This is a genomic window from Pseudomonas sp. XS1P51, from assembly GCF_054897845.1.
On sequence record NZ_CM142707.1, the window covers coordinates 6,559,609 to 6,615,701 of the forward strand.

General features: G+C 59.0%; 54 protein-coding genes, 1 tRNA gene and 1 pseudogene (2 of these 56 only partly in view). 31 read left to right on the forward strand and 25 right to left on the reverse strand.

Annotated features, from left to right (window positions below; all coding sequences use genetic code 11):
- The 5 genes and pseudogenes from ACYZUD_RS30275 to ACYZUD_RS30295 form a co-directional block, all read right to left on the reverse strand.
- On the reverse strand, window positions 1-62 hold the 5' end (the start) of the coding sequence (locus tag ACYZUD_RS30275) for a lysylphosphatidylglycerol synthase transmembrane domain-containing protein (RefSeq protein ID WP_462021487.1). The gene continues 934 nt to the left of window position 1, outside the view; 62 of the gene's 996 nt are visible here — the first part of the coding sequence; it begins with the start codon at window positions 60-62; the stop codon falls past the left edge of the window.
- Window positions 59-835 (reverse strand): DUF2334 domain-containing protein, encoded by a 777-nt coding sequence (locus tag ACYZUD_RS30280; RefSeq protein WP_462021488.1) that lies wholly within the window; start codon window positions 833-835, stop codon window positions 59-61. The genes ACYZUD_RS30275 and ACYZUD_RS30280 overlap by 4 nt, the downstream gene beginning before the upstream one ends.
- A complete protein-coding gene (locus ACYZUD_RS30285; protein ID WP_462021489.1) occupies window positions 828-1,949 on the reverse strand; it encodes a glycosyltransferase family 4 protein in 1,122 nt (373 codons plus the stop codon). Before ACYZUD_RS30285 ends, ACYZUD_RS30280 begins: the two co-directional genes overlap by 8 nt.
- Before the next feature lie 191 nt (window positions 1,950-2,140).
- Window positions 2,141-2,905 carry a methyl-accepting chemotaxis protein gene (locus ACYZUD_RS30290; protein ID WP_462025135.1) on the reverse strand — a complete coding sequence of 255 codons (765 nt, stop codon included), beginning with the start codon at window positions 2,903-2,905 and terminating at the stop codon, window positions 2,141-2,143.
- Between the two features lie 141 nt (window positions 2,906-3,046).
- Window positions 3,047-4,030 (reverse strand): annotated as a pseudogene (locus tag ACYZUD_RS30295) (HAMP domain-containing protein); the annotation flags it as partial.
- 173 nt (window positions 4,031-4,203) lie between these two features.
- Here ACYZUD_RS30295 and ACYZUD_RS30300 point away from each other — a divergent pair.
- On the forward strand, window positions 4,204-5,691 hold the full coding sequence (locus ACYZUD_RS30300; protein ID WP_462021490.1) for a helicase HerA-like domain-containing protein: 1,488 nt from the start codon (window positions 4,204-4,206) through the stop codon (window positions 5,689-5,691).
- Between the two features lie 92 nt (window positions 5,692-5,783).
- On the opposite strand, the gene ACYZUD_RS30305 is transcribed toward ACYZUD_RS30300, so the two are convergent.
- On the reverse strand, window positions 5,784-6,239 hold the full coding sequence (locus tag ACYZUD_RS30305; protein ID WP_462021491.1) for a DUF721 domain-containing protein: 456 nt from the start codon (window positions 6,237-6,239) through the stop codon (window positions 5,784-5,786).
- 307 nt (window positions 6,240-6,546) lie between these two features.
- Here ACYZUD_RS30305 and secA point away from each other — a divergent pair, with 307 nt between their 5' ends.
- The 4 genes from secA to ACYZUD_RS30325 all read left to right on the forward strand — a co-directional run bounded on the left by secA (window position 6,547) and on the right by ACYZUD_RS30325 (window position 12,362).
- Window positions 6,547-9,282 (forward strand): preprotein translocase subunit SecA, encoded by a 2,736-nt coding sequence (secA, locus tag ACYZUD_RS30310; RefSeq protein ID WP_462021492.1) that lies wholly within the window; start codon window positions 6,547-6,549, stop codon window positions 9,280-9,282.
- A gap of 122 nt (window positions 9,283-9,404) precedes the next feature.
- Window positions 9,405-10,622 (forward strand): bifunctional glutamate N-acetyltransferase/amino-acid acetyltransferase ArgJ, encoded by a 1,218-nt coding sequence (gene argJ / locus ACYZUD_RS30315; protein ID WP_462021493.1) that lies wholly within the window; start codon window positions 9,405-9,407, stop codon window positions 10,620-10,622.
- A gap of 166 nt (window positions 10,623-10,788) precedes the next feature.
- Window positions 10,789-11,421 (forward strand): glutathione S-transferase family protein, encoded by a 633-nt coding sequence (locus ACYZUD_RS30320; protein WP_462021494.1) that lies wholly within the window; start codon window positions 10,789-10,791, stop codon window positions 11,419-11,421.
- Window positions 11,418-12,362 (forward strand): Nudix family hydrolase, encoded by a 945-nt coding sequence (locus ACYZUD_RS30325; RefSeq protein WP_462021495.1) that lies wholly within the window; start codon window positions 11,418-11,420, stop codon window positions 12,360-12,362. Before ACYZUD_RS30320 ends, ACYZUD_RS30325 begins: the two co-directional genes overlap by 4 nt.
- 120 nt (window positions 12,363-12,482) lie before the next feature.
- On the opposite strand, the gene ACYZUD_RS30330 is transcribed toward ACYZUD_RS30325, so the two are convergent.
- The 3 genes from ACYZUD_RS30330 to ACYZUD_RS30340 are packed head-to-tail and all read right to left on the reverse strand — an operon-like array spanning window position 12,483 to window position 16,066.
- Window positions 12,483-13,064 (reverse strand): cob(I)yrinic acid a,c-diamide adenosyltransferase, encoded by a 582-nt coding sequence (locus tag ACYZUD_RS30330; RefSeq protein ID WP_462021496.1) that lies wholly within the window; start codon window positions 13,062-13,064, stop codon window positions 12,483-12,485.
- A gap of 2 nt (window positions 13,065-13,066) precedes the next feature.
- Window positions 13,067-15,103, reverse strand: a complete 2,037-nt coding sequence (locus ACYZUD_RS30335) for a sensor histidine kinase (RefSeq protein ID WP_462021497.1) — start codon at window positions 15,101-15,103, stop codon at window positions 13,067-13,069.
- Between the two features lie 45 nt (window positions 15,104-15,148).
- Window positions 15,149-16,066 (reverse strand): putative 2-dehydropantoate 2-reductase, encoded by a 918-nt coding sequence (locus tag ACYZUD_RS30340; RefSeq protein ID WP_462021498.1) that lies wholly within the window; start codon window positions 16,064-16,066, stop codon window positions 15,149-15,151.
- A 133-nt stretch (window positions 16,067-16,199) separates the two neighbouring features.
- On the opposite strand from ACYZUD_RS30340, the gene ACYZUD_RS30345 reads away from it, so the two are divergent.
- Complete coding sequence (locus ACYZUD_RS30345) at window positions 16,200-16,685, forward strand: YajQ family cyclic di-GMP-binding protein (RefSeq protein ID WP_019823277.1); 486 nt, start codon at window positions 16,200-16,202, stop codon at window positions 16,683-16,685.
- 138 nt (window positions 16,686-16,823) lie between these two features.
- Entirely contained in the window at window positions 16,824-17,666 is an 843-nt protein-coding gene (locus ACYZUD_RS30350) for a mechanosensitive ion channel family protein (RefSeq protein ID WP_462021499.1), read from the forward strand.
- Between the two features lie 126 nt (window positions 17,667-17,792).
- Here the strand turns inward: ACYZUD_RS30350 and ACYZUD_RS30355 are convergent, their stop codons facing one another.
- Complete coding sequence (locus ACYZUD_RS30355) at window positions 17,793-19,121, reverse strand: OprD family porin (RefSeq protein WP_462021500.1); 1,329 nt, start codon at window positions 19,119-19,121, stop codon at window positions 17,793-17,795.
- Between the two features lie 565 nt (window positions 19,122-19,686).
- On the opposite strand from ACYZUD_RS30355, the gene ACYZUD_RS30360 reads away from it, so the two are divergent.
- Genes ACYZUD_RS30360 through ACYZUD_RS30370 form a run of 3 tightly spaced genes read left to right on the forward strand, consistent with a single transcriptional unit; the run spans window position 19,687 to window position 20,671 of the window.
- Complete coding sequence (locus ACYZUD_RS30360; protein WP_462021501.1) at window positions 19,687-20,007, forward strand: hypothetical protein; 321 nt, start codon at window positions 19,687-19,689, stop codon at window positions 20,005-20,007.
- Between the two features lie 28 nt (window positions 20,008-20,035).
- A complete protein-coding gene (locus ACYZUD_RS30365; protein WP_462021502.1) occupies window positions 20,036-20,461 on the forward strand; it encodes an HIT domain-containing protein in 426 nt (141 codons plus the stop codon).
- Between the two features lie 3 nt (window positions 20,462-20,464).
- Window positions 20,465-20,671, forward strand: coding sequence for a SlyX family protein (locus ACYZUD_RS30370; protein ID WP_008147392.1), 207 nt, complete (start codon window positions 20,465-20,467; stop codon window positions 20,669-20,671).
- Between the two features lie 72 nt (window positions 20,672-20,743).
- Here ACYZUD_RS30370 and ACYZUD_RS30375 read toward each other — a convergent pair whose 3' ends face one another.
- A complete protein-coding gene (locus ACYZUD_RS30375; RefSeq protein ID WP_074879478.1) occupies window positions 20,744-21,346 on the reverse strand; it encodes a cold-shock protein in 603 nt (200 codons plus the stop codon).
- Between the two features lie 308 nt (window positions 21,347-21,654).
- Here ACYZUD_RS30375 and ACYZUD_RS30380 point away from each other — a divergent pair, with 308 nt between their 5' ends.
- The 19 genes from ACYZUD_RS30380 (at window position 21,655) to nadA (ending at window position 36,800) form a co-directional block, all read left to right on the forward strand.
- On the forward strand, window positions 21,655-22,125 hold the full coding sequence (locus ACYZUD_RS30380) for a Dps family protein (RefSeq protein WP_214378237.1): 471 nt from the start codon (window positions 21,655-21,657) through the stop codon (window positions 22,123-22,125).
- Between the two features lie 269 nt (window positions 22,126-22,394).
- A complete protein-coding gene (locus ACYZUD_RS30385; protein ID WP_462021503.1) occupies window positions 22,395-22,733 on the forward strand; it encodes a ribbon-helix-helix domain-containing protein in 339 nt (112 codons plus the stop codon).
- Window positions 22,734-22,870: 137 nt separating this feature from the next.
- Window positions 22,871-23,092, forward strand: coding sequence for an FmdB family zinc ribbon protein (locus ACYZUD_RS30390; RefSeq protein ID WP_010457489.1), 222 nt, complete (start codon window positions 22,871-22,873; stop codon window positions 23,090-23,092).
- Window positions 23,093-23,192: 100 nt separating this feature from the next.
- Window positions 23,193-24,968, forward strand: a complete 1,776-nt coding sequence (gene aspS / locus ACYZUD_RS30395) for an aspartate--tRNA ligase (RefSeq protein ID WP_462021504.1) — start codon at window positions 23,193-23,195, stop codon at window positions 24,966-24,968.
- A gap of 124 nt (window positions 24,969-25,092) precedes the next feature.
- Complete coding sequence (locus ACYZUD_RS30400; protein ID WP_008072427.1) at window positions 25,093-25,839, forward strand: YebC/PmpR family DNA-binding transcriptional regulator; 747 nt, start codon at window positions 25,093-25,095, stop codon at window positions 25,837-25,839.
- Between the two features lie 157 nt (window positions 25,840-25,996).
- The gene (gene ruvC, locus ACYZUD_RS30405) at window positions 25,997-26,521 is read left to right on the forward strand and encodes a crossover junction endodeoxyribonuclease RuvC (RefSeq protein WP_462021505.1); all 525 of its coding nucleotides are present in this window, start codon (window positions 25,997-25,999) and stop codon (window positions 26,519-26,521) included.
- A 115-nt stretch (window positions 26,522-26,636) separates the two neighbouring features.
- On the forward strand, window positions 26,637-27,251 hold the full coding sequence (gene ruvA / locus ACYZUD_RS30410; RefSeq protein ID WP_462021506.1) for a Holliday junction branch migration protein RuvA: 615 nt from the start codon (window positions 26,637-26,639) through the stop codon (window positions 27,249-27,251).
- Window positions 27,252-28,313: a Holliday junction branch migration DNA helicase RuvB gene (gene ruvB / locus ACYZUD_RS30415; protein ID WP_008147374.1), complete on the forward strand. Its 1,062-nt coding sequence runs from the start codon at window positions 27,252-27,254 to the stop codon at window positions 28,311-28,313.
- Window positions 28,314-28,440: 127 nt separating this feature from the next.
- Window positions 28,441-28,908: a tol-pal system-associated acyl-CoA thioesterase gene (ybgC, locus tag ACYZUD_RS30420; RefSeq protein ID WP_054044992.1), complete on the forward strand. Its 468-nt coding sequence runs from the start codon at window positions 28,441-28,443 to the stop codon at window positions 28,906-28,908.
- On the forward strand, window positions 28,898-29,593 hold the full coding sequence (tolQ, locus tag ACYZUD_RS30425; RefSeq protein WP_046049659.1) for a protein TolQ: 696 nt from the start codon (window positions 28,898-28,900) through the stop codon (window positions 29,591-29,593). Before ybgC ends, tolQ begins: the two co-directional genes overlap by 11 nt.
- A gap of 23 nt (window positions 29,594-29,616) precedes the next feature.
- Window positions 29,617-30,069 (forward strand): protein TolR, encoded by a 453-nt coding sequence (tolR, locus tag ACYZUD_RS30430; protein ID WP_162556275.1) that lies wholly within the window; start codon window positions 29,617-29,619, stop codon window positions 30,067-30,069.
- Window positions 30,069-31,130 (forward strand): cell envelope integrity protein TolA, encoded by a 1,062-nt coding sequence (gene tolA / locus ACYZUD_RS30435; protein ID WP_462021507.1) that lies wholly within the window; start codon window positions 30,069-30,071, stop codon window positions 31,128-31,130. The genes tolR and tolA overlap by 1 nt, the downstream gene beginning before the upstream one ends.
- Complete coding sequence (gene tolB, locus ACYZUD_RS30440) at window positions 31,127-32,428, forward strand: Tol-Pal system beta propeller repeat protein TolB (RefSeq protein WP_462021508.1); 1,302 nt, start codon at window positions 31,127-31,129, stop codon at window positions 32,426-32,428. The genes tolA and tolB overlap by 4 nt, the downstream gene beginning before the upstream one ends.
- Before the next feature lie 52 nt (window positions 32,429-32,480).
- Window positions 32,481-32,978, forward strand: a complete 498-nt coding sequence (gene pal / locus ACYZUD_RS30445) for a peptidoglycan-associated lipoprotein Pal (protein WP_003178634.1) — start codon at window positions 32,481-32,483, stop codon at window positions 32,976-32,978.
- A 6-nt stretch (window positions 32,979-32,984) separates the two neighbouring features.
- Complete coding sequence (ybgF, locus tag ACYZUD_RS30450; protein ID WP_462021509.1) at window positions 32,985-33,821, forward strand: tol-pal system protein YbgF; 837 nt, start codon at window positions 32,985-32,987, stop codon at window positions 33,819-33,821.
- 166 nt (window positions 33,822-33,987) lie between these two features.
- The gene (gene queE, locus ACYZUD_RS30455) at window positions 33,988-34,635 is read left to right on the forward strand and encodes a 7-carboxy-7-deazaguanine synthase QueE (RefSeq protein ID WP_462021510.1); all 648 of its coding nucleotides are present in this window, start codon (window positions 33,988-33,990) and stop codon (window positions 34,633-34,635) included.
- A 1-nt stretch (window position 34,636) separates the two neighbouring features.
- Complete coding sequence (queC, locus tag ACYZUD_RS30460; protein WP_462021511.1) at window positions 34,637-35,329, forward strand: 7-cyano-7-deazaguanine synthase QueC; 693 nt, start codon at window positions 34,637-34,639, stop codon at window positions 35,327-35,329.
- Window positions 35,330-35,392: 63 nt separating this feature from the next.
- Window positions 35,393-35,468, forward strand: a tRNA-Lys gene (locus ACYZUD_RS30465).
- Between the two features lie 273 nt (window positions 35,469-35,741).
- Window positions 35,742-36,800, forward strand: coding sequence for a quinolinate synthase NadA (gene nadA / locus ACYZUD_RS30470; RefSeq protein ID WP_462021512.1), 1,059 nt, complete (start codon window positions 35,742-35,744; stop codon window positions 36,798-36,800).
- Window positions 36,801-36,897: 97 nt separating this feature from the next.
- On the opposite strand, the gene ACYZUD_RS30475 is transcribed toward nadA, so the two are convergent.
- The 12 genes from ACYZUD_RS30475 to arcD (ACYZUD_RS30530) form a co-directional block, all read right to left on the reverse strand.
- Window positions 36,898-37,386, reverse strand: a complete 489-nt coding sequence (locus ACYZUD_RS30475; protein ID WP_462021513.1) for an RDD family protein — start codon at window positions 37,384-37,386, stop codon at window positions 36,898-36,900.
- Between the two features lie 96 nt (window positions 37,387-37,482).
- Window positions 37,483-37,695, reverse strand: coding sequence for a cold-shock protein (locus ACYZUD_RS30480; RefSeq protein WP_003175786.1), 213 nt, complete (start codon window positions 37,693-37,695; stop codon window positions 37,483-37,485).
- Window positions 37,696-38,099: 404 nt separating this feature from the next.
- Window positions 38,100-39,224, reverse strand: coding sequence for a glycine cleavage system aminomethyltransferase GcvT (gcvT, locus tag ACYZUD_RS30485; RefSeq protein WP_462021514.1), 1,125 nt, complete (start codon window positions 39,222-39,224; stop codon window positions 38,100-38,102).
- 36 nt (window positions 39,225-39,260) lie between these two features.
- Window positions 39,261-40,637 carry an L-serine ammonia-lyase gene (locus ACYZUD_RS30490; RefSeq protein WP_462021515.1) on the reverse strand — a complete coding sequence of 459 codons (1,377 nt, stop codon included), beginning with the start codon at window positions 40,635-40,637 and terminating at the stop codon, window positions 39,261-39,263.
- 192 nt (window positions 40,638-40,829) lie between these two features.
- Window positions 40,830-43,682 carry an aminomethyl-transferring glycine dehydrogenase gene (gene gcvP, locus ACYZUD_RS30495; RefSeq protein WP_462021516.1) on the reverse strand — a complete coding sequence of 951 codons (2,853 nt, stop codon included), beginning with the start codon at window positions 43,680-43,682 and terminating at the stop codon, window positions 40,830-40,832.
- A gap of 11 nt (window positions 43,683-43,693) precedes the next feature.
- On the reverse strand, window positions 43,694-44,077 hold the full coding sequence (gcvH, locus tag ACYZUD_RS30500) for a glycine cleavage system protein GcvH (protein WP_084318989.1): 384 nt from the start codon (window positions 44,075-44,077) through the stop codon (window positions 43,694-43,696).
- Window positions 44,078-44,532: 455 nt separating this feature from the next.
- The gene (locus tag ACYZUD_RS30505) at window positions 44,533-46,041 is read right to left on the reverse strand and encodes a sigma-54-dependent transcriptional regulator (RefSeq protein WP_462021517.1); all 1,509 of its coding nucleotides are present in this window, start codon (window positions 46,039-46,041) and stop codon (window positions 44,533-44,535) included.
- Between the two features lie 202 nt (window positions 46,042-46,243).
- On the reverse strand, window positions 46,244-46,606 hold the full coding sequence (locus tag ACYZUD_RS30510) for a DUF5064 family protein (RefSeq protein WP_462021518.1): 363 nt from the start codon (window positions 46,604-46,606) through the stop codon (window positions 46,244-46,246).
- A 64-nt stretch (window positions 46,607-46,670) separates the two neighbouring features.
- Window positions 46,671-47,600: a carbamate kinase gene (gene arcC / locus ACYZUD_RS30515; protein ID WP_462021519.1), complete on the reverse strand. Its 930-nt coding sequence runs from the start codon at window positions 47,598-47,600 to the stop codon at window positions 46,671-46,673.
- Window positions 47,601-47,763: 163 nt separating this feature from the next.
- Window positions 47,764-48,774, reverse strand: a complete 1,011-nt coding sequence (locus ACYZUD_RS30520; RefSeq protein WP_462021520.1) for an ornithine carbamoyltransferase — start codon at window positions 48,772-48,774, stop codon at window positions 47,764-47,766.
- Between the two features lie 70 nt (window positions 48,775-48,844).
- Window positions 48,845-50,101 carry an arginine deiminase gene (gene arcA, locus ACYZUD_RS30525; protein ID WP_462021521.1) on the reverse strand — a complete coding sequence of 419 codons (1,257 nt, stop codon included), beginning with the start codon at window positions 50,099-50,101 and terminating at the stop codon, window positions 48,845-48,847.
- A 35-nt stretch (window positions 50,102-50,136) separates the two neighbouring features.
- Window positions 50,137-51,564, reverse strand: a complete 1,428-nt coding sequence (gene arcD / locus ACYZUD_RS30530; protein WP_462021522.1) for an arginine-ornithine antiporter — start codon at window positions 51,562-51,564, stop codon at window positions 50,137-50,139.
- A gap of 445 nt (window positions 51,565-52,009) precedes the next feature.
- Between arcD (ACYZUD_RS30530) and arcD (ACYZUD_RS30535) the strand changes: the two genes are divergently transcribed.
- Together arcD (ACYZUD_RS30535) and ACYZUD_RS30540 are read left to right on the forward strand one after the other, a co-directional pair.
- A complete protein-coding gene (arcD, locus tag ACYZUD_RS30535) occupies window positions 52,010-53,437 on the forward strand; it encodes an arginine-ornithine antiporter (protein ID WP_462021523.1) in 1,428 nt (475 codons plus the stop codon).
- Window positions 53,434-54,240, forward strand: a complete 807-nt coding sequence (locus ACYZUD_RS30540) for a DNA-3-methyladenine glycosylase family protein (protein ID WP_462021524.1) — start codon at window positions 53,434-53,436, stop codon at window positions 54,238-54,240. Before arcD (ACYZUD_RS30535) ends, ACYZUD_RS30540 begins: the two co-directional genes overlap by 4 nt.
- 168 nt (window positions 54,241-54,408) lie before the next feature.
- On the opposite strand, the gene ACYZUD_RS30545 is transcribed toward ACYZUD_RS30540, so the two are convergent.
- Together ACYZUD_RS30545 and ACYZUD_RS30550 are read right to left on the reverse strand one after the other, a co-directional pair.
- Complete coding sequence (locus ACYZUD_RS30545; protein ID WP_462021525.1) at window positions 54,409-55,740, reverse strand: CoA transferase; 1,332 nt, start codon at window positions 55,738-55,740, stop codon at window positions 54,409-54,411.
- A gap of 116 nt (window positions 55,741-55,856) precedes the next feature.
- Window positions 55,857-56,093: the 3' end of a methyl-accepting chemotaxis protein gene (locus ACYZUD_RS30550; protein WP_462025136.1), read on the reverse strand. Its footprint extends 519 nt past the window's final position; only the last 237 of its 756 coding nucleotides appear in the window; its start codon lies beyond the right edge, outside the window — the gene reads right to left on this strand; the stop codon is at window positions 55,857-55,859.

Below are 56,093 nucleotides of genomic sequence, written 5' to 3' on the forward strand. Positions count from 1 at the left end.
AGCAGCGACGGAATCAGCACCGCTGCGAGCAGCGCGACGAGTAACACAATCCCCCGGCTCATGCGGCGCGACCGACGCGGTCGGTTTGCAGCGACAGCCAGCGGGACTTGGTCATTGGCACACGTCCTTCGTCGAGCATGCGTTTGAGGGTGTGCAGCCAGTAGGTGCGCGAGAACTCGTGGCGCATGTCCACCGGGTGCAGGCCGAGACGAATCACCGGCGCTTGCCGCCAGCGTTGTTCGCGCTGATCGCTGACCAGTTTCGACAGGCCCCGGCGCCAGGCACTGCGCGCGCTCCAGACCAGGCCGGGGGCATCGATCGCAGTGAAATCCGGCAGACGGTAGAGATGCTGCGAATCGCTGGTATAACCCAGCGGTAACTGACGCAAGGCCTCACGCGTACCTTCGCTCATCAACCAGGCCGGGGCGACGAAACCCTCCAGCGGCCAGTTGTAACGGTGGAAGACTTCGATGCCGGCGCGTAGCCGGGCAAGCGCGGCTTCCCGGGACAGGCTGTAAAACTCGCCTTCGTGGGTGTAGATCCGACGCATGAACCAGTCTCGTGGATTACCGGGATTCGGGTTGTCATCGCAATGAAAGTAGCCGTGCAACACCAGTTCGTCGCCTCGGGCGATACGGCTGGTGAGCAAGCGTCGAAAACCCGGATGGGCATCCAGATCGTTGTGCTTATGGAAGTCCGGCACCACCAGCCAGGTCATCGGTACTTCACCCAAGGCGTCGACGGCTTCGACAAAGGGTTGGTAATCGGCCCAGGTTTGCGGTGCGACGTCGTGCAGCACCAGTAACAGGCTGGGAGGGTTCATGGGCTCAACCATTGGCGGTCAGCGGCCATTGACTGCCGAGTACCGCGTGATAGTGACCCAGCAGGCTGTTGACCACGGTGTCCCAGGAATAATGCTGCTCGACATGGCTGCGTGCCTGTCTGCCCAGAACAGCGCTACCCGAACCGAACAGCTCGCGCACCGCGTTGGCCATCGCCAGTGAATTATTCGGCGCACAGAGCAAGCCGCATTGATCGGTGACGATCTCCTGAAAGGCCCCGGCCGCCACGGCCACCACCGGAATACCGCTGGCCATGGCTTCAAGAATCACCAGGCCGAAGGTTTCCTGATCACCGGCATGCAGTAACGCATCGGCGCTGGCCATCAACCGGGCGACTTGTGCCGCCGCGCAGAATTCATTGATCACGGTGACGTTGTCCGGCACCACCGCCGGCATTGACGAACCCACCAGCAACAAGTGATAGCGACGGCCCAGGCGTTTCATGCAATCGAGCAGCACCGGCAGGTTTTTTTCCTTGGAGCCGCGCCCGGCGAAGATCAGCAGGTGAGTGTTTTCATTGATGCCCAGTTCGGCTCGCAGGCCGGGATCTCGGGCAGTGGGTCGGAAGGTTTGCAAATCGACACCCAGGGGCTGTACGAACACGTTCTTCACCCCCAGACCGATCAGTTTGTCGGCCATGACCTGGCTCGGCGCCAGAACCCGGTCGAAGTTGCCATAGAGCTTGCGGACATAGGCCTCGACATTCGTTGTCACCCAGTTGCCCATGCGATTGCTGACCAGCAGCGGCAGGTCCGAGTGATAAAAGCCGATCACCGGCACATCGAGTTGCCGCCGCGCGTCCAGGGCAGCCCAGGCAGTGAGGTAAGGGTCGCCGACTTCGATCAGATCGGGTTGTAAATCCTGCAGGACATTGCGCCAGGGCGCGAGACGGAGGGGGAAGCGGTAACCCTTGCCGAACGGCAGGGCGGGAGCCGGAACCGTGTAGATACCATCCTTTTCACTCAGGTGTGACCCAGGGATCAGCAGACTGTGGCGAATGCCCGGCTTGTTGCCCAGGCGACGATGTTTTGCATCCAGATACGTGCGCACGCCACCGCTGGCAGGGGCGTAGAACATGGTTATGTCCGCGATATGCACGATGAACATCCCTCCGGGCCGTTGTTCTCCCTTGGTTGACCTTTATGAAGGATAGATGTTCGTTTGGGGTTTTGTGGCGGGGGTGTCAGCGAGGTTTTTGCGGTGTGTTACAGACCGCTATCGCGAGCAGGCTCGCTCCCACAAGGTCCGGCGCTGAACCTGTGGGAGCGAGCCTGCTCGCGATGGGGCCCTATCAGACGTTAAATGCGGAAACTACCTACCAATTGTTTAAGACGCGCCGCCTGCTGCTCAAGGTCCGAGCACGCGCGCAACGTCGCTTGCAGGTTTTCCACCCCTTCCTGGTTCAGCGTGTTGATCTCGGTAATGTCCACGTTGATCGACTCAACCACGGCATGCTGTTCCTCGGTCGCGGTCGCCACCGACTGGTTCATGCCGTCGATTTCGCCGATGCGCAAGGTCACGCTGTTCAGGCGCTCGCCGGCCAGGTTGGCGATTTCCACGCTGTCCTGGCTGTGACGCTGGCTGTCACTCATGGTGCTGACCGACTCGCGGGCGCCGACTTGCAGCTCCTCGATCATGGTCTGTACCTGTTGCGCCGATTCCTGAGTGCGGTGCGCCAGGTTGCGGACTTCGTCGGCCACCACGGCAAAACCACGTCCGGCTTCACCCGCCCGCGCCGCTTCGATGGCCGCGTTGAGCGCCAGCAGGTTGGTTTGCTGGGAAATGCTGGTGATCACTTCGAGAATCTGCCCGATGTTCACGGTTTTGCTGTTCAGCGATTCGATGTTGGTGCTCGAGGCGCTGAGCATGCTCGACAGTTGATTCATCGCGGCAATGCTGCGATCCACGACTTGCTGACCGTCTTCGGCCAGGCTGCGGGCATCGCTGGCCTGACTCGACGCTTGCGCGGCGTTGCGCGCAATTTCCTGGGCGGCGGCCCCGAGTTGGTTGATTGCCGCAGCCACGCTGCTGGTGCGCGAGGCTTGCTGGTCGGAGTTGAACATCGACGAATTCGAGGCGGCCACGACACGCAGGGCCACTTCGTTTACTTGCCCGGTGGCCGAGGACACTTCGCGGATCGAACCGTGAATACGTTCCACGAAGCGGTTGAATGCCGTGCCGAGGGTGCCGAATTCGTCATTGTTCTGGATGGTCAGGCGCTTGGTCAGGTCGCCTTCGCCGTCGGCAATGTCTGCCATGGCGCGGGTCATCACGTGCAATGGCTGGATCAGGATGCGGATCAACATGCCCAGCAGGGCAATGATGATCGCTACTGCAATGATGGTCGCAACGACCGCCGAGGCGCGGAATTCGCTGAGCATCGAGTAGGCTTTGTCTTTATCCACCGACAGACCGATGTACCAGTTCACCGAGGACAGGCCTTTAATCGGGGTGAACGTGACGATGCGGGTCTTGCCGTCGGCGTCGATTTCACTGAAATCGCTGCTGATGCGCGGGGTGTTTTTCGGATACGCCTCGTTCAGGGACTTCATCACCAGGGCTTTGTCCGGGTGAGCCAGGATCTTGCCGTCGGCGCTGACCAGGAAAGCATAACCCATGCCGTCGAAGTCCAGCGCGTTGAGGCTGTCGGCGATCACTTGCAAGCTCAGGTCACCACCGACCACGCCGATGTTTTGACCGTCCTTGAGCACACTGTTAACGATGGAAATGACCAACTGGCCAGACGCGAGATCGATATACGGTTCGGTCAGCGCCGAGCCGCTGGTGCTTTGGGCGCTCTTGTACCAAGGGCGGACGCGAGGGTCATAGCCATCCGGCATTTTGCTGTCAGGGCGGATGATGAAGGTGCCATCCTTGTTGCCCAGATAGGCGCCCATGAAGGTCGACGTCACCGCCTTCTGCTCAAGTAGCTTGGAGACGTTGCCGAGGTCGGCGTTCAGTGCGACGTTTTGTGACAGGTTTTCGATCAGCAGGCTGCGTCCGGCCAGCCAGGTCTGGATATTATTGGCCGTCACGCTGCCCATTTCTTGCAGATAGTTGTCCAGGTCATTGCGTATTGCATTGCGCTGCAGGTAGTCGTTGTACAGGGTAAACGAGGCAAAGGCGGCAATGACGATGAGGGCGGCGGCAAGCAGGATTTTATGGCTGAAGCGCAGATTTTTGTTCATGGCTTGGGGTTCCGCTAAGGTCTTAATGTCCAGAGCGTGCTTTTATAACGGCACGCAAAACGGGCAGTGTTGAAAGTAAGCTGATATTTCCGTCCTCTCCTTAGGGAATTACCGACGCTATTCAGTCTTTAATATCGGCCGTGATCGATCAAAGATTAACCATGGGTGACAAAATGCCTGACTCATTGCAACTCGTTATCGGTGCCGATCTCGCGGGACAGCCGATTGCCCAGGCCATGCGCCTGGCGAACCGTCACGGTCTGGTCGCGGGCGCTACCGGGACCGGTAAAACCGTCACTTTGCAACGACTGGCCGAAGCTTTCAGCGATGCCGGCGTGGCGGTGTTTGCAGCGGATATCAAAGGTGACCTGTGCGGCCTGGGCGCTGCTGGCAGCCCGCAAGGCAAGATCGCCGAACGCATCGCCGGGATGCCCTGGCTGAACCATAAACCTCAGGCGTATCCGGTAACCCTGTGGGACATCCACGGTCAGTCCGGTCATCCGTTGCGCACAACCTTGAGCGAAATGGGGCCGTTATTGATTGGCGCCCTGCTGGAACTGACCGACAGCCAGCAGTCGGCGCTGTACGCCGCTTTCAAGGTCGCGGACCGCGAAGGGCTGTTATTGCTGGACCTCAAGGACTTGAAGGCGCTGCTCAATCACCTGCGTGATAACCCCGAATTGCTGGGCGACGACGCCGCGTTGATGACCACCGGCTCCAGCCAGGCGCTGTTGCGCCGACTGGCGACCCTGGAGCAGCAAGGCGCAGAAGCGCTGTTCGGCGAGCCGGCGCTGCAACTCGAAGACATCCTGCAGCCGACCGCCGAGGGTCGCGGGCGCATTCACTTGCTCGATGCCAGTCGTCTGGTGCACGAAGCACCGAAGGTCTATGCGACGTTCCTGCTGTGGTTGCTGGCTGAACTGTTCGAGCAACTGCCGGAGCGTGGCGATGCCGAAAAACCGCTGCTGGCGCTGTTTTTCGACGAGGCGCATTTGTTGTTCGCCGGTACGCCCAAGGCTTTGCAGGAGCGTCTGGAGCAAGTGGTGCGGCTGATTCGCTCGAAAGGCGTGGGCGTGTATTTCGTCACGCAATCACCGGGCGATCTGCCGGATGACGTGCTGGCTCAACTGGGCCTGCGTATCCAGCATGGTTTGCGCGCGTTCACCGCCAAGGAGCAGAAATCCCTGCGAGCGGTGGCCGAGGGCTTCCGGCCGAACCCGGCATTCGATGCCCTGTCGGTATTGACCGAGCTGGGGATTGGCGAGGCGCTGGTCGGCACGTTGCAGGACAAAGGCACGCCGGGGATGGTCCAGCGCGTTTTGGTCGCACCGCCGCAATCGCGGATCGGGCCGTTGAGCGAAGCCGAGCGCGCGGCGCTGATCGCCGGTTCGTCGTTGCAAGGGCGTTATGACAAACCGATTGACCGTGAGTCCGCTTATGAAGTGCTGATGGGGCGCAAAGGCCTGGCGCCGGAGCCCGACGCGACGCCGGGTAAATCGGCACCAGAGGAGCCGAGCTTCACCGACAAGGCCGGGGAATTCCTCGGCACGGCGGCAGGGCAGGCGCTGAAATCGGCCATGCGACAGGCGGCCAATCAGTTGGGTCGACAGTTGGTGCGTGGGTTGATGGGCTCGTTACTCGGTGGCAGCAAACGCCGTTAAAAGCAAAAGATCGCAGCCTTCGGCAGCTCCTACAGGGGGGACACCATCTCAATGTAGGAGCTGCCGAAGGCTGCGATCTTTTGATCTTGCTGTTAAACCTTGGGTTTGGCGTGAGCCGCCAGCCGCTCCAGTGCCGCCCGCAGATTCGGATCAGTGATCCCGTCGGCCGTGGCCTGAATGGTCGCCGCCGCATCGGTCGACAAATCCATCGTATGCCCAACCGCCCCTTGCTGAACGGTGGGTGGCTGAACCTTGAACAGAATTCGCGTCAGGCTGGCGAATTCATCAAACAGCTGTAACTGTCGTTGCAGACGCTTCTGCTGATAACGCAGGCGGGTTGCCCAGTGACCATCGGTGACAATCAGCAACAAACTGCCTTCGCGCCACGACGCCACATGGCAGTGCTCGCGCGCGGCGGGCTGCAATTGGCTTTCTACCAGACGTTGTAAATGACCCAGGCGTTGAGCGTGGCCGAAGATGGCTTTCAGCGGTTTGGCTTCGCGAAGCAGAACGGCGGGTGCTCTGGCCGTAAGAGGGCGAAATGCCATGATCAGACACCTGAAGTAACAGAGCCGCCATGGTAGCAGAAAGCACCGGATGCACCCGACCCATTGCTTTGCGAGCGCTTTACCCATTAAATCAACAAGTAACTTCTGCCGTGAATGGCTTGAAGTTCAGTAAAAAGCCCTTATTTTAAGTGAGCCCCGTCACAGCGCTGTGCCAGCATCGTGGAATAACGCCACTTTCCTCACCACCGTTTCCGGGTAGAATGCTCGTTCGCATGCGGCCATGAGGGCTGCACGGGCGACTCACGGGGCCGCCCTCCATCCCTTTAGTGTGGAAGATCCTGCCGATATGTTTGCGCCTTTGTTAAAGAAACTTTTTGGAAGCAAGAACGAGCGTGAAGTCAAACGCATGCTCAAGACGGTGCAACTCGTCAATGCCTTCGAAGAGCAAATGGTGGCCCTTTCGGACGATCAATTGCGTGCCAAGACAGATGAGTTCAAGGCCCGCATCGCCAAAGGGGAAACCCTCGACAAACTGCTGCCAGAAGCCTTTGCGGTCGCCCGCGAAGCCGGTAAGCGTGTCATGGGCATGCGCCACTTCGACGTCCAGCTGATCGGCGGCATGACCTTGCATGAAGGCATGATCGCGGAAATGCGTACCGGTGAAGGCAAGACCCTGGTGGCAACACTGGGCGTTTACCTCAACGCGCTGTCCGGCAAGGGCGTGCATGTTGTGACGGTGAACGACTACCTGGCCCGCCGTGACGCCAACTGGATGCGTCCGCTCTACGAATTCCTCGGCATGACGGTCGGTGTGGTCACGCCATTCCAGCCGCCGGAAGAGAAGCGCGCCGCTTACGCTGCCGACATCACTTACGGCACCAACAACGAATTCGGTTTTGACTATCTGCGCGACAACATGGCGTTCAGCATGGAAGAAAAATTCCAGCGCGAACTCAATTTTGCCGTGATCGACGAAGTCGACTCCATCCTCATCGACGAAGCCCGTACCCCGTTGATCATTTCCGGTCAGGCCGAGGACAGCTCCAAGCTGTACATCGAGATCAACAAACTGATCCCGCAGCTTGAATTGCATGTCGAAGAAGTCGAAGGCGAAGTCACCAAGGCCGGCCACTACACCGTTGACGAGAAGACCCGTCAGGTCGAACTCAACGAAGCCGGTCACCAGTTCATCGAAGACATGCTCACCCGCGTCGGCCTGCTGGCGGAAGGCGAGAGCCTGTATTCGGCACATAACCTGGGCCTGCTGACCCACGTTTATGCTGGCCTGCGTGCGCATAAACTGTTCAATCGCAACGTTGAATACATCGTGCAGGACGGTCAGGTTGTACTGGTCGACGAACACACCGGCCGTACCATGCCGGGTCGCCGTTTGTCCGAAGGCCTGCACCAGGCCATCGAAGCCAAGGAAAACCTGAACATCCAGGCCGAAAGCCAGACCCTGGCGTCGACCACGTTCCAGAACTACTTCCGTCTGTACAACAAACTGTCCGGCATGACCGGTACCGCAGACACCGAAGCGTTCGAGTTCCATCAGATCTATGGCCTGCAGGTCATGGTGATTCCGCCGAACAAGCCGTTGGCGCGTAAAGACTACAACGACCTGGTGTTCCTGACCGCCGAAGAGAAATACGCGGCGATCATCAACGACATCAAGGAATGCATGACCCAGGGCCGTCCGGTGCTGGTGGGTACTGCCACCATCGAAACTTCCGAGCACATGTCTGCCCTGCTGCAGAAGGAAGGTATCGAACACAAGGTCCTGAACGCCAAGTTCCACGAAAAAGAAGCCGAGATCATTGCCCAGGCCGGTCGTCCGGGCGCACTGACCATCGCCACCAACATGGCCGGTCGTGGTACCGACATCCTGTTGGGCGGTAACTGGGAAGTGGAAGTCGCGTCCCTGGAAGATCCAACGCCGGAGCAGATTGCCCAGATCAAGGCCGACTGGCAGAAACGTCACCAGCAAGTGCTGGAGTCGGGTGGCTTGCAGGTGATCGCTTCCGAGCGTCACGAATCGCGCCGTATCGACAACCAGCTGCGTGGTCGTGCCGGTCGTCAGGGTGACGCCGGTTCCAGCCGTTTCTACCTGTCCCTGGAAGACAGCCTGATGCGCATCTTCGCCTCTGACCGGGTGAAGAACTTCATGAAAGCATTGGGCATGCAGTCCGGTGAAGCGATCGAGCACCGCATGGTGACCAACGCCATCGAGAAGGCCCAGCGCAAGGTTGAAGGTCGCAACTTCGACATTCGTAAGCAATTGCTTGAGTTCGACGACGTCAACAACGAACAGCGTAAAGTGATCTATCACATGCGTAACACGTTGCTGGCCGCCGACAATATCGGTGAAACCATCGCCGACTTCCGTCAGGACGTGCTCAACGCCACCGTCAGCGCTCACATCCCACCGCAATCGCTGCCTGAGCAGTGGGACGTGGCCGGTCTGGAAGCGGCGTTGCAGAGCGACTTCGGTGTTTCGCTGCCGATCCAGCAATGGCTCGACGAAGACGATCACCTGTACGAAGAAACCCTGCGCGAGAAGCTGATGCAGGAGCTGATTGCGGCGTACAACGAGAAAGAAGACCAGGCCGGCGCCGATGCGCTGCGCACCTTCGAGAAGCAAATCGTTCTGCGCGTGCTGGACGATTTGTGGAAAGACCACCTGTCGACCATGGACCACCTGCGTCACGGCATCCACTTGCGTGGCTACGCCCAGAAGAACCCGAAGCAAGAGTACAAGCGCGAGTCGTTCACGCTGTTCTCCGAGCTGCTGGATTCGATCAAGCGCGATTCGATCCGTGTGTTGTCCCACGTTCAGGTTCGCCGCGAAGATCCGATCGAAGAAGAGCAACGCCTGCGTCAGGAAGCCGAGGCACTGGCGGCGCGCATGCAGTTCCAGCACGACGAAGCGCCGGGTCTCGAGCAACCGGAACTGCTCGGTGAAGAGGTCGATGTAGCCCTGGCCACCGCACCGGTACGCAACGAACAGAAGCTGGGCCGTAACGAACTGTGCTACTGCGGTTCGGGCAAGAAATTCAAGCATTGCCACGGGCAGATCCAGTAAAGCCCGTTTCATACGCTGAAATACCCGCGCCGCGACCGGCACCAGCCGTCGCGGCGTTTTGCCATTTAAACCACCGTTCTTCCTGAAAACGGTGCTGACATCATTTATTAAGGAGCGCATTCATGGCTGTTGGTCTTGGTCCTTTGCCAACGTTGCACCCGGTTGCCGGTTTTGAACTCGGTATCGCCTCGGCCGGTATCAAGCGCCCGGGGCGCAAGGATGTCGTGGTCATGCGCTGTGCCGAAGGCTCCACGGTGGCGGGCGTGTTCACCCTGAACGCCTTTTGCGCCGCTCCGGTGATCCTGGCCAAGCAGCGTGTGCAAGGCCCGGTGCGTTACCTGCTGACCAACACCGGCAACGCCAACGCCGGCACCGGCGAACCTGGCCTGGCCGCCGCCGAACGTACCTGCGCCAAACTGGCTGAATTGACCGGCGTCGACGCCAGCCTAGTGCTGCCGTACTCCACCGGCGTGATCGGCGAGCCGCTGCCGGTCGAGAAAATCGAAGGCGCCTTGCAAGCTGCCCTCGACGACCTGTCGGTGAACAACTGGGAAGCTGCCGCCACCGGCATCATGACCACCGATACGCTGCCGAAGGGTGCCAGCCGCCAGTTCCAGCATGACGGCGTGACCATCACCGTCACCGGTATCAGCAAGGGCGCCGGCATGATTCGTCCGAACATGGCGACCATGCTCGGCTACATCGCCACTGACGCCAAAGTCTCCCGCGATGTGCTGCAAAACCTGCTGCTGGACGGCGCCAACAAGTCGTTCAACCGCATCACCATCGACGGCGATACCTCGACCAACGACTGCTGCATGCTGATCGCCACCGGTCAGGCTGCGCTGCCGGAAATCACCTCCGCCAGCGGTGAGCTGTTCTCCAAGCTGAAGCAAGCCGTGTTCGAAGTGTGCATGGACGTGGCCCAGGCCATCGTTCGCGACGGCGAAGGCGCGACCAAGTTCGTCACCGTAGAAGTCAACGGCGGCGGCAATCATCAGGAGTGCCTGGACGTCGGTTACACCGTGGCCCACTCGCCGCTGATCAAGACCGCACTGTTCGCCTCCGACCCGAACTGGGGCCGCATCCTGGCCGCTGTTGGCCGTGCCGGCGTTCCGAATCTGGACGTGAGCAAGATCGACGTGTTCCTCGGCGACGTGTGCATCGCCAGTCGTGGCGCCCGCGCATCGACCTACACCGAAGCCCAGGGCGCGGCGGTGATGCAGCAGGAAGAGATCACCATCCGTATCGAGCTGGGTCGCGGTGATTGCAGCGAAACCATCTGGACTACTGACCTGTCCCACGAATACGTGAAGATCAACGCCGAGTACCGTACTTAAAACAGAGTCGCTCCATTCGCGAGCAGGCTCGCTCCCACGGTGGATCTCCAGTGAACACAGATTTTGTGTACGGCAGAAAACAATGTGGGAGCGAGCTTGCTCGCGAAGACGACCGACCAGACATTAAAGATGCTGGTCTGTACCCTTCATCAAAAGGCGCCATACCATGAGCCTCCACCTGATCATCGGCGACAAACTGCATTCATCCTGGTCCCTGCGCGGCGCGCTGGCCCTCGACCTGGCCGGTGCCCCTTACACCGAAGAACTCATCAAGCTGAACCAGCCGGACACCCGTGAGCGTCTGCTCAAGCATTCGCCAACCGGGAAAGTCCCGCTGCTGAAAACCGAACACGGCACCATCGCCGATTCCCTGGCGATTGCCGAGTACCTGGCCGAACAGTTCCCGGATGCCGGCCTCTGGCCTAAAGATGTCGCCGCCCGTGCCCAGGCGCGGTCGGCGTGTGCGCAGATGCACGCCGGGTTCTTCGCCATGCGCGGCAATATGCCGTTCGACCTGAGCCACAACGCTCCGCTGTCGCCGACACCGGCTGATGTCCAGGCGGACATCGAGCGCATGTTGGCGTTGTGGGCCGAGTGCCGCGCCGCTGCGACCGAAACCGGTCCATTCCTGTTTGGCGGCGCGACCCTGGCCGATGCCTACTTCGCCCCGATCGCAGTGCGCCTGCGCACTTATCAGGTGAAACTGTCCGCAGCGGACGAGGCCTACGTCAACACTATCTACCAATGGCCGGCCTTCAAGGCGTGGCAGAAGGCGGGGCTGGAGGAGGTCGGGCAGTGAAACGAGTACACGTAGCCGCCGCTGTTATCCGTGATGGCAGTGGCAAGATCCTCATCGCCCGTCGTGCTGACACTCAGCATCAGGGCGGTCTGTGGGAGTTTCCGGGGGGCAAGGTCGAGGACGATGAGTCCGTCGAAACGGCCCTGGCCCGCGAGCTTCACGAGGAGTTGGGCATCGTGGTCAACGCGGCGCGCCCGTTGATCAAGGTTCGGCACGATTACCCGGACAAGCAGGTGCTGCTGGATGTCTGGGAGGTCTCGGGTTTTACCGGCGACCCTCACGGTGCCGAAGGCCAGCCTTTGGAGTGGGTAGCGCCCCGTGACCTGCTGAACTATGAGTTCCCGGCGGCCAACCAGCCGATTGTTGCGGCCGCCCGGTTGCCCGCAGAGTACCTGATTACCCCCGAAGATCTGGAAACTCCGGCGCTGCTGCGCGGCATCCAGAAAGCCATCGCGAGTGGCATCAAGCTGATCCAGCTGCGTGCGCCCAACGGCTACGATCCGAAGTACCGCGATCTGGCGGTGGACGCCGCGGGGCTGTGTGCCGGCAAGGCGCAGTTGATGATCAAGGGGCCGTTCGAATGGCTCGGCGATTTTCCATCGGCCGGTTGGCACATCACCTCGCAGCAGTTGCGCAAATACGCGGCGGCGGGGCGACCGTTACCGGCGTCGCGCTGGTTGGCGGCGTCCTGCCATAGCGCTGAAGAACTGACGCTGGCCGAGCAGATGGACGTGGATTTTGTGACCCTGTCACCGGTGCAGCCGACCCTGACTCATCCGGGGGCTCAGCCGTTGGGCTGGGAACAGGCTTCGGTGTTGATCGAAGGTTTCAGCAAACCGGTGTTTTTGCTCGGTGGCGTTGGCCCGGCAGAGCGGCAGAAAGCTTGGGAGGCGGGGGCGCAGGGTGTGGCGGGGATTCGGGCGTTTTGGCCTGGCCCATGATTCTGCGGTGACCTTACTGGCGCCATCGTGAGCAGGCTCGCTCCCACATTGGACTCAAGCCGCACCAAAAATCCCCTGTGGGACCGAGCCTGCTCGCGATGAGGGCCTGTCAGGCGCCGACTAAACCTCAGGCTTCGCCGCCGGCTGCCACAAAATCTCGGAAATCCCCTGCCGCTTGGCAATCAACCGCGCCACCACAAACAGCAAATCCGACAACCGATTGATGTAGGCCAACCCGACCCCGGCCAACGGTTCAATCGCATTCAAATGCTGACACCGCCGTTCGGCACTACGCGCCAGGCTTCTGCACACATGGGCCTGGGCAATCAGCGCCGAACCGCCCGGCAGAATGAAATTCTCCAGCGGCCCCAGTTCTTCATTCCATACATCGATCGCCGTTTCCAGGCGTTCAATTTCAGCTGTATCCAGTGCCTGATACACCGGCATGGCCAGTTCGCCACCGAGATCGAACAATCGATGCTGGCAGGGCGCCAAAACCTCAATCACTTCGTTCAGTCCCGGATACGTAATACTTTCCGCCGCTAACCCGGCCAACAGCACGCCCACCTGACTGTTCAAGGTATCGACTTCGCCAATGGCCTCGATCCGCGGATGGTCCTTGGGTACGCGGCGGCCGTCGCCCAGCCCGGTTTCGCCTTTGTCGCCGGTGCGGGTGTAAATCTTCGACAAGCGAAAGCCCATGGTTACCTCGATAGCTGATTGAGTTCTTGAGAGACCTGCGGCGTGCCCGCCAAGGGCAGGCGCAAGGTGAAGCATGTGCCTTGGCCCTGGGTCGATTGCACTTCCATCTGACCCTTGTGGTTGTTGGTGATGATGAAATACGAGACCGACAGGCCAAGGCCGGTGCCCTGACCGATTTCCTTGGTGGTGAAGAACGGCTCGAACGTGCGTTTGCGCACGCTCTCGCTCATGCCGATGCCATTGTCCTCGACCTGGATTTCCGCCCACGGCGGATTCAGTTTGGTGCGCAGGATGATCCGCCCCGGCTCTCGGTCGTCTTCGCGCTGGTGAATCGCTTGAGCGGCGTTTTTCAGCAGGTTGAGCAGCACTTGCTCCAGTTCGTTGGCCGTGCCGGGAACCGGGCCCAACGCTGGATCGAACTGGCGAATGATCGCCTGGCCCTTGAAGTCGAAACCGATCGCCAGATCGAAGTCGTTGCCGGCGATCTCCACGGCTTGATCGATCAGTGCCGGCAGGTCGCATGGCGCCATTTGCCGGGTACTGCGGCGGCTGAAACTGAGCATATGGGTGACGATTTTCGCCGCCCGGGCGCCCGCCTGTTGAATGCCATCGAGCAGTTGCGGCACTTCGCGCACTTGCAGGTATTTATTGACCGTTTCCAGCTCGACGCCAATTTGCTCGGCCTGTTCGAGGTTCTTCGGTAGCTCAGGGGACAGGCGTCGGCGAATGTTTTGCACGTTATGCAGGATCGCGCCTAGCGGGTTGTTGATCTCATGCGCCATGCCGGCGGCAAGACCGCCGACCGAAAGCATTTTTTCCGACTGCACCATCATTTCTTCCAGGGACAGGCGCTGGGTGATGTCGTCGATCCGGATCACCACGCCACGCCCGGCGCCGCCCATCAGTGGGTAGAAGGTCAGGGCGTAGTGCTTGGGCTCGTCGTCCTTGAACCAGGTTACGCGCTCAATTTTCGCCACCGTGTGCTGTTCGACGGTTTGCTTGAGCTGCGGCAGAAACGGTTTGAGCGGTTCGAAGGCGAGGAAGATCGGTTGATTCAGGGCTTCGTCCAGGCGCGTACCGGACAGGGCGCTGGCCTCCTGATTCCACTGCGTGACGTAGAGCTGCTCGTCGAGGGCGATCAGCGCCGACGGCATGGAGTCGATGATGCTGTTGAGGTAGTTCTGGAAACCGGTGAGTTTCTTCTCGATCTTGCTGCGCACCTGGACTTCGAGTTCCAGTTTGCGGTTGGTATGGCGGGTTTCTTCGGCCAGGCCCTGAGCCTGGTCATAAGCGGCCTGGGAATCATCCCGGGCCCGCTTGAGTTGCTGCTCCCGCGCCTCGATGCGCGAGAGCATGGTGTTGAATGCCTCGGCGAGGCTGCCGATTTCGTCATGGTTGCCGCGGGAAGCACGCAGGGCGTAGTTCTCTTCACGGGTCACTTGCCGGGACAACTCTTCGAGCTGATGGATCGGCCGGGTAATCAGCCGTTTGATCTGCCGGGCGATCACCAGCCACAACAGCACACTGAAGATCAGGATCCCGAGGCTCGCGGTCAGGGTCCCGGTGTAGAACGCCATGGGCAGTTCGCTGCTGGCGACCAATAACAAGTGGCCGGGCGCGGTGCCGGGGCGGGGCAGGGTGATCACCTGATTGCTGCGAAACTCCGTGGCTTGCCAGGACTCGATGTGCCGGTAACGCTCCGGCAGCTTCAGCTTGTCGCCATGCTGCAACTGCGCCAGACGTTCACCCTTGCCGTCATAAAGGGCCGCCGCACGCAGTGGTGAGTAGCTGTTGAGCTCATTGAGCAGGCGTTCGGCGCTTTGTGGCGACTGCAACGCTTCTGACACCAGGCTCGGGTTCGACACCAGTCGGCCGATGGTCTGCAGGGCCTGGGGCGCCATGCTTTCCTGGGAAATGTAATACGCGGCACTGATAAAGGTCAGGTTGGCGACCAACAGAACGGTGGTCAACAGCACCAGCAGGGCGGCCAGCAGTTTCTGGCCAACGGGAAGGTTTTCAAGGCGCTGGCGCAATGGCATCAGGTTTATCGCTGAATAGGAACAAGTGGCCAGCGTAGCCGCTGCTCAGTCGCTGGGCAATCCAAGGCTGCGCAGATGGGCGATCAGCCGCTGCTGCATTTGATTGAGGTGCGGCAGGTTCAACTGATGCCGTGAAGCGACTTTGCACGCATGACCCAGCAGGTAGCTGATTTCGGTCCGGCGCCGGTGGCTGACATCCTGGTACATCGATGAGTAATTGGCGGCAGTCGCGTGGATAACCCGCTCGACTTCCTGTTGAAGATCCTCGGCAGCGGCGGGCTGTCCGCAGCGTTCAAGCAACTCGGTGAGTTCGCCGCAAAGGGTGGCGACTTCGCAATGATGGTCCTGCAAACCGCCATTGCGGCAATCGTGCAGCACCGTCAGCGGATTGATCGCACAGTTGAGCGCCAGTTTTCGCCACAGCCTGGTCAGAATGTCGGTGCTCCACTCGTGGGGAATGCCGGCGGCGCTCACGTCGTCCAGCCAGATGGGCGCCACCGGATGACCGGCATCCCCCAGCCAGGTGTAACCGTGTCCGGCAAACACCACGCGCCAGTCGCCATCGCGAAAGGCGCCTTCAGTGCTCGACGCGCAGATGCAGCGGGCCTGAGGAACCTGCGCGGCGACGGCGTCCTGACTGCCAAGACCGTTCTGCAGCAGGATCAGCTCGGCGCCGGCCGCCAGGCGCGGCGCCAGTTGGGCGACGGCCTTCTCGGCATCGTAGGCCTTGCAGGCCACCAGCAGACGGTTGATCGGCTCGCTGCTGTCGGGTGTTTGTCCAGGGATGGCATACGTTGTGGCTTCACCGTGCTCCACCAGCGTCAGGCCGCCTGCTGCCTGATAAGCCTGTAAGCGTGCTGCGTCCCGCAGGATCAGGCTGACCGGCGCGCCGGCACGGGCCAGACGTGTAGCCCATAAGGTACCGAGGCTGCCGGCGCCCAGAACATGCCAGGTGGTGGACATCAGCTTTTTGCTCTGATTAAGGCGCACATGGGAGGCTCGCAGTGAATGATGGGAAAGACCCGTTATAATCAGCGCGGATTTTAACCGCAAGCCAGGCGTGCTCCATCGGCGCGCCTTTTATTGGAGAAATTACATGCCGTCGTTCGACGTGGTATCCGAACTGGACAAACACGAAGTCACCAACGCGGTCGAAAACGCCGTCAAGGAACTCGATCGCCGTTATGACCTGAAAGGCAAAGGCACCTTCGAGTTCAAGGAAAAGGACCTGACCGTCAACCTGACCGCTGAAGCCGATTTCCAGCTCGAAGCGATGATTGAGATCCTCAAGCTGGCGCTGGTCAAGCGCAAAATCGACGTGCAGTGCCTTGAAGTCAAGGATGCCTATGCGTCGGGCAAGTTGATGAAGCAGGAAGCGGTCCTCAAGGAAGGTATCGACAAAGAGCTGGCGAAGAAAATCGTCGCTCACGTCAAGGACGCCAAGCTCAAGGTCCAGGCCGCCATTCAGGGTGAGCAGGTGCGCATTACCGGCAAGAAACGTGATGACTTGCAGGACGCCATTGCAGCCCTGCGTGCCAAGACTTTCGACATGCCGCTGCAGTTCAACAACTTCCGCGACTGACCTTTCAGGCGGGAACCTCTCGGCGTTTTCTGCGTCCGAGGCCTCAGTAACGGCAGAAACGATTGAACCCGCAAGGGTTTGGTCTTTTCTGCCGCTCATTTTTCGCGTGCCGGGTAGCCGGAAATCAGGAGAAAGTAGATGGATTTGAATACTGAAGTGGATAACCTGGTCAAGGCATCTCAAGCCTGGATTCCGATGATCATGGAATACGGCAGCCGCGTGTTGCTGGCGGTGATCACCCTGGCCATCGGCTGGTGGCTGATCAATAAAGTGACGCAAAAACTCGGCGGCCTGCTGGCGTTGCGTAACGCCGACCTTGCACTGCAAGGTTTCATCAGCAGCCTGGCGAATATCATTCTCAAGGTGCTGCTGATCGTCAGCGTGGCATCCATGATCGGGGTGGAAACCACTTCGTTTGTCGCAGCCATCGGTGCAGCGGGTCTGGCCATCGGTCTGGCCTTGCAGGGCAGTCTGGCGAATTTCGCGGGTGGCGTGCTGATTCTGTTGTTCCGCCCGTTTCGCATTGGTGACTGGATCGAAGCTCAAGGTGTCGCCGGTACCGTCGACAGCATCCAGATCTTCCACACGGTGCTGCGCACTGGCGATAACAAAACCATCATTGTCCCTAACGGCAACTTGTCGAACGGCATCATCACCAACACTAACCGTCAGCCGACCCGCAAGGTTGTGTTTGATGTGGGTGTGGATTACGAAGCGGACTTGCAGAAGGCCCGTGAAGTACTGCTGGACCTGGCAAATGATGAGCGCATATTGGCCGAACCGGCTCCGCAGGCAGTCATTTCTACCCTGGGGGACAGTTCGATTACTGTTTCTCTGCGTGTGTGGGTAAAGACTGCGGATTATTGGGATGTGATGTTCATGTTCAATGAACAATCCCGTGATCGATTGAAAACGGCCGGTATCGATATCCCGTTTCCACAGCGGGTGATTCGAGTGGTTCAGGAATCTGCAGTGCAGTGATGGGTCTTTCAACTAATGCCTGACTTTTCGATCAGGCATTTGCTGCAAGCGCAGTGCATCAGGTAATAAAAAAGGCCCATCCGAAGATGGGCCTTTTTTTGATTACCGCGAACTAGCTTTCGGTAATTACAGAACCGAAATCGGGTAGTCGACGATCAGGCGGAACTCTTTAACGTCGCCTTCACCTTCGTCAGCGTTAGCGAAGTGCCATGCTTGACGAATACGGAAGGAAAGGTCTTTTGCCGGGCCAGACTGAACAACATACTTGGCTTCGAAGTTGGTTTCGTTGTGCTTGCCATCTTCACCGTATATGCCAGCGTAAGCGCCATCTACTGGAGCCTTGGTGCCGTCGATGTCCCAGCCTTTCACGTAACGGGTCATGAAGCTCAGACCTGGAACGCCGTACTCGGCCATTTTCAGGTCGTAACGGACCTGGGCAGACTTCTCGTTAGGAGCGTTGAAGTCGGAGTACTGGATAGAGTTGGCGAGGAAGATCGAGTCGCCACCACGGTTGTTCTTGCCCACGCCGATGTAGTCGAACGGAGTGTCACCGTTAACCTTCTGGAAGGCGACGGTAATGGTGTGTGCTTTCAGGAACGAGAAAGCAGCTGCCAGGGAGAACGTGGTGTTGCTGATGTCGCCGGCTTTAGCATCACCGGTATCGGTGGTGCGGTAAACGTTACCGTCCAGGTTAAGCGACTGGTCGCCGCCCATTGGGATGGTGTAGTTCAGGTTACCGTAGTACTGGTTCCAGATGTCTTCCAGCTTGGCGCCGTACAGCGATGCGCTCAGGCTGTCGGTGATGCCGTACTTGCCACCGAAATAGTCGATGGTGTTGGCTTCTTCGCCAGCGTAGGTTGCAAACAGGCCGCCCTCACGGGAGTTTCTGTCCTGGCTGGTAGACGAGTAGAAGTGACCGGCTTCGAGATCAAGGTCTTTGATTTCGCTGCTCTGCAGTTGGAAACCGCTGGCAGTTTGAGGAAGGATACGGGAACCGCCAACAGCGAACACTGGAGCAGTGCTTGGCTGCATGTCACCGACTTTCAGCTCGGTTTTGGATACGCGGAACTTAACGGCTGCGCCGGCTTTGCCTTGGCTGTCGTTAACTTCGCCATCGGCGTCGCGGCTCATGTTGCCCGTGCCGCCAGTGCCGTCGCCACCGTCCAGTTTCACTGCCAGGTAACCGAACGCATCAATGCCGACGCCTACGGTACCTGCGGTGTAACCGGAGCTGAAGTTGCCCCAGATACCCTGTGTCCAGTCTTTCTGGTCGTTGCCGCCGTCTTTGTTGTCACGGTTGAAGTAATAGTTGCGAAGCAGCAAGTCGAATTTTGCGTCTTCAACAAAGCCTTTGGCTTCAGACTGGTCACTTACAAAAGGTGCGGCCGTAGCCAATTGAGTACTGGCTGCTGCTGCAACTGCCAGTGCGATCATGCTCCACTTCATCACGCGCATCGTGATTTGCTCCTTTGGTTTTAGAAGAGTACTGCCGTCCCACCTGTTTTATTATCTGGGCGGCTCTTTCTTTTTGTGTCGGCGCAAACTTATATCACGCCGACCATGTTGGCGATACTTGCGCATCTAACCTTTCAGCTTCTTTACGACCCTGTCGCAAATGGCTTGGTAGATGTCGCAAATTTACAGCCCCGACGCAAGCAGACTGACAACTTTAGCGTTGTTTTCCAAGGCTTGAGCATCGGTAAAAAGAGTCCCTGGTGAAACGTTTGAATCTCCATCGGGCTACCCTGCCACTGTTTTTATTTGCCTGAAGGCTTCCACTTCCAGCGGAGGCTTTGCAGGCGATGTGGGTGTGAATGCAACAAGCGTGCACAAATCAGAATTCTGCTGCTGTTTTTTTCTGAAGGCCTGCCTGTTGCTGTAAAAACCTCATAAAACCGGGGGGTTCAAGCACGTTTCATTCGGGCTTGACGCCATGGTTTGCATCGTGTTGCTCCCTCTTGGCTGACTGCGTGACAACCAAAAACGTTACCGGTTCACCCCGCCAGTGAGTAATTGGCGGATGCCCGACGCACTCAGCGTAGACGCACTGTGCGGTTTTGGTGCAAAAAATTTTATTCGCTGTACTGAATTCATACAGCGTGGCCATTTGGCGGATACGAGCACATCGTTGTTAATCAGTCATTTCGGCGTTTTTTGTGTGCTCTTCGGTTCTGTAATGGTGCGCTTTGACGAAAAATGTCTCATGTCGGGGCGTGAGTTCGATCGTTTGTGGATTCTCGGGCCCGCATTGACGTGGTTCGTCGTGAAGCAGGTGGCGATCGCAGGTATGCTGCCGTCCTGTCGCTTGGTGCGCCGTCTCTCTGGATGGGCGCTAAGCTGAAATTGATGACCCGGCGGGAGTGCGCACAGTGTTCGCTTTAGATCCACGACTTCAACAAGACACGCTACCGATCGGGGATTTCCCGCTCAGCCGGTTGCTGTTGTCCAACGATTCGAACTACCCCTGGTTCATTCTGGTGCCACGCCGCGAAGATATCAGTGAGATATTTCAGTTGGATGTCGCAGATCAACGGCAGCTGTGGCAGGAAACGACCGCGCTGGCGGAAATGCTCAAGGACTCGTTCGACGCGGACAAGCTGAATGTCGCGGCCCTGGGTAACGTCGTCAGCCAATTGCACATGCATGTGATTGTGCGCAAGCGTGAGGATGCTGCCTGGCCAGCCCCCGTTTGGGGTAAGCACCCGGCAAAACCGTACAGTGCAGAGCAGATCGCGACGATTCGCGAACGGCTGCGTCTGGTACTGACCGAAGATTTCACGTTTCTGGAGGGTTGAATCATGAGCCTGGAAGCACGCGTTACCGATCTGGAGAGCCAATTGGCGTTTCAGGATGACACCATCCAGGCATTGAGTGATGTGCTGGCGACGCAGCAGCGCGCAGTGGAACGCCTGCAACTGCAAATGGCGGCATTGCTCAAGCGGCAAGAGGAAATGGCCGGTCAGTTCGAAACGTTTGAAGAAGAAGCGCCACCGCCGCATTACTAGCTTTTGTTTCAAAAAAAAGGCAATAAAAAACCGCGAACAGCCTGGCTGTTCGCGGTTTTTTTTAGCCTTGAATCAGCGTCGCGGCAGAGCGGCGATCACATCTTCGGCTTGCAGACCCTTGTCACGATTCATGACAGAGAACTCCACGCGCTGGCCTTCGACCAGGACGCGGTGACCCTCGCCCCGAATGGCCCGGAAATGCACGAAAATATCATCGCCGGAATCACGGGAAATGAAGCCGAAGCCTTTGGAAGTGTTGAACCACTTGACGGTACCGGTATCGCGGTTGCTCATGTCATAGCTTGGCGAGGCGGCGGCCGGTGAAGATTTGTAGAAGCTGATGGCCAGGTGCAGAAGAACGGCGATCAGGGCAGCGACCAGGCTGAACAGAACGGCAGGTTGACCGGCGATGACGGGCATCGGCGCCAGCAGCGTCAGGGTTTGCAGTACGACAGCCAGAACCAGCAGGGCGCTGACCAGGTTCTGCAGTTGATGACGCGGGCCTTTGTTCCAGTAAGGGATGACAGGAGCGAGGGTAAGGTTGAGCAGGCCGAAAAAGGCCAGGTACAGCGCATCGGGTTGTTGCAGGTAAGGAACGGCTTCGGATCGCAGGCTAGGGATGAAGGACAGCAGCAGGGCCGCTGCGCCCATTAGCAGGTGGACGATTTTCAACATTTTGATTAACTCACGTTAAGACGGATCACAAGGAAGAGCTGATGGCGCACGGTTCGCTTCAGAACAATAAGAGGCGTTGGGCACGTACCCGGTATCAGCCTATGCGCAGCACCCGGAAAAATAGGTGCCAGCGACACACTGTCTATTTAACAGCAAAGCCTGCGGCTACTCAAATCAGGCAGTCCAGCGGTGCAATGGGGGCGATTTGTCGCAGGTCGGTGGGGCATCCAGGGCTGCGGTGTGGCGACAGGCTTGCTAGAGTGGTCCTGCACCTGTCGGATGAATTTCATCACCTTTAGGGGAAAAGCATGGCAATCGATATCGGTATCAGTGAAGAGGATCGCAAGTCCATCGTTGACGGACTGTCGCGTCTGCTGTCGGACACTTATGTACTTTATTTGAAAACCCATAACTTCCACTGGAATGTCACCGGTCCCATGTTTCGGACGCTGCACTTGATGTTCGAGGAGCAATATAACGAGTTGGCCCTGGCTGTCGATTCGATTGCCGAACGCATTCGAGCTCTCGGGTTTCCTGCCCCGGGTGCCTATTCCATTTATGCACGTCTTTCGTCCATCAAGGAGGAAGCGGGCGTGCCCAGTGCCGAAGACATGATCAAGCAGCTTGTCGAGGGCCAGGAAGCGGTCACGCGTACTGCGCGAGGTATCTTTCCGCTGCTCGACAAAGTCAGTGACGAACCCACGGCTGATCTGCTGACACAGCGTATGCAGGTTCACGAGAAAACCGCGTGGATGCTGCGTTCATTGCTGGACCAGTAACCCCGCCAGCGTGCGGATGACCTCCGTCAGGCGTTGTTCGCACGCTGTCATTGTGGTGTCTCCCAGCGCCTTTTCGTTGAGCGATTTTGCACCTGATTGTGTGGGAAATTGTCCGGAGTAGGACGCTCTCCATGATCTGCCTTCAGCTGTTGGCTTATCCTACGTAGATGGTCATAAAGTCATCTGGATATACCTTTGCACCTGCGCTTTTATAAGACACAGCATATGGCTCTTATAAAGGCCAGGGATGGCAAAGGAGTGTCAACGATATGGTTTATGGAGACAGGAGAAACGAGGGGAGGGTCGGCCCGCTTAAGGATATAAGAGTCGATCCATTTGTCAGTGAATTCGATATGGGCCTTGCCCAGCCATTATCCCGTTCCGTGCGACTTAATGGCTTTGCGACCTGTTTGCGGCTTGAGCAGGTTTATTGGGACATTTTGGGCGAAATGGCGAAGGTTAATTGTTGCTCCGTCAGTGCGCTGTTGTCCTACGTGGACCGCGAGGTGCATTTGCGCCACGGCGGGGTGAAGAATTTCAGCGGGCTGGTACGGGTTGTCTGCGTGGTGCACAGCCTGAAGGAAGGGAGTTGCATCGTCATGGCCTAGCGTGTGGCGGTGGAGTGCGTCGAGTGTCGGTCTGTGCAGTCTTACGGCTGCACAGGCTGCATTTAATGGATATAATCCCGCTCTTTGCCGCAAAACCCAGCGTGTGCGGTAGCAATCTGATCGCCGAGACAACCCCCATGCCGATGTACGACTATCAATGTGCTTCCTGTGGTCATCAGTTGGAAGCCATTCAAAAGATCAGCGCAGCACCGCTGGTCGACTGCCCTGCCTGCCAGGCGCCAGAGCTTAAAAAGATGCTGTCCATGCCGGGCTTCCGCCTCAGCGGCACCGGCTGGTACGAAACCGATTTCAAGACCGGTTCGAAGAAGAATCTGGCCGGCGGCGACAAAGCTGACTAGGGTCTAGAGCCTGAGTTGAACGACACGTGCGAGCTCTTGCATCATCCAGTGTGCAAGGCCTCTAACCGAATTTCGAATTACGAGAAGTGAAACCACTACCATGATGCGCAGCCATTATTGCGGCCAACTGAACGAAAGCCTGGAAGGCCAGGAAATTACCCTTTGCGGATGGGTACACCGTCGTCGTGACCACGGTGGGGTGATTTTCCTCGATATCCGTGATCGTGACGGTCTGGCCCAGGTGGTGTTCGACCCGGACCGCGCTGAAACCTTCGCCGCCGCCGATCGCGTGCGCAGCGAATACGTGGTCAAGGTGACCGGCAAGGTACGCCTGCGTCCGGCCGGTGCCGGCAACGCGAACATGGCTTCGGGCATGATCGAAGTGCTGGGCTACGAGCTGGAAGTCTTGAACGAAGCGGAAACCCCGCCGTTCCCGCTCAACGAGTTCTCCGATGTCGGCGAAGAAACCCGTCTGCGTTATCGCTTCATCGACCTGCGTCGTCCGGAAATGCTCGAGAAGCTGCGCCTGCGTTCGCGCATGACCACCAGCATCCGTCGCTACCTGGACGAGAACGGCTTCCTCGACGTCGAGACGCCGATCCTGACCCGCGCCACGCCGGAAGGTGCTCGCGACTACCTGGTACCGAGCCGTACTCACGCCGGTTCCTTCTTCGCCTTGCCGCAATCGCCGCAGCTGTTCAAGCAACTGCTGATGGTGGCCGGCTTCGACCGTTACTACCAGATCGCCAAGTGCTTCCGCGACGAAGACCTGCGTGCCGACCGTCAGCCTGAATTCACCCAGATCGACATCGAAACCAGCTTCCTCGATGAAAAAGACATCATTGGCATCACCGAAGGCATGATCCGCAACCTGTTCAAGGAAGTGCTGGATGTAGAATTCGGTGAATTCCCGCACATGACCTGGGACGAGGCCATGCGTCGTTACGGTTCCGACAAGCCGGACCTGCGTAACCCGCTGGAACTGGTAGACGTTGCCGACCAGCTTAAAGATGTTGAATTCAAGGTCTTCAGTGGCCCGGCCAACGACCCGAAAAGCCGCGTTGCCGCACTGCGCGTTCCGGGCGGGGCGAGCATGCCGCGCAGCAAGATCGACGACTACACCAAGTTCGTCGGCATCTACGGTGCCAAGGGCCTGGCGTACATCAAGGTCAACGAGCGCGCCAAAGGTGTCGAAGGCCTGCAGTCGCCAATCGTCAAGAACATCCCTGAAGCTGCCCTGAACACGATCCTCGATCGCGTCGGTGCAGTCGATGGCGACATCGTGTTCTTCGGTGCCGACAAGGCCAAGATCGTCAGCGAAGCCCTGGGCGCGCTGCGGATCAAGGTGGGTAACGACCTGGACCTGCTGACCTGCCAATGGGCACCGATGTGGGTTGTCGACTTCCCGATGTTCGAAGAGAACGACGACGGCAGCTTCACCGCATTGCACCACCCGTTCACTGCGCCGAAGTGCACCCCGGAAGAACTGGAAGCCAACCCGGCAACCGCTCTGTCCCGTGCCTACGACATGGTGCTGAACGGTACCGAGCTGGGTGGCGGTTCGATCCGTATCCACCGCAAGGAAATGCAACAGTCGGTGTTCCGCCTGCTGGGTATCAGTGAAGCGGAACAGGAAGAGAAGTTCGGCTTCCTGCTCGACGCCCTGAAATACGGCGCGCCACCGCACGGTGGTCTGGCCTTCGGTCTGGACCGTCTGGTGATGCTGATGACCGGCGCCCAGTCGATCCGTGAAGTGATCGCCTTCCCGAAAACCCAGAGCGCGGCTTGCGTCATGACTCAGGCACCGGGTCTGGTGGATGCCAAGGCATTGCGCGAACTGCACATTCGTCTGCGCGAAACGCCAAAGGCTGAGTAAGGCTGACCTGAAGGGCGCATCTTCGGATGCGCCCTTTCTTTATAGGCAGGTCGAGATTTTTATTTGTTGGCTGGCGCGTCATTCGCGCAGCGGGCAATGTTTCAAAGAGAATTCGGAGCGAGTTATGGCGGGTCATTCCAAGTGGGCGAACATCAAGCACCGCAAAGAACGTCAGGATGCCAAGAAGGGCAAGATTTTCACCAAGTGGATTCGTGAACTGACCGTTGCTGCCCGTCAGGGCGGTGGTGATCCGGGTTCCAACCCGCGTCTGCGTCTGGCCCTGGACAAGGCACTCGGTGCGAACATGAGTCGCGACATCATTGATCGCGCGGTCGCTCGCGGTGCCGGTGCTGCCGACACCGACGACATGGTCGAGCTGACCTACGAAGGCTACGGCCCGGGCGGCGTGGCGGTGATGGTCGAGTGCATGACCGACAACCGCAATCGCACTGCAGCCGCTGTTCGCCACGCGTTCAGCAAATGCGGCGGCAACCTCGGTACGGACGGTTCGGTGGCCTATCTGTTCGAGCGCAAAGGGCAGATTTCCTTCGCACCCGGCGTTGACGAAGACGCGCTGATGGAAGCGGCCATGGAAGCCGACGCCGATGACGTGGTGACCCACGAAGACGGCTCCATTGACGTGTTCACCTCGTTCGCCGGTTTCTACTCCGTGCGTAACGCCCTGGAAGCGGCGGGTTTCAAAGGTGATGATGCCGAAATCGTCATGCTGCCGACCACCAGTGCCGAACTGGACCTGGAAGGCGCCGAGAAGGTTCTCAAGCTGATCGACATGCTCGAAGACCTGGACGACGTGCAGAACGTCTACTCCAACGCGGATATTCCGGAATCGGTAGCCGCACAGCTCGGTTAAGGGCGACTAAGATCCAATGTGGGAGCGAGCCTGCTCGCGAACGCGGATTTTCAGGCAGCAGCGTTGCTGAATATGAAACCGCTTTCGCGAGCAGGCTCGCTCCCACATTTGTTATTCGTGTATTGAATATCGTGCTTTTACTTAACCCGCAGGCGTTATGACTTTAATTCTTGGTATCGACCCCGGTTCGCGCATTACCGGTTATGGCGTGGTACGCGATACCGGGCGTGGCTGCGTTTATGTAGCGTCGGGCTGTATTCGTACCGGTTCCGGCGAGTTGCATGAGCGTTTGCAAATCGTCTTTCGCGGCGTGCGTGAAGTCATCCAGACCTATGGCCCGATCACCATGGGTATCGAAAAGGTCTTCATGGCGCGCAACGCCGACTCTGCGCTGAAACTCGGGCAGGCCCGTGGTGCGGCCATCGTTGCCGGCGCCGAAGAAGGCCTGGAAATCGCTGAATACACCGCGACTCAGGTCAAGCAGGCCGTCACCGGTACCGGCGCGGCGAATAAGGAGCAGGTGCAGATGATGGTCATGCACATGCTGAAATTGATCAGCAAGCCGCAAATCGATGCCTCGGACGCCCTGGCCATTGCCATTTGTCATGCTCACACCCGCTCCAGTCTGTTGCCTCATGGCCTGGGCACGGCACGCAGTCGTGGCGGGCGCCTGCGTCTCTGATAGCATCAGCAGTCATTTTTTAGGGAATGAGGGTTTTGCGCCTGTGTTGTCGGCGCAAGACCCTTGTTCTGTCAGTCGCCAGCACTGATCTGGCCAACGCTCAAGGATCTGAAACGTGATTGGACGCTTGCGCGGCACACTGGCTGAGAAACAGCCGCCGCACCTGATTCTGGATGTAAACGGCCTAGGGTATGAGCTTGAAGTGCCCATGACCACGCTTTATCGTCTGCCGTCGGTCGGTGAGCCACTGACCTTGCACACCCATTTGGTCGTACGCGAAGACGCGCAGTTACTCTATGGCTTCTTCGGCAAGCGCGAGCGAGACTTTTTTCGCGAGTTGATCCGTCTCAATGGTGTAGGCCCGAAACTGGCCCTGGCCTTGATGTCGAGTCTGGAAGTCGACGAACTGGTACGTTGCGTGCAGTCCCAGGACACGTCGGCCCTGACCAAGGTGCCGGGTGTGGGCAAGAAGACGGCCGAGCGCTTGCTGGTGGAACTCAAGGATCGCTTCAAGGCGTGGGAAACTGTCCCGGCGATGTTTGCCCTGGTGCCAAACCAGCCGGGTGGGCCGGATACGGCGCCGGTCGCTACCGCCGAAAATGACGCGGTCAGCGCGCTGATCTCCCTGGGCTACAAGCCGCAGGAAGCCAGCAAGGCGATTTCCGCGATCAAGGAGAAAGGTTTGAGCAGTGAAGACATGATTCGTCGCGCCCTGAAGGGAATGATCTAAGTGATTGAAGCTGATCGTCTGATTGCCGCCACGCCCGGCCCCCGCGACCGCGAGGAAGTCCAGGACCGGGCGATTCGTCCTGTCAGCCTGGCCGAGTACATTGGCCAGCCGACCGTTCGCGAGCAAATGGAGTTGTTTATCCAGGCCGCCCGTGGGCGTAACGAATCTCTGGACCACACGCTGATTTTCGGCCCGCCGGGCCTGGGTAAAACCACCCTGGCCAACATCATCGCCCAGGAAATGGGGGTGTCGATCAAAAGCACTTCGGGGCCGGTCCTTGAGCGCCCGGGCGACCTGGCCGCGCTGCTGACCAACCTTGAGCCACACGATGTGCTGTTCATCGACGAAATCCATCGGTTGTCGCCGATTGTCGAAGAAGTGCTGTACCCGGCCATGGAAGACTTCCAGCTGGACATCATGATCGGCGAAGGGCCGGCTGCGCGCTCGATCAAGCTTGATCTGCCACCGTTCACCCTGGTCGGCGCGACGACGCGGGCGGGGATGCTGACCAACCCGCTGCGAGACCGTTTCGGGATCGTCCAGCGCCTGGAGTTCTATAACACTGCCGACCTGGCGACGATTGTCAGCCGCTCGGCGAACATCCTCGGTTTGCCGCTGGACCCGGAGGGTGCCTTCGAAATCGCCCGCCGTGCCCGTGGCACCCCGCGGATCGCCAACCGTCTGCTGCGCCGGGTGCGGGATTTTGCCGAAGTCCGGGCCAAGGGCCATATCACCAAACCGATCGCTGACCTGGCCCTGAACCTGCTGGATGTCGACGAACGTGGTTTCGATCACCAGGACCGACGTTTGTTGCTGACCATGATCGAAAAGTTCGACGGTGGCCCGGTAGGGGTGGACAGTCTGGCGGCCGCGATCAGCGAAGAGCGCCACACCATCGAAGATGTGCTGGAGCCGTACCTGATCCAGCAGGGCTACATCATGCGCACGCCACGGGGGCGGGTGGTGACGCGGCATGCGTACCTGCACTTCGGTTTAAACATTCCGTCACGATTGGGCGAGATGCCCGTGGTAGACGAGTTCCTCGATGCCGTGGACGATTAATTAACTTTTGCGGGCTGAATTTTCGGGCATTGTGCTGTCCTAGGACCGTACTTTCGCGAGAAAGCCGCAGAACAATGAAAAACAGTTGCCTGGCCGGATTGGCAACCTGAGGAGTAAGCACTAGAGTATGCGCGCGCAAAACGGGCTTGAGCCGTTCGCACATCGTTGTCGCGTTTATTACGAGGACACCGATGCGGGCGGCATCGTGTATTACGTTAATTACCTCAAGTTTATGGAACGGGCTCGAACCGAGCGGCTCCGGGAGCTGGGCTTTGCCCAATCCCAGCTGGCAGGGGAGGACCTGTTGTTCGTCGTGCATTCCAGCGAAGCGCGTTATCACGCGCCGGCGCGACTGGATGACGAGCTACTGGTAAGCGCTGAAGTAATCGAATTGAACCGTGTCAGCCTGCGCTTTAAACAGCAGGTCAGGCGAGCCACGGATAATGCGCTGCTCTGCGAAGGGCAGTTTCTGGTGGCCTGTGTGCGCACTAACAGTTTGAAACCCCGGGCCATTCCCGAAGCTCTACGTGCGGCCTTTGCCGACGTGAGCGGCGCGGGTACACACTCAAAGCAGGAGATAAAGCGTGGAAGCTAACGTCGTCGACCATTCCTCCATGTGGAGCCTGGTCAGCAATGCCAGTATCGTGGTGCAACTGGTAATGCTGATCCTGGTAGCCGCATCGGTGACCTCATGGATCATGATCTTTCAGCGCAGCAACCTGCTGCGCGCCGGTCGACGTGCCCTGGAGAGCTTCGAGGAGCGCTTCTGGTCGGGTATCGACCTGTCCAAACTCTACCGTCAGGCCGGCAGCAATCCTGACCCGGACTCGGGCGTCGAGCAGATCTTTCGTGCCGGTTTCAAGGAATTCTCCCGTCTGCGTCAGCAGCCAGGCGTTGACCCGGAAGCGGTCATGGAAGGTGTGGCCCGCGCGATGCGCGTCGCTATTTCCCGCGAAGAAGAAAAGCTCGAGCAGAGCCTGCCGTTCCTCGCCACCGTCGGTTCCGTCAGCCCGTACATCGGTCTGTTCGGTACGGTCTGGGGCATCATGAACTCCTTCCGTGGTCTGGCCACTGCCCAGCAAGCGACCCTGGCCACTGTGGCTCCAGGTATCGCCGAGGCACTGATTGCTACAGCGATCGGTCTGTTCGCCGCCATCCCGGCCGTTATCGCTTACAACCGTTTTGCTGCCCGCAGCGAAACCCTGCTGAGCCGTTATTACACCTTCGCCGATGAATTCCAGGCGATCCTGCACCGCAAAGTGCACACCAGCGAAGAATAAGCAGGTAATTTCCAATGGCTTTAATCGCTCGAGCTCGCAAAAAGCGCAAGCCGGTTGCCGAGATGAACGTGGTGCCTTACATCGACGTGATGCTGGTACTGCTGGTTATCTTCATGGTGACCGCGCCGATGCTCAATCAGGGCGTGAAAGTTGATTTGCCCAAGGTTTCCAGCGAAGCCTTGCCGCAGGACAACAACACCCAGGTCCTGACCATTTCGATCAAGTCTGACAAGACCTACTACTGGAACCTTGGCAGCGAAGTCGACACCGAAAAGCAGCAAGACAAGGCCATGACCTTGCCGCAAATGACCGACGCGGTGACCAAGATCATTCGCGCCGGGACTGAAGGCGGCAAGCGTACCCAGGTGTTCATTCGCGGCGACAAGACCGTCGATTACGGTTCCGTGATGGGTGCCATGGGCGGGTTGCAGAAAGCCGGGGTCGGTAATGTTGGCTTGATTACCGAGGCACCCTGATGCAGCAAATGCGAGAGCCGTCCGCCTCGGAAAGCTACTTCTGGCCTAGTGTCTGGGCGATTGTCTTGCACGTGCTGGTTTTCGGCATGCTGTTCGTCAGTTTCGCCTTCACACCGGAGCTGCCGCCGGCCAAACCGATTGTCCAGGCGACCCTGTACCAGCTGAAGTCGAAAAGTCAGGCGACCACCCAGACCAATCAGAAGATTGCGGGTGAGGCGAAGAAATCCGCCGCGCGTCAGACCGAAGTCGAACAGATGGAACAGAAAAAGATCGAGCAGGAAGCGATCAAAGCCGCGGAACAAAAGAAGGAAGACGCGGCTCAAAAAGCCGAAGAATCCAAAAAGGCCGACGAGACGAAGAAAGCGGAAGAGGCCAAAAAGGCTGATGAAGCCAAGAAGACCGCCGAAGCCAAAAAGGCCGAAGAGAAACAATTGGCTGATATAGCCAAGAAGAAATCTGAAGAAGAAGCCAAGAAAGCTGCTGAAGAAGAGGCCAAGAAAGCGGCCGCTGAAGAAGCGAAGAAAAAGATCGTCGAAGACGCGAAGAAGAAAGCCGCGGAAGACGCCAAGAAGAAATCTGAAGCTGAAGAGGCGAAGAAGAAAGTCGCCGAAGACGCGAAGAAGAAAGCTGCTGCCGATGCTGCGAAGAAGAAATCGCAGGAAGCGGCACGTAAATCCGCCGAAGACAAAAAGGCCCAGGCCTTGGCAGATTTGCTTTCCGACACGCCGCAGCGTCAGCAGGCCTTGGCGGATGAGCAGGGTGACGAAGTCGCCGGCAGTTTCGATGACCTGATTCGTGCGCGTGCAGCGGAAGGCTGGGCTCGTCCACCTTCGGCCCGCAAAGGCATGACGGTCGTGCTGCAAATCGGCATGTTGCCGGACGGTACGGTGACTTCGGTCAGCGTGGCCAAATCCAGTGGCGACGGTCCGTTTGACGCTTCGGCTGTAGCGGCGGTCAAGAATATTGGACGTTTGACAGAAATGCAGGGAATGAAGCCGAGCGATTTCGCTCCGTATCGTTCATTCAAGATGACATTCACACCTGAGGATCTAGCCTTGTGAGAAACCTTCTTCGAGGAATGCTTGTCGTTATCTGCTGCCTGGCAGGGATAGCGGCAGCGGATGAAAAAAATATTCTGGTCACCAGCGGCAGTGATCGGGCCACCCCGATCGCGGTAGTGCCGTTCGGCTTCCAGGGCGGCAGTGTGCTGCCGGACGATATGGCTGAAATCATCGGTAACGACCTGCGCAACTCGGGTTACTACGCGCCGATTCCAAAGCAGAACATGATCAGCCAGCCGAGTCAGGCCAGCGAAATCATCTTCCGTGACTTCAAGGCGCTGGGTACCCAGTACGTCATGGTCGGCAACATTGTTCCGGCGGGCGGTCGCCTGCAGGTTCAATATGCTCTGTTCAACGTCGCCACCGAGCAGCAAGTGCTGACCGGCAGCGTGTCGGGCAGCGTTGATCAACTGCGCGACATGTCGCACTACATCTCCGACCAGTCGTTCGAAAAGCTCACCGGTATTAAAGGTGCGTTCTCGACTCGTCTGCTGTACGTGACGGCCGAGCGTTTCTCCGAGAAGAACACGCGCTACACACTGCAACGTTCGGACTATGACGGTGCCCGCGCCGTGACGCTGCTGCAATCGCGCGAGCCGATCCTGTCGCCGCGTTTCGCACCGGATGGCAAGCGCATCGCTTATGTCTCGTTCGAGCAGAAGCGTCCGCGTATTTTCATGCAGAACATCGATACCGGTCGCCGTGAGCAGATCACCAACTTCGAAGGCTTGAATGGCGCACCAGCCTGGTCGCCGGATGGCAATCGTCTGGCATTCGTACTGTCGAAAGACGGTAACCCGGATATTTATGTGATGAACCTGGGTTCGCGTCAGATCACTCGTGTTACCAACGGTCCCGGCATCAACACCGAACCGTTCTGGGGTAAGGATGGTTCGACCCTCTACTTCACCTCCGACCGTGGCGGCAAGCCTCAGATCTACAAAACCAGCGTGGGTGGCGGTGGGGCGGAGCGTGTGACCTTCATCGGTAACTACAACGCCAACCCGAAGCTTTCGGCTGACGAAAAGACCCTGGTGATGATTCACCGCCAGGATGGTTTCACCAATTTCAAGGTGGCGGCCCAGGATTTGCAGCGCGGAAGTGTAAAAATCCTCACTGATAGCACTCTGGACGAGTCACCTACTGTTGCGCCCAACGGCACCATGGTAATCTACGCCACCCGCCAGCAGGGCCGGGGAGTCTTGATGCTCGTGTCCATTAATGGACGCGTAAGGCTCCCGCTTCCTACCGCACAAGGCGAAGTCAGAGAACCTTCCTGGTCCCCTTACCTGAACTGACGCGGCGCTACACGTTTTACTTAACACACTGGGGTTCATTAGGAGTTTCACGATGGAAATGCTGAAGTTTGGTAAATTTGCTGCGCTGGCTCTGGCCATGGCTGTAGCTGTAGGTTGCTCGTCCAAAGGCGGCGATAACGCCGGTGAAGGCGCTGTTGATCCAAACGCTGGTTACGGCGCTAACACTGGTGCCGTTGATGGCTCCCTGAGCGAAGAAGCTGCTCTGCGCGCAATCACCACCTTCTACTTCGAATACGACAGCTCGGACCTGAAGCCAGAAGCCATGCGCGCTCTGGACGTTCACGCCAAAGACCTGAAAGCAAACGGCGCTCGCGTTGTTCTGGAAGGCAACACCGACGAACGTGGTACTCGTGAGTACAACATGGCACTGGGCGAGCGTCGTGCGAAAGCCGTTCAGCGCTACCTGGTACTGCAAGGTGTTTCCCCTGCTCAGCTGGAACTGGTTTCCTACGGCGAAGAGCGTCCAGTTGCTACCGGTAACGACGAGCAGTCCTGGGCTCAAAACCGTCGCGTCGAACTGCGTAAGTAATTCGTCATGCGAACGTGCCGTCGTGCTGTAACTGTTTTGGCTCTCAGTCTCGCACCGCTTGCGGTGTGGGCTGCGGTTCCTGTGGTCGAGGACAACTCCGGCTATAACAATAGCGGGAGTAGTTATCCGCCTGCGGGTTACGGTACGAACGGCGCCTATGCCGGGGGAGGGGTTTCGGCCCCTGTCTCGGCACAGGGCGAGCTGTTCAACCAACTGCAATCGATGCAGGAGCAGATCTCGCGCCAACAAGGCATCATCGAAGTTCTGCAAAATGATGTAGCGCGCATGAAGCAAGAGAGCCTGGAGCGATATCAGGATCTTGATCGGCGCATAGGAACCGGCGTTGCACCAGCCGCGACTCCTGAGAATTCTCCCACCGGTGGCGATCTCAACGCCCCCGGTGCAGCAGCAGGCGCAGGTGCAGGGGCAGCCGCTCAATCACCCGCCGCGGGTAGCGAACCGGCTGATCCGGCGAAGGAAAAACTGTATTACGATGCAGCCTTCGACCTGATCAAAGCCAAGGATTTCGACAAGGCCAGTCAGGCTTTCGCCGCTTTCCTGCGCAAATACCCGAACAGCCAATACGCGGGCAACGCCCAGTACTGGTTGGGCGAAGTCAACCTGGCAAAAGGCGATCTGCAAGGTGCAGGTCAAGCATTCGCCAAGGTTTCGCAGCTGTACCCAAAGCACGCAAAAGTGCCTGATTCGCTGTACAAGCTCGCTGATGTAGAGCGCCGCCTCGGTCATCCCGACAAGGTCAAAGGCATTCTGCAGCAGGTCGTGTCCCAATATCCGGGCACTTCCGCCGCTCAACTGGCCCAGCGTGATCTGCAGCGCATGTAAGCCTGCTTGACCTGTTTCGAAGAAACCCGCGCTTGCCGCGGGTTTTTTCGTTAGAATTCACGCCCTTTTTATGAAACACGCTTTTTGGGATCTGCGCATTGACGGGGTTCCTTGAAGTGCCTGACGGAGGCGGACAGCCTGTTTAGCTGTTACGCCCGTGGCGACTATGCAAGACACATTGAGAATCACCGAAGTTTTCTACTCGTTGCAGGGTGAAACGCGGACTGCCGGGCTGCCCACTGTTTTTGTGCGCCTGACCGGTTGCCCGTTGCGTTGCCAATACTGCGACAGCGCCTACGCGTTTTCTGGCGGCACCATTCGCCCGCTCGACGACATTCTCGAGCAAGTGGCCGGTTTCCGTCCGCGTTATGTCTGTGTCACTGGCGGCGAGCCGCTGGCACAACCCAACTCCATCCCATTGCTCAAGCAGTTGTGTGACGCCGGTTACGAAGTGTCACTGGAAACCAGTGGTGCTCTCGACATCTCGGCGGTAGATTCCCGGGTCAGTCGCGTCGTCGACCTGAAAACCCCAGGCTCGAAAGAAGCGCATCGCAACCGCTACGAGAACATTGAATTGCTCACGCCCAACGATCAGGTGAAGTTTGTCATCTGCTCGCGGGAAGACTATGACTGGGCCGTTTCCAAGCTGATCCAGTACGGTCTGGATCAGCGTGCCGGCGAAGTCCTGTTCTCGCCAAGTCACCATGACCTCAATGCACGGGATCTGGCGGACTGGGTGGTGGCGGACAACCTGCCGGTGCGCCTGCAATTGCAGCTGCATAAATATCTTTGGAATGACGAGCCGGGGCGCTGATATGACTGAACAACTGAACACTGCTGAAAAACGAGCGGTCATCCTGCTGTCCGGCGGCCTGGACTCGGCGACTGTCGTGGCCATGGCCCGTGCGGAAGGCTACAGCTGCTACACCATGAGCTTCGACTACGGTCAGCGTCACCGCGCCGAACTGAATGCCGCCGAGCGCGTTGCACGAGATCTGGGTGTGATCGAGCATAAGGTGATCGGTCTGAACCTGAACGGCATCGGTGGCTCGGCGCTGACTGACAGTTCCATTGACGTACCTGAGGCGCCGAGCGAAGGCATCCCGGTGACTTACGTGCCCGCGCGTAACACTGTGTTTCTGTCCCTGGCCCTCGGTTGGGCTGAAGTGCTGGGCGCGCGTGACATCTTTATTGGTGTGAACGCCGTGGACTACTCCGGTTATCCGGACTGCCGTCCCGAGTTCATCGAGGCCTTCGAACGCATGGCTAACCTGGCGACCAAGGCCGGTGTAGAAGGGAATGGCTTCCGGATTCAGGCACCACTGCAGAACCTGAGCAAGGCGCAGATCGTCCAGGCAGGCGTGAAACTGGGCGTCGACTACGGGCTCACCGTTTCCTGCTATCAGGCTGACGATAACGGCCACGCGTGCGGCAAATGCGATAGCTGCCGACTGCGTGCGGAAGGCTTTGCGGCGGCCGGAATCACTGACCCAACACCTTATTTCTGATTTATTTCAAATAAGGTGTTGAATAACCTTTAAAAATCAGTATTATACGCGCCACCACACAGCGGGTCGTTAGCTCAGTTGGTAGAGCAGTTGGCTTTTAACCAATTGGTCGTAGGTTCGAATCCCACACGACCCACCATTTTTGTAGCAGTTTTAAAAGTCTGGAAGGCCCACGCAAGTGAGGATTTCCGGATTTTTTTTTGCCCGCGATTTGAGCTTCCTTCAGTCCGGGGCTGCACTGCGTGACGCAGGTCAGAATCATCTTTTGCATCCACCGGATATTCTGTAGCCTTGCGCAGCTTCAACGCTGTCCGTGCCTGATGAATACTCACTCTCCCGGCGGTACCCTGAAGGGTCCGGAGCCGGGTGTATACTCGACTTTCGCGCGAAAGCGCCCGCAGGTCTTGCGAACATGACGCAAATTTCCGAACGCCTTCTGGTCCAGGCCCACCTCGACGCCAAGCAGCCCAAGCCGCTGACCGCCGAGGAAGAGGCTTATTACCGTACCGCCATCGCCGCCGAGCTCAAGGCTCAGGATGCGGTGCTGGTTGCTCACTTCTATTGCGATCCGGTCATTCAGGCCCTGGCCGAAGAAACCGGTGGTTGCGTCTCCGACTCGCTGGAGATGGCCCGCTTCGGCAACGCTCACCCGGCCAAGACCGTGGTGGTCGCCGGTGTGAAGTTCATGGGCGAGACGGCCAAAATCCTCAATCCTGAAAAACGCGTGCTGATGCCGACCCTGGAAGCGACCTGCTCGCTGGATCTGGGTTGCCCGGTGGACGAGTTCTCGGCGTTCTGCGATCAGCACCCGGAACGTACCGTCGTGGTGTATGCCAACACCTCGGCGGCAGTCAAAGCCCGTGCGGATTGGGTCGTGACTTCAAGCTGCGCGCTGGAGATCGTCGAAAGCCTGATGGACAACGGCGAAACGATCATCTGGGCCCCGGACAAGCATTTGGGCACTTATATTCAGCGCAAGACCGGCGCAGACATGCTGTTGTGGGACGGTGCCTGCATCGTTCACGAAGAGTTCAAATCCAAGCAGCTCGAAGACATGAAGGCGCTGTACCCGGACGCAGCGATTCTGGTGCACCCGGAGTCGCCGACATCAGTGATCGAGCTGGCGGATGCCGTCGGTTCCACCAGCCAGCTGATTGCGGCGGCGCAGAGCCTGCCGAACAAGACGTTCATAGTCGCCACCGACCGCGGCATCTTCTACAAGATGCAGCAGCTGTGCCCGGACAAGGTCTTCATCGAAGCGCCAACGGCCGGTAACGGTGCAGCGTGCCGCAGTTGCGCACATTGCCCGTGGATGGCGATGAACACGCTTGAGCGCACGCTGAAGAGCTTGAAGGAAGGGACTAACGAGATCTTTGTCGACCCGGCGTTGATCCCGCAGGCGATCAGGCCGTTGAAGCGCATGCTCGACTTTACGCAGGCTGCGCGGATGAAATTGGCCGGGAACGCTTAAAAGTAAGATCAAAAGATCGCAGCCTTCGGCAGCTCCTACAGGTACACATAGAACCGTGTAGGGGCTGCCGAAGGCTGCGATCTTTTTTTTGTGGGCGTTATTTGGTTTTCTTTGGAATGCGGACCAGCTGGGTATTGGAATACATGTCATGCCAGCTGCGTTTCTGCTTGTCGAACAGCGACCAGATGAACCCAAGACCCACACACAGCAAGGATGCGATCGACACCACAAAGCGCAGCAGCGCCTGCCACAGACTGATGGATGAGCCGTCGGCGTTTTGCACGCGGATGCACCAGACCTGCATGCCCAGGGTCTGGCCGGACCAGGTCCAGAACTTGGCGAAAAAGCCGAACAACACGAACAGCAGCACCGTCGACAGCAAGGGGTCACCGTCCAGTGCGCCGGCTTCCGTCAGGGTACGCATTTTGTCTTCGCCGATTATCGCCATCTGAATCATCTTGTAAATGCCGCTGGTGACGATCAGCAGGGCGGTGCACAACAGGAAGTCATAAAACATCGCTGCCAGACGACGACCCAGGCCAGCGGCAGGAAATTCGCCCTGGGGAGTAAGCAGGTGTTTCGACATGGCAGGGCTCTCGGTGGAAAAAGAAGCCATTTTACGGATTTACGCGCACAAAAAAGCCCCTGATGTCAGCATCAGGGGCTTTTTCGTTACAGAAGATTAAGCTTCTGCCTGGACTTCGTCAGCCTGCATGCCTTTCTGGCCTTGCACAGCGACGAAAGTCACTTTCTGGCCTTCTTTCAGGCTCTTGAAGCCGTTGCCCTGAATAGCGCGGAAATGTACGAACAGATCCGGACCGCTTTCTGGAGTGATAAAACCAAAACCTTTCTCGTCGTTAAACCACTTGACGGTACCGCTCTGACGTTGGGACATTTCTTATTTCCTTTGACGCTAAAATTAATGGCAGTCTCTTTCTCGTGAAAGAGTACTGGGGCTGGTTGCAGGAGAGTAAGAAGACGTCGAACGGGATGTAGCTAACTTGTAGGCTACTGCCCAGGTCACGATTCCAAGCGACCCATGCAAACACAGTGAACAAACTCTACGCCAACTACGGGAGAAAAAACAAGCCCTGCGGGAGGCCCGGTTTTGCTCGGGTTGCTGGCACTAGCCGGTCCACTAGAGCGGTCTTATTCACTGGCGCTGTTGAATTGTTTTCGATCGTTATAAGCAACGTTCATAATCGAAGCTTACAGTCAAAGACATGCACTGTTTTATGGCGGTTGCGTTACACATTAGTGCACGTTTAACGCAACCGCGTTACTTATAGAAACAGTCAATCAGCCACGATAGTAGCGTTGTGGGACAAATGGCATTTTGCTTACAAGCAAAGGCACCTTTTTCCCACGAACGATCGCCCATACCGGCGTGTCGATGGCGATGTAGGCGCTGTCCAGATAACCCATGGCCAGAGGACCGCCGAGGGTCGGCCCGAAACCACCGCTGCAAACAGTACCGATGATATCGCCCGCTTCGTTGACGATTTCTGCGCCTTCACGCACCGGAGTCCGTTCCTGCGGCAGCAAGCCGACGCGCTTGCGGCTGACCCCGGCCTGCTGCTGAGCAAACACGGTTTCAGCGCCAGGGAAGCCGCCGGCCCGCGCGCCATCGGCACGGCGAGGCTTGGAGATGGCCCACAACAGGCTCGCCTCGATCGGGGAGGTCTCGGTGTTCATGTCGTGGCCGTAGAGGCACAGGCCGGCTTCCAGGCGCAGGGAGTCGCGCGCGCCGAGGCCGATGGCCGCCACTTCCGGTTCGGCCAACAGCGCACGAGCCAGGGCTTCGGCGCTGGCGGCCGGCACGGAAATTTCGAAACCGTCTTCACCGGTGTAGCCCGAACGGCTGACGAAGCAGTCCACGCCCAGCAGTTTCACGCGAGTGAACTGCATGAAAGTCATCTTCGCCACTTCAGGGGCGAGGCGTGCGAGCACGGTGACCGCGGCCGGACCTTGCAATGCCAGAAGTGCACGCTCTTCGAACAGCGGCTCGATGGTGCATTGCCCGCCGATATGCTTTTGCAGGTGCGCCAGGTCCTGATCCTTGCAGGCGGCGTTGACCACCAGGAACAGCTCGTCGTTACCCAGGTTGGCGACCATCAAGTCGTCGAGGATACCGCCAGTCTCGTTGGTGAACATCGCGTAGCGCTGCATGCCCACCGGCAGGTCGATGATGTCCACCGGCACCAGGGTTTCCAGGGCCTTGGCGGCATTGGCGCCGGTCAGGCGGATCTGGCCCATGTGCGAGACATCGAACAACCCGGCCTGATCACGGGTGTGCTGGTGTTCTTTCATCACGCCCAGCGGGTATTGCACCGGCATGTCATAGCCGGCGAATGGCACCATGCGTGCGCCCAATTCGATGTGCAGTGCGTGCAACGGGGTTTTCGACAACTGTTCGGTGGACATATTCAGCTCCTGAAAAATGGTGCAGATGAGCGCACATCAGCACTCGATAATGTTGACCGCCAAACCGCCACGGGCGGTTTCCTTGTATTTGCTTTTCATGTCGGCGCCGGTCTGGCGCATGGTGCGGATGACCTTGTCGAGGGAGACGAAGTGCTGACCGTCGCCGCGCAGGGCCATGCGCACCGCATTGATGGCTTTCACCGAACCCATGGCGTTGCGCTCGATGCAAGGCACTTGCACCAGCCCGCCGATCGGGTCACAGGTCAGGCCGAGGTTGTGTTCCATGCCGATTTCGGCGGCGTTTTCCACTTGCTGCACGGTGCCGCCAAGGACTTCGCACAAGGCGCCGGCCGCCATGGAACAGGCGACGCCGACCTCACCCTGGCAGCCGACTTCGGCGCCGGAGATCGAGGCGTTTTCTTTATAGAGAATACCGATGGCCGCAGCCGTCAGCAGAAACCGCACGACGCCGTCTTCATTGGCGCCGGGGATGAAGCGCATGTAGTAATGCAACACCGCCGGGACGATCCCCGCCGCACCGTTAGTGGGGGCAGTGACGACGCGACCGCCGTTGGCGTTTTCTTCGTTGACCGCCAGGGCGTACAGGTTGACCCAGTCCAGCACCGACAGCGGGTCGCGCAACGACGACTCCGGGTTCTTGCACAGTTGCCGATGCAGCGCCGCCGCCCGGCGTTTGACCTTCAAACCGCCCGGCAGGATGCCTTCGTTGCGACAACCGGCGTCGACACAATCCTGCATCACTTGCCAGATCTTCAGCAGACCGGCGCGGGTTTCCGCTTCCGGGCGCCAGGCACTTTCGTTGGTCAGCATCACCTGACTGATCGACAAACCGTAGGTGGTGCAGTGGCCGAGCAGGTCCTTGGCGCTTTTGAACGGGAACGTCAGCGGCGTAGCATCTTCGACAATGCGGTCGGCGCCGGCGGCGTCTTCATCGACCACGAAGCCACCGCCGACCGAGTAATACTCGCGGCTGCGGATTTGCAGGCCGGCGGCATCGAACGCGCGAAAAATCATGCCGTTGGGGTGATAGGCCAACGGTTTGCGGATCATTGCCAGGTGTTCTTTCTCGTTGAACGCAATGCTGTGTTCGCCGAGCAGGTTCAAACGACCATTGCCGCGAATCTCTTGCAGACGGGCGGCGACGGTTTCGGTATTCACGGTGTCCGGGTGTTCGCCTTCCAGGCCGAGCAACACAGCCTTGTCGCTGCCGTGGCCTTTGCCGGTGGCGCCGAGCGAGCCATAGAGCTCAACCTTGACGCAGGTGGTTGCAGTCAGCAGCCCTTCGCGGCGCAAACCTTCGACGAAACGTGCAGCGGCACGCATCGGGCCGACGGTGTGGGAACTGGAGGGGCCGATGCCAATCTTGAACAGGTCGAACACGCTTAACGACATGGTTGTTCTCCGGTTTCTTGTTATAGGCGCAAATATCACGGGAGATGCTTTGTGTAGGAGCTGCCGAAGGCTGCGATCTTTTGATCTTGCTCTTGATGAAGATCAAAAGATCGCAGCCTCGTTTTACTCGGCAGCTCCTACAGGGGATGCGGTGTTCTGGAGAGGGGCGAGTGAGCTCGCCCCTTCACTGGTTTAAGCGTAGCTTTCGATCGACGGGCAAGCGCAAACCAGGTTGCGATCGCCGAAGACGTTGTCGACGCGACCGACCGGTGGCCAGTACTTGCCTTCGATCAGCGACGCAACCGGGTACACCGCTTGCTCACGGCTGTACGGGTGGGTCCACTCGCCAACGATTTCCGCCGCGGTGTGCGGGGCGTTTTTCAGTGGGTTGTCGTCCTTGTCCAGGGTGCCGTTTTCCACCGCGCGGATTTCTTCGCGGATGCGGATCATGGCGTCGCAGAAACGGTCCAGTTCTTCCTTGGATTCGCTTTCGGTCGGCTCGATCATCAGCGTGCCAGCCACCGGGAACGACATGGTCGGGGCGTGGAAGCCGAAGTCGATCAGGCGCTTGGCAACGTCATCGACGCTGATGCCGCTGCTGTCTTTCAACGGGCGCAGATCGAGGATGCATTCGTGCGCCACCAGACCGTTGCTGCCGGTGTACAGCACTGGGTAGTGCTCTTCGAGGCGACGGGAAATGTAGTTGGCATTGAGGATCGCCAGTTGCGAAGCGCGCTTGAGACCCGCGCCACCCATCATCCGAATGTACATCCAGGTGATTGGCAGAATGCTTGCGCTGCCGAACGGTGCGGCACAGACCGCGCCTTCTTTGCGTTCCATCTGCGCGTGTCCCGGCAGGAACGGGGTCAGGTGTGACTTGACGCCAATCGGGCCGACGCCCGGGCCGCCACCACCGTGGGGGATGCAGAAGGTTTTGTGCAGGTTCAGGTGGGACACGTCGCCGCCGAACTTGCCCGGTGCGCACAGACCGACCATGGCATTCATGTTGGCGCCGTCGATGTACACCTGACCGCCATTGTCATGAATGATGCCGCAGATTTCGCGAATGCCTTCTTCGAACACGCCGTGGGTCGACGGGTAAGTGATCATCAGCGCGGCGAGGTGTTCGCGGTGCTCGATGGCCTTGGCGCGCAGGTCTTCGATGTCAACGTTGCCGCGGGCGTCGCACGCGGTCACTACAACGCGCATGCCAGCCATGTTGGCGGTGGCCGGGTTGGTGCCGTGGGCGGACGAGGGGATCAGGCAGATGTCGCGACGGTCTTCGCCACGGCTCTGGTGATAGGCGCGAATCGCCAACAGGCCGGCGTATTCACCTTGCGAACCGGCGTTCGGTTGCAGCGAGATCGAGTCGTAGCCAGTAGCGGCGCACAGCATCGCTTCCAGTTCATCGGTCAGTTGCTGGTAGCCGGCGCTTTGCTCGGCCGGGGCGAACGGGTGCAGGGCACCGAATTCAGCCCAGGTCACCGGGATCATTTCGCTGGCGGCGTTGAGTTTCATGGTGCAGGAACCCAGCGGGATCATGGTGCGATCCAGGGCCAGGTCCTTGTCGGCAAGCTTGCGCAGGTAGCGCATCAGCTCGGTTTCCGAGTGATAACGGTTGAACACCGGGTGGCTGAGGATCGGCGATTGGCGAACCAGTGCTGCCGGGATGGTGCTTGCAACGTTCGCGGCCAATGCAGCGAAGTCCGGTAGCGCTTTGCCGTCGGCCAGCAGGCTCCATAGGGTTTCAACGTCGGCCTGGCTGGTGGTTTCGTCGAGGGACAGGCCCAGGCGCTCGCCATCGACCACGCGCAGGTTGATCTTCTGAGCGCGAGCCTTGTCGTGCAACGCAGCCGTTTGCGCGCCGGTTTTAACCGTCAGCGTGTCGAAGAAGCTTTCTTGTTCGACGGTCAGACCCAGCGCGCTCAAGCCTTTGGCCAGGATCGCGGTCAGGTGATGAATGCGGTTGGCGATCTGCGTCAGGCCTTTCGGGCCGTGGTACACGGCGTACATGCTGGCGATGTTGGCCAACAGGACCTGGGCGGTGCAGATGTTGCTGGTGGCCTTCTCGCGGCGGATATGTTGCTCGCGGGTCTGCATGGCCAGGCGCAGGGCCGGCTTGCCGAAACGGTCCACGGACACACCGACCAGACGGCCCGGCATGTCGCGCTTGAACGCATCCTTGGTGGAGAAGTACGCCGCGTGCGGGCCACCGAAGCCCAGCGGGACGCCGAAGCGTTGCGCGCTGCCAATGGCCACGTCGGCACCGAATTCGCCCGGCGGGGTCAGCACGGTCAGGGCCAGCAGGTCGGCAGCAACAGCCACCAGAGCGTTGGCGGCGTGGAAGCGTTCGGTCAGTTCGCGGTAATCAAATACGTCGCCGTTGCTCGCCGGGTATTGCAGCAGGGCGCCAAAGAACGCGCTGACGTCAGTCAGTTCGCGTTCGTCGCCAACCACCACGTCGATGCCCAGAGGCTCGGCACGGGTGCGCAGTACGTCGAGGGTTTGTGGGTGGCAATGCACGGAGGCGAAGAACGCGTGGCTGCCTTTGTTCTTGCTCAGGCGTTTGCAGAAGGTCATCGCTTCGGCGGCGGCGGTGGCTTCGTCCAGCAGGGATGCGTTGGCGATCGGCAGACCGGTCAGGTCGCTGATCAGGGTCTGGAAGTTCAGCAGCGCTTCAAGACGGCCCTGGGAAATTTCTGGCTGGTACGGGGTGTAAGCGGTGTACCAGGCCGGGTTTTCCAGCAGGTTGCGCAGGATCGGCGACGGCGTATGAGTGCCGTAGTAGCCCTGGCCGATGTAAGTCTTGAACAGTTGGTTCTTGGCGGCGATGCCTTTGATCAACGCCAGTGCGTCGGCTTCGCTCAGGCCGTCGTCCATGCCGAGGACGCTGGTGCCCTTGATGCTTTCCGGGATGACGCTGGCGCTCAGGGCCTCCAGGGAATCAAAACCGAGGCTGTTGAGCATGGCTTGCTCGTCGCCGGAACGCGGGCCGATGTGGCGCGCGATGAATTCGTTGGCAGTGTTCAGGTTTACTTGAGTCATGTGGGCGCTCCTCAGGCTTCGGCGTTGGCTTTGATCAGACGGTCGTAGGCGTCTTGATCCAGCAGTTTGGCAACAGCCGAAGCGTCGGCAGGCTGGAAGCGGAAGAACCAGCCTTCGCCCAGCGGATCTTCGTTGACCAGTTCAGGGCTGCTGTCCAGCGCCGGGTTGACTTCCAGCACTTCACCATCGAGTGGCATGTACACGCCGCTGGCGGCTTTTACCGATTCCACGGTGGCGGCTTCTGCGCCTTTGTCGTAGGACTGCAGCTCTGGCAGTTGTACGAAAACCACGTCGCCCAGTGCGTTCTGCGCGAAAGCGGTGATGCCGACTGTGACGGTGCCGTCAGCTTCAGTGCGCAGCCATTCGTGATCTTCAGTAAAACGCAACTCGCTCATGGAAACTCCTAAGGGGGGGGGGGCAGACTCGTCTGGTGGACGCGATTGAATGCAGGGGCAAAAGCCCTGTTTTATGGGGGGTTACTTAGCAAAATCGCGGCCAATATTATTTTATTGTTATAAATCAATTATTTATGTGTTGTGGTAGAAGGCGGGAATTGAATGGCTGTAGCGAAATCGCTACAGCTTGAGGCAAAGAAAAAAGCCTAGGTGGATCAAAGCCTTGCACAGCGGTGATCAGGGGAGGGTGGAGCGATATCGTTCCGCTGTAGCGCTTTCAGTACAGATGGAGGTCGTTTTTGAAGAGGTTGTCAGGCCGGACACAAAACCTGTGGGAGCGAGCGTGCTCGCGATAGCAGTGTGTCAGTCGTCATTAATACCAACTGGCAGTGCCCCATCGCGAGCAGGCTCGCACACAGTGATTTTGTGTTGGTAACGAGATTGTATTCTCAGCCTCACGGCTTATTGGGAATGCCGTACTTGCGCAACCGATGGGCGATGGCGGTGTGGGAGGTTTGCAGGCGGCTGGCCAGTTGGCGGGTCGAGGGGTAGCTGACGTAGAGTTTTTCCAGCAGGGTTTTCTCGAACTCTTCCATCGCCTGCTCCAGGCTGTCGACTTCGCTGTCGCTCTGGCGCGCCACGGAGGTGCCGGCGATGTCGAGGTCGCCGATGTCCACCAGGCTGCTTTCGCAAATCGCCGCGGCGCGGAAGATCACGTTTTGCAGTTGCCGCACATTGCCCGGCCAGCGGTTACCCAGCAATGCCGGGTAGGTGCCCGGTGCCAGGCGACAAACCGGTCGCTGAATCTGCGCGCAAGCCTGCTGCATGAAGTAGCGGGCCAGCAGCAGGATGTCCTGGCCGCGCTCGCGCAGTGGCGGAACTTCGACGTTCAGGACGTTGAGGCGATAGAACAGGTCTTCGCGGAACGAACCCTCGCTGACCATTTTTTCCAGATCCCGGTGGGTCGCGCTGAGGATCCGCACATTGACCTTGACCTCACGATCACCACCGACGCGACGGAAGCTGCCGTCGTTGAGGAAACGCAGCAATTTCGCCTGCAAGTACGGCGACATCTCGCCGATCTCATCGAGAAACACCGTGCCCTGGTTGGCCAGTTCCATCAGCCCCGGTTTGCCACCCCGTTGCGCGCCGGTGAAGGCGCCGGGGGCGTAGCCGAACAGTTCGCTTTCGGCAAGGTTCTCCGGCAATGCCGCGCAGTTCAGCGCCAGGAATGGCGAGCTGTGTCGGGCACTGATGGCATGGCAGGCGCGGGCCACCAGTTCTTTGCCGGTGCCGGTTTCGCCCTGGATCAACAACGGCGCATCGAGGGCCGCCACTCGCTGGGCGCGGGCCTTGAGTGTACGAATCGCCGGGGACTCGCCCAGCAGTGCATCGAAACCTTCGGCGTGATCGTGGTGCAGGGCCGAGAGGCGTTCGCCGATGCGGTTCGGTAGATACAGCGTCAGCAGGGCGCCGGCATCGGTGATCGGGGTGGCGTCGAGCAGCAGGGTCTGGCCGTTGACGGTGATCTCGCGCAGCGGCAAGCGGAAGCCGTTTTCGAGCAGCGTGTCGAGCAGCGCCGGATCGGCAAACAGATCAGCGACGCTTTCGCCCGCCGGTTCGCGACCGTACAGGGCGATCAATGCCGGGTTGGCCAGCAACACCTTGCCGTTGCTGTCCAGGGCCAGCACCGGGTCGGTCATGGCCGCGAGCAGCGCGTCCAACTGCAAATGCCGGCGCTGGCCGGGCAGGATGTCGACCACCGTCACCGCTTGCACGCCGCGCACACTGAACAGGGCATCGCGCAGCTCTTCGAGGACTTCCGGGCTCAGGGTCGGGGCGTCTATATAGACGTTGGGCGGCACCATTTCCACCGCATCCAGATTGAGATTGCGCCCACCGAGCAAGGCCAGGACTTCCTGGGTAATGCCGACGCGGTCGATGAAGCTGACGTGGATACGCATGGGACAGTATTGGGTTCTGGGGTGCGGAGGGTGGCAAGTATGCCTTGGGGCGGGCCAATGGTGAAATCCTGCGCGGGATTTCAGGGCATCGGTGATCCCTGTGGGAGCGAGCCTGCTCGCGAAGGCGGTGTGTCAGTTGACGTTGATGTTCACTGTCACACCGCCTTCGCGAGCAGGCTCGCTCCCACAAGGGGGGCGTGGGTTATTCGAAGTTCTCGAGGTTTATCGGGTCGCCGGATTTCATGTCCAACTGCTTCCGGATGTCTTCAAACATCAAATCGTAATGCTTATGAACCGAGCCGATCTGGCTGTGTGTTTTCGGAATTCCGTATTGTTCGGCGATTTTCGTCACATTGTTGGCGAAGTTGTAAGCCTCCTCCCTGGGCAGAAAAAAGGTCTCCTTCACGTCCTTTCCCTGCATGCTGCCGTGCATGGTGAACAGCATCCCTTTGCCTTTCTTGGGATCCTGCGTGACCTCATAGTCGAGGTGCACGTTGTAGTTGACATCATCCGGGGTCAGCGCGTGGCGCTCGATGTGCAGATGGCCGGGTTCGAACGTTGCCATTGGCGTTTCTCCTTCGAAGGCATTGGAGAAGGGCAGACCTTACAATCTGCCCCGGAGTTTCTTTTTATAGATAGCTGATGCCAGGTTTCGCCGTACTGATACGCGTGCCGGCCTTGCCCTGGACAATCGCTTCGATGTCCGAGAGTGAACCGATCACCGCGGTTTTTCCAGTATGGCGCGCGAACTCGCAGGCCGCCTGAACCTTCGGTCCCATGGAGCCTGCGGCGAAGCCGAGCTTTTCCATTTCGTCCGGGTGAGCCTGGGCGATGGCTTTCTGGGTCGGTTTGCCGAAGTCGATGAAGGCGGCGTTGACGTCGGTGGCGATCACCAGCAATTCACTGTCCAGCTGTTCGGCCAATAGTGCCGAGCACAGGTCCTTGTCGATCACCGCTTCCACGCCTTGCAGCTTGCCGTGGGCGCCGTACATCGTCGGAATGCCGCCACCGCCGGCACAGATCACGATGCTGCCTTTTTCCAGCAACCACTTGATCGGGCGGATTTCGAAAATGCGTTTCGGCCTGGGGCTGGCGACCACGCGCCGGAATTTGTCGCCGTCCGGGGCAATCGCCCAACCTTTTTCGGCGGCGAGTTTTTCCGCTTCGGCCTTGGTGTAGACCGGGCCGATGGGTTTGGTGGGGTTCTGGAACGCCGGGTCATTGGCGTCGACTTCGACCTGGGTCAGGAGGGTGGCGAACGGCACTTCGAAATCCAGCAGGTTGCCCAGTTCCTGTTCGATGATGTAGCCGATCATGCCTTCGGTTTCGGCACCGAGCACGTCCAGCGGGTACGGCGAAACCGAGGTGTAGGCCGCCGCTTGCAGCGACAGCAGGCCGACTTGCGGACCATTGCCGTGGGCAATCACCAGTTGGTTGCCGGGATAGACCTTGGCGATCTGTTCGGTGGCGATCCGGATGTTGGCGCGTTGATTGTCCGCGGTCATGGGTTCACCACGGCGGAGCAGGGCGTTACCGCCCAGAGCAACGACGATACGCATAATGCAGTCCTTTCAGAGTTTCGGTGATCCCCTGTAGGAGCTGCCGAAGGCTGCGATCTGTTGATCTTGCTGTTGATCTTCAATGGCTTGAAAAAGATCAAGATCAAAAGATCGCAGCCTTCGGCAGCTCCTACAGGGTCAGATCATGAACAAATGTTCAGCCTTAGATATCCGCCAACGCCGACACCAGGATCGCCTTGATGGTGTGCATGCGGTTTTCCGCTTGCTCGAAGGCGATGTTGGCCGGCGATTCGAAGACTTCTTCCGTCACTTCGACGCCATTGGCCAGGTGCGGATACCGCGCGGCGATGTCCTTGCCAACCTTGGTTTCGCTGTTGTGGAACGCCGGCAAACAGTGCATGAATTTCACACGCGGGTTGCCTGAAGCTTTCATCATTTTGGCGTTGACCTGGTACGGCAGCAGTTGCTCGATGCGCTCGTCCCACGCTTCCACCGGTTCACCCATCGACACCCAAATATCGGTGTGAATGAAGTCCACACCCTTGACCGCTTCGTTCGGGTCTTCGGTGATGGTGATGCGTGCGCCGCTGTCTTCAGCGAAGGTTTTGCACTGGGCGATGAAATCGGCGTGTGGCCACAGCGCCTTCGGTGCGGCGATGCGCACGTCCATGCCCAGTTTGGCGCCGATCATCAGCAGCGAATTGCCCATGTTGTAGCGGGCGTCGCCGAGGTAGGCGTAGCTGATGTCATGCAGCGGCTTGTCGCTGTGTTCGCGCATGGTCAGGGTGTCGGCGATCATTTGTGTCGGGTGGAATTCAGCGGTCAGGCCGTTGAACACCGGTACGCCGGCGAACTTGGCCAGTTCTTCGACGATTTCCTGTTCGAAGCCACGGTACTCGATGGCATCGAACATCCGCCCCAGCACCCGGGCGGTGTCTTTCATGCTTTCCTTGTGGCCGATCTGCGACGACACCGGGTCGATGTAGGTGACGTGGGCGCCTTGGTCGTGGGCCGCGACCTCGAAGGCGCAACGGGTGCGGGTCGAGGTTTTTTCGAAGATCAGCGCGATGTTCTTGCCTTGCAGGTGCGGACGCTCGGTGCCGGTGTATTTGGCGCGTTTGAGGTCGCGGGACAGGTCCAGCAGGTAGTGCAGCTCGCGAGTGGTGTGGTGCATCAGCGAGAGCAGGCTGCGGTTACGCATATTGAAAGCCATGATTGGATCTCCTTTGGTTTCGGTTATCCGCCTGCTTCGCGCCTTATAAGTGCGAAGCAGGGCACAAGAATTAATAGTCGATCGGGTCGCGGATGATCGGGCAGGTCATGCAGTGGCCGCCGCCACGCCCGCGTCCCAGTTCGCCGGCGCTGATGGTGATGACTTCCACACCGGCCTTGCGCAGCAGGGTGTTGGTGTAGGTGTTGCGGTCGTAGCCGATCACCACGCCGGGCTCCACGGCCACCACGTTGTTGCCGTCGTCCCATTGCTCGCGTTCGGCGGCGAAGCTGTTGCCGCCGGTTTCGACGACGCGCAACGCTTTCAGGTTGAGGGCCTTGGCCACGGTGTCGAGGAAGTTGGTTTCTTCGCGGCGGATGTCGATGCCGCCCGGTTTGCTTTCGTCAGGGCGCAGGGTGAAGGCGACGATCTGGTTCACCACTTCCGGGAAGATGGTCACCAGGTCGCGGTCGCAGAAGCTGAACACGGTGTCCAGGTGCATCGCGGCGCGGGACTTCGGCAGGCCGGCGACGATTACTTTCTCGACGGCTTTGTTCTTGAACAGGTTCACTGCCAATTGGCCGATGGCTTGGCGGGACGAGCGTTCGCCCATGCCGATCAACACCACACCGTTACCGATCGGCATCACGTCGCCACCTTCCAGCGTCGAGTTGCCATGTTCCTGATCCGGGTCGCCGTACCAGATTTCAAAGTCGGCGTTGGTGAACTGCGGATGGAATTTGTAGATGGCGGTGGCCAGCAAGGTTTCCTGACGGCGCGCCGGCCAGTACATCGGGTTCAGCGTCACGCCACCGTAGATCCAGCAGGTGGTGTCGCGGGTGAACTGGGTGTTGGGCAGCGGCGGCAAGATGAAGCTGGAATGACCGAGAAATTCGCGGAACATCTGAATGGTCTTGCCGCCGAAGCTGTCCGGCAGGTCATCGGCGGAGACGCCGCCAATCAGGAATTCGGCGATCTTGCGAGGCTCCAGGCTGCGCAGCCAGGAACCGGTTTCGTTGACCAGGCCGAGGCCGACCGAATTGGCAGTGATCTTGCGCTCCAGAATCCAGTCGAGCGCTTCAGGGATGGCAACGATGTCGGTCAGCAGGTTGTGCATTTCCAGCACATCGATGTTGCGTTCACGCATTTTGGTGACGAAGTCGAAATGGTCACGCTTGGCTTGGGCGACCCACAGCACGTCATCGAAAAGCAGCTCGTCACAGTTGTTCGGGGTCAGCCTCTGATGGGCCAGTCCTGGGGAGCAAACCATGACTTTGCGCAGTTTGCCGGCTTCGGAATGTACGCCGTACTTAACTTTTTCCGTGGTCATTACAGTGATCCTCCAGATGACAAAACACTCAGGTGTTACAGGGTCAGGAAGCCGTCATAGAGCCCGTAGGCCGCCACCAGGGCGCCCACGACCACTGCGGCGAAAATCAGCTTCTCGACGTTGGTGAAAACCGGTTTGTTGACTTCAAGCTTGGCCTTGGCGAACAGGATCGCGCCGGGGGCATAGAGCAGGGCGGACAGCAGCAGGTATTTGACGCCGCCGGCATAGATCAGCCAGACCGCATAGATCAATGCGACGGCACCGATGAACAGGTCTTTCTTGCGTTCGGCCACGGCGTTTTCATAACTCTCGCCGCGTACCGCCAGCAGCAGCGCGTAGGCCGCCGACCACAAGTACGGCACCAGAATCATCGAGGTGGCGAGGTAGATCAGCGACAGGTAAGTACTGGCCGAAAACAGGGTGATGATCAGGAACACCTGGACCATCGCGTTGGTCAGCCACAAGGCGTTGACCGGCACGTGGTTGGCGTTTTCCTTGCGCAGGAAGGCCGGCATGGTGTGGTCCTTGGCGGCGGCGAACATGATCTCCGCACACAACAGTACCCACGACAGCAGCGCCCCGAGCAACGAGATGATCAGGCCGACGCTGATCAACGCCGCACCCCATGGACCGACCACGTGTTCAAGCACCGCGGCCATCGACGGGTTCTGCAGTTTGGCCAGTTCCGGTTGGGTCATGATGCCCAGCGACAGCACGTTCACCAGCACCAGGAACAGCAGCACGGTGATAAAGCCGATCACGGTGGCTTTACCGACGTCGCTGCGTTTTTCCGCACGGGCCGAGAAGATGCTCGCGCCTTCGATGCCGATGAACACCCAGACGGTGACCAGCATCATGTTGCGCACCTGGTTCATCACGCTGCCCAGGTCCGGGTTTTTGAGGCCCCAGATGTCCGCGGTGAAGATGTCCAGTTTGAACGCGAAAATCGCGATCAGCACAAACAACAGCAGCGGCACGACCTTGGCGACGGTGGTCACCAGGTTGATGAACGCCGCTTCCTTGATCCCGCGCAGTACGAGGAAATGCACCGCCCAAAGCAGCACCGACGCGCCGATCACGGCGGCAACGGTGTTGCCTTCGCCGAAGATCGGGAAGAAATAACCGAGGGTGCTGAACAGCAGCACGAAGTAACCGACGTTGCCCAACCAGGCACTGATCCAGTAACCCCAGGCGGATGAGAAACCCATGTAGTCGCCGAAACCGGCCTTGGCGTAGGCGTAAACACCGCCATCCAGGTCAGGCTTGCGGTTGGCCAGCGTCTGGAAGACGAATGCGAGGGTGAGCATGCCGACGGCCGTAATGGCCCAGCCAATCAGCACGGCGCCCACGTCGGCACTGGCGGCCATGTTCTGCGGCAGGGAAAAGATCCCGCCACCGATCATTGAACCGACAACCAACGCAACCAGCGCGCCCAGCTTTAGTTTTCCGGGGGATTCAGACATTGCATGACTCCAATGCAGGAGAAGAGAGACAACAGATTAATTCTGTTAGCTTTTCAATCAGCTGACTTAGATCAGTGCATGGGCACATTCCATTGTTAATGAAAGACTTATGAATCTTTCCCGGGCATAACGGTATTGTCGGAAAAGCCCTTTCCAGAAGCCTCGGCCAAATCAAGCAGGAATAACGCATATCACTTGGAGTTTTGAAGCTAGTTCGTTTTTGCGTTTTCGCAAATTTTTCACATGGGTTTTTAATACAAAATTGATTTATCAGGATTGACGCACAAAACTGTTTAATGGCAAGTGGCCATAGATTGAACAGCTATAAATGAAATTGGTTTATTGGCTTTAATTAATGAACGTTATTACGCTTTATCTATTTAGTTAAATCCAACTATGTGACGGTTTCGCGGCACTGGTTGCACCGGGAAGGGGAGACGCAGGAATGTCGCAACCGACGCAAAAGCTTCGCCTGAGCGCGCTGATCGCCCTGGTGGTGGGCTCGATGATTGGCGGCGGGATCTTTTCCCTGCCGCAGAACATGGCCGCCCGGGCCGATGTCGGCGCGGTGCTGATTGGTTGGGCGATCACCGCCGTGGGGATGTTGACGCTGGCATTCGTGTTCCAGACCCTGGCCAATCGCAAACCGGAACTGGACTCCGGGGTGTATGCCTACGCCAAGGCCGGGTTCGGTGACTACATGGGTTTCTCATCCGCCTGGGGTTACTGGATCAGTGCCTGGCTGGGTAACGTCGGCTACTTCGTGTTGCTGTTCAGCACCCTCGGTTATTTCTTTCCGGTCTTTGGCCAGGGCAACACCCCCATCGCCATCGGCTGCGCCTCGATCCTGCTGTGGGCGGTGCATTTCCTTGTGCTGCGCGGGATCAAGGAAGCGACGTTCATCAATCAACTGACCACTGTCGCCAAGATCGTGCCCCTGATCATGTTCATCGTCATTGCCGCCGTGGCCTTCAAGGCTGACATCTTTACCCGGGACATCTGGGGTCGCAGCAACCCGAATTTCGGCGGCGTGATGGACCAGGTGCGCAACATGATGCTGGTGACGGTGTTCGTGTTCATCGGCATCGAAGGCGCCAGTGTGTATTCGGCCCGGGCCGAGAAACGGTCGAACGTCGGCCGGGCGACGGTCATCGGTTTTCTCGGGGTGCTGGCGTTGCTGGTGTTGGTGAACGTGTTGTCGCTGGGGATCATGAGCCAGCCCGAACTGGCGACGTTGCAGAATCCGTCGCTGGCGGCGGTGCTGGAGCATATCGTCGGCCCTTGGGGCGCGTTGTTGATCAGTATCGGCCTGGCGGTTTCGCTGCTGGGGGCCTTGTTGTCGTGGGCGCTGCTGTGCGCCGAAATCCTGTTCGCCACGGCAAAAGACAAGACCATGCCGGCCTTCCTCACCAAGGAAAATGCCAACCATGTGCCAGTCAACGCGCTGTGGCTGACCAATGTGATGATCCAGATATTCCTGCTGATCACGCTGTTTTCCGCCGGCACTTACACCAGCCTGATCTACCTCGCTTCCTCAATGATTCTGGTGCCCTACCTGTGGTCGGCGGCCTATGCCGTGCTGTTGAGCGGGCGTGGTGAAACCTACGAACACGCGTCGGCTGAACGGACCAAGGACCTGATGATCGGCGGCATTGCGCTGTGTTACGCGGTGTGGCTGTTGTATGCCGGCGGGGTGAAATACCTGCTGCTCTCGGCGTTGCTGTATGCACCGGGGGTGATTCTGTTCGCCAAGGCCAAACATGAGCAGGGCGAACCGTTGTTCACTCATCTCGAGAAGGGGATTTTTACCTGTGTCATCACGGGTGCCGGGCTGGCGGCGTATGGGTTGTACAGCGGCTTGCTGTCGTTGTGAGGTTGTTGCTGGGTTTCCAACCGCCCTATGACTGGCCGGCGATGCTGGGGTTCTTGTCGGCGCGGGCCGTGGCTGGAATGGAAACGGTGGTCGACGGTATCTACTCGCGCAGCATTGGCTTGAACGGTGTTCACGGCACGTTTTCGATCAAGCCTGTGGCGACGGATTCCCTTGAGTTGGCGCTGGATTTTCCTGATGGCACCGCCGTGCCCGAGATCGTCACGCGACTGCGACGGATGTTTGATCTGGATGCTGATCTGGCAACGATTCATCGGCAGCTGGCGGTTGATCCGTTGATGGCGCGGTTGATTGCCGAGCGTCCAGGGCTGCGGGTGCCGGGGGCGTGGGACGGTCTGGAGCTGGCGATTCGCGCGGTGTTGGGTCAGCAGATTACGGTCAGTGCGGCGATCAAACTGGCGGGGAAACTGGTGGCGCAGTATGGCGAGCCCCTGGATTCGTCACGGCCCGGGTTGACCCATGTGTTTCCTGATGCCGCGGTTTTGGCCGCAGCGGATCTGGCGACCCTGGGGATGCCGAAGAGTCGTGGCCGGACGCTGTCTGGTGTGGCTCAGGCGTTGCTTGATGATCCGTTGTTGTTTGAACCCGGCCGGGAGGGCGGTGTTGCGCGGCTGCTGGCGTTGCACGGGATTGGCGACTGGACGGCGCAGTACATTCCGTTGCGGCAGTTGCGGGAGAGGGATGCGTTTCCGTCGGGGGATGTGGGGTTGATTCATGCGTTGGCTGCGCTTGAGGGGGACGCGGTGACGGCCCGGCAGTTGCTGTTGCGAGCTGAAGCCTGGTGACCTTGGCGGGGTTATGCGGCTCAGCTTCTTTGGACATCACTGAGTCGGTCTGACTGAGCTGATCCGATAGGTGTGCTGACTGTTCGGGCCTCATCGCGAGCAGGCTTGCACAGGTGAGGCGGCGGTCAAAATGTGGGAGCGAGCCTGCTCGCGATGACTCTCTCAGGATCACCACCACTGCGCGCGATGGGAACCCAATTCGGTCGCCGCAAGTGCCCACTGCAACGGCGTTCCCGTGATCTTCAATGGAACATGAAGTCGATGCGCCGGTCCCCAAGGCGTCTGCTCGACCAACATGCCCTGATCGTTGTCATCCTCTGCCCGCAGCGGTTCATTTGTCGCGGCGCCACCTTCGATCAACAGTTTCGCCGTCCGCGCCAACGACAGCCGGGCGGATCCCCCCTGTCCCAGTAATCTGATCGCACTGGCCGCCATCAAATACCCGGTGGCGTGATCCAGCGCTTGTAACGGCAATGGCACTGGCTTGTCCGCGCTCTTCCATTGCATGCCGGCCTCGGCAATCCCGCTGCTCATCTGCACCAGGCTGTCGAAGCCGCGACGGTTCTGCCACGGGCCGCTCCAGCCATAGGCGTTAAGACTGACGTCGATCAGGCCGGGAGCGAGTTTCTGCCGATCAGCGATGCCGTAACCCAGGCGTTCCAGTGCATCGGCACGGTAGCCGTGGAGCAAGATGTCCGCCTCCTTGAGCAGGCTTTCGAACACGGCGCGATCGGTCTTGTCGTGCAGGTTCAGGCGCGCGCAGCGTTTGCCCTGGGTGACTTCCGGTACCACGCCCGGCTCGTTCCAGGTCGGTGGGTCGATACGCAGCACATCGGCGCCGAGACCTGCCAGAAACCGGCTGGCGACCGGGCCGGCGAGCACTCGGGTCAGGTCCAGCACCTTGATCCCGGCCAGCGGTTGCGCCACCGAACCTTGCCACGGTTTTGTGTCATGGCTGCTGTTGGGGGTGAATTGAATCAACGGTTCGGCGTTCACGGCTTGACCCTGGGGATGGGCCTGCCATTGCGTCCAGGTTCGCATCTCGGCGGCGCAACCGCCGGCATCGACCACGGCGTGTTCCAGATCGGATTTGGCCCACTGAGCAACCTTGCTGGCCATGGCCGTACGGTCGCTACAGGCGCCGAGCACTTTTTCGGCAGCGGCACGGTGATGGGGGGCGTTGGTGTGCAGGCGGATCCAGCCATCCTTGGCCGCATAGTCCCCGGCGACCGGATCCCACAGCGGTGGAACGCTCCAGCCCACCGGGCGGATCGAGGTCGCGAACCAGAACGAGGCCAGACGCCGGTCGACTTCAAGATTGGGTAAGCGACCGGTGTGTTGCTGCAGCAGTTCGCTGGTGGCTTGTCCGGCGGCGCCAATGCTGGCGCAGGCAAGGTCGGTGACGGCAAACGCCGAGGGCAGGGCGCCACTCGAGGTGAAGGCGATTTTGGTGTGAGGCAAGCCGAGTGCGGCTTGAATGGACGTGAGTAAATCAGTCATCGAAGGCCCTCCGGAACGAGAAGGCAGCATAGTGCAAAAGATCAAAAGATCGCAGCCTGCGGCAGCTCCTACGGAGATCGGTGTAGGAGTTGCCGAAGGCTGCGATCTTTTATGGATTACACCCGGAACTGGTCCATCAATTTCATTTGATGGGTGGTCAGGGAGTTGAGGTGGCTGCTGATCTGCGCCGATTCAGTGGCCTGGCCCGTCAGGGTTTCGGTGACGGTGCGGATCGCCGAGACGTTGCGGTTGACCTCTTCGGCCACGGCGCTTTGTTGTTCGGCGGCACTGGCGATTTGCAGGTTCATGTCGCTGATCACGGTGACCGCGTCGCTGATTTTGCTCAAGGCCTG

What these genes read in the sequence shown, in the direction of transcription:
- ACYZUD_RS30280 (WP_462021488.1), bottom strand. Translation starts at nt 835, where the DNA reads ATGGTTGAGCCCATGAACCCTCCCAGCCTGTTACTGGTGCTGCACGAC.
- ACYZUD_RS30285 (WP_462021489.1), bottom strand. Translation starts at nt 1,949, where the DNA reads ATGTTCATCGTGCATATCGCGGACATAACCATGTTCTACGCCCCTGCC.
- ACYZUD_RS30290 (WP_462025135.1), bottom strand. Translation starts at nt 2,905, where the DNA reads ATGTTCAACTCCGACCAGCAAGCCTCGCGCACCAGCAGCGTGGCTGCG.
- ACYZUD_RS30300 (WP_462021490.1), top strand. Translation starts at nt 4,204, where the DNA reads ATGCCTGACTCATTGCAACTCGTTATCGGTGCCGATCTCGCGGGACAG.
- ACYZUD_RS30305 (WP_462021491.1), bottom strand. Translation starts at nt 6,239, where the DNA reads ATGGCATTTCGCCCTCTTACGGCCAGAGCACCCGCCGTTCTGCTTCGC.
- secA (WP_462021492.1), top strand. Translation starts at nt 6,547, where the DNA reads ATGTTTGCGCCTTTGTTAAAGAAACTTTTTGGAAGCAAGAACGAGCGT.
- argJ (WP_462021493.1), top strand. Translation starts at nt 9,405, where the DNA reads ATGGCTGTTGGTCTTGGTCCTTTGCCAACGTTGCACCCGGTTGCCGGT.
- ACYZUD_RS30320 (WP_462021494.1), top strand. Translation starts at nt 10,789, where the DNA reads ATGAGCCTCCACCTGATCATCGGCGACAAACTGCATTCATCCTGGTCC.
- ACYZUD_RS30330 (WP_462021496.1), bottom strand. Translation starts at nt 13,064, where the DNA reads ATGGGCTTTCGCTTGTCGAAGATTTACACCCGCACCGGCGACAAAGGC.
- ACYZUD_RS30335 (WP_462021497.1), bottom strand. Translation starts at nt 15,103, where the DNA reads ATGCCATTGCGCCAGCGCCTTGAAAACCTTCCCGTTGGCCAGAAACTG.
- ACYZUD_RS30340 (WP_462021498.1), bottom strand. Translation starts at nt 16,066, where the DNA reads ATGTCCACCACCTGGCATGTTCTGGGCGCCGGCAGCCTCGGTACCTTA.
- ACYZUD_RS30345 (WP_019823277.1), top strand. Translation starts at nt 16,200, where the DNA reads ATGCCGTCGTTCGACGTGGTATCCGAACTGGACAAACACGAAGTCACC.
- ACYZUD_RS30350 (WP_462021499.1), top strand. Translation starts at nt 16,824, where the DNA reads ATGGATTTGAATACTGAAGTGGATAACCTGGTCAAGGCATCTCAAGCC.
- ACYZUD_RS30355 (WP_462021500.1), bottom strand. Translation starts at nt 19,121, where the DNA reads ATGCGCGTGATGAAGTGGAGCATGATCGCACTGGCAGTTGCAGCAGCA.
- ACYZUD_RS30360 (WP_462021501.1), top strand. Translation starts at nt 19,687, where the DNA reads ATGCCCGACGCACTCAGCGTAGACGCACTGTGCGGTTTTGGTGCAAAA.
- ACYZUD_RS30370 (WP_008147392.1), top strand. Translation starts at nt 20,465, where the DNA reads ATGAGCCTGGAAGCACGCGTTACCGATCTGGAGAGCCAATTGGCGTTT.
- ACYZUD_RS30375 (WP_074879478.1), bottom strand. Translation starts at nt 21,346, where the DNA reads ATGTTGAAAATCGTCCACCTGCTAATGGGCGCAGCGGCCCTGCTGCTG.
- ACYZUD_RS30380 (WP_214378237.1), top strand. Translation starts at nt 21,655, where the DNA reads ATGGCAATCGATATCGGTATCAGTGAAGAGGATCGCAAGTCCATCGTT.
- ACYZUD_RS30385 (WP_462021503.1), top strand. Translation starts at nt 22,395, where the DNA reads ATGGTTTATGGAGACAGGAGAAACGAGGGGAGGGTCGGCCCGCTTAAG.
- ACYZUD_RS30390 (WP_010457489.1), top strand. Translation starts at nt 22,871, where the DNA reads ATGCCGATGTACGACTATCAATGTGCTTCCTGTGGTCATCAGTTGGAA.
- aspS (WP_462021504.1), top strand. Translation starts at nt 23,193, where the DNA reads ATGATGCGCAGCCATTATTGCGGCCAACTGAACGAAAGCCTGGAAGGC.
- ACYZUD_RS30400 (WP_008072427.1), top strand. Translation starts at nt 25,093, where the DNA reads ATGGCGGGTCATTCCAAGTGGGCGAACATCAAGCACCGCAAAGAACGT.
- ruvC (WP_462021505.1), top strand. Translation starts at nt 25,997, where the DNA reads ATGACTTTAATTCTTGGTATCGACCCCGGTTCGCGCATTACCGGTTAT.
- ybgC (WP_054044992.1), top strand. Translation starts at nt 28,441, where the DNA reads ATGCGCGCGCAAAACGGGCTTGAGCCGTTCGCACATCGTTGTCGCGTT.
- tolA (WP_462021507.1), top strand. Translation starts at nt 30,069, where the DNA reads ATGCAGCAAATGCGAGAGCCGTCCGCCTCGGAAAGCTACTTCTGGCCT.
- pal (WP_003178634.1), top strand. Translation starts at nt 32,481, where the DNA reads ATGGAAATGCTGAAGTTTGGTAAATTTGCTGCGCTGGCTCTGGCCATG.
- ybgF (WP_462021509.1), top strand. Translation starts at nt 32,985, where the DNA reads ATGCGAACGTGCCGTCGTGCTGTAACTGTTTTGGCTCTCAGTCTCGCA.
- queE (WP_462021510.1), top strand. Translation starts at nt 33,988, where the DNA reads ATGCAAGACACATTGAGAATCACCGAAGTTTTCTACTCGTTGCAGGGT.
- queC (WP_462021511.1), top strand. Translation starts at nt 34,637, where the DNA reads ATGACTGAACAACTGAACACTGCTGAAAAACGAGCGGTCATCCTGCTG.
- nadA (WP_462021512.1), top strand. Translation starts at nt 35,742, where the DNA reads ATGACGCAAATTTCCGAACGCCTTCTGGTCCAGGCCCACCTCGACGCC.
- ACYZUD_RS30475 (WP_462021513.1), bottom strand. Translation starts at nt 37,386, where the DNA reads ATGTCGAAACACCTGCTTACTCCCCAGGGCGAATTTCCTGCCGCTGGC.
- ACYZUD_RS30480 (WP_003175786.1), bottom strand. Translation starts at nt 37,695, where the DNA reads ATGTCCCAACGTCAGAGCGGTACCGTCAAGTGGTTTAACGACGAGAAA.
- gcvT (WP_462021514.1), bottom strand. Translation starts at nt 39,224, where the DNA reads ATGTCCACCGAACAGTTGTCGAAAACCCCGTTGCACGCACTGCACATC.
- ACYZUD_RS30490 (WP_462021515.1), bottom strand. Translation starts at nt 40,637, where the DNA reads ATGTCGTTAAGCGTGTTCGACCTGTTCAAGATTGGCATCGGCCCCTCC.
- gcvP (WP_462021516.1), bottom strand. Translation starts at nt 43,682, where the DNA reads ATGACTCAAGTAAACCTGAACACTGCCAACGAATTCATCGCGCGCCAC.
- gcvH (WP_084318989.1), bottom strand. Translation starts at nt 44,077, where the DNA reads ATGAGCGAGTTGCGTTTTACTGAAGATCACGAATGGCTGCGCACTGAA.
- ACYZUD_RS30505 (WP_462021517.1), bottom strand. Translation starts at nt 46,041, where the DNA reads ATGCGTATCCACGTCAGCTTCATCGACCGCGTCGGCATTACCCAGGAA.
- ACYZUD_RS30510 (WP_462021518.1), bottom strand. Translation starts at nt 46,606, where the DNA reads ATGGCAACGTTCGAACCCGGCCATCTGCACATCGAGCGCCACGCGCTG.
- arcC (WP_462021519.1), bottom strand. Translation starts at nt 47,600, where the DNA reads ATGCGTATCGTCGTTGCTCTGGGCGGTAACGCCCTGCTCCGCCGTGGT.
- ACYZUD_RS30520 (WP_462021520.1), bottom strand. Translation starts at nt 48,774, where the DNA reads ATGGCTTTCAATATGCGTAACCGCAGCCTGCTCTCGCTGATGCACCAC.
- arcA (WP_462021521.1), bottom strand. Translation starts at nt 50,101, where the DNA reads ATGACCACGGAAAAAGTTAAGTACGGCGTACATTCCGAAGCCGGCAAA.
- arcD (WP_462021522.1), bottom strand. Translation starts at nt 51,564, where the DNA reads ATGTCTGAATCCCCCGGAAAACTAAAGCTGGGCGCGCTGGTTGCGTTG.
- arcD (WP_462021523.1), top strand. Translation starts at nt 52,010, where the DNA reads ATGTCGCAACCGACGCAAAAGCTTCGCCTGAGCGCGCTGATCGCCCTG.
- ACYZUD_RS30545 (WP_462021525.1), bottom strand. Translation starts at nt 55,740, where the DNA reads ATGACTGATTTACTCACGTCCATTCAAGCCGCACTCGGCTTGCCTCAC.